This is a genomic window from Chelatococcus albus, assembly GCF_030067675.1.
In the GTDB taxonomy this organism is placed as follows: Bacteria; Pseudomonadota; Alphaproteobacteria; order Rhizobiales; family Beijerinckiaceae; genus Chelatococcus_A; species Chelatococcus_A albus.
On sequence record NZ_JASJEV010000005.1, the window covers coordinates 134691 to 188869 of the forward strand.

57 protein-coding genes and 1 tRNA gene (2 of these 58 cut by a window edge) are annotated in these 54179 nt (G+C 68.5%); 23 read left to right on the top strand and 35 right to left on the bottom strand.

Features of this window, described 5'->3' with window-relative positions; translation table 11 throughout:
• The 7 genes from QNA08_RS09735 to uraH form a co-directional block, all read right to left on the bottom strand.
• Window positions 1-625 carry the 5' portion of an efflux RND transporter periplasmic adaptor subunit gene (locus QNA08_RS09735; RefSeq protein WP_283740508.1) on the bottom strand. 524 nt of this gene lie to the left of the window's left edge, so the window shows 625 of its 1149 coding nt (coding positions 1-625); its start codon is at window positions 623-625; its stop codon lies off the left edge, out of view.
• Window positions 626-817: 192 nt separating this feature from the next.
• Window positions 818-1153, bottom strand: coding sequence for a rhodanese-like domain-containing protein (locus QNA08_RS09740; protein ID WP_422679890.1), 336 nt, complete (start codon window positions 1151-1153; stop codon window positions 818-820).
• Window positions 1154-1206: 53 nt separating this feature from the next.
• Complete coding sequence (locus tag QNA08_RS09745; RefSeq protein WP_283740509.1) at window positions 1207-2526, bottom strand: TRAP transporter large permease; 1320 nt, start codon at window positions 2524-2526, stop codon at window positions 1207-1209.
• A complete protein-coding gene (locus tag QNA08_RS09750; RefSeq protein WP_283740510.1) occupies window positions 2523-3032 on the bottom strand; it encodes a TRAP transporter small permease in 510 nt (169 codons plus the stop codon). Before QNA08_RS09750 ends, QNA08_RS09745 begins: the two co-directional genes overlap by 4 nt.
• A 7-nt stretch (window positions 3033-3039) precedes the next feature.
• On the bottom strand, window positions 3040-4092 hold the full coding sequence (locus QNA08_RS09755; RefSeq protein WP_283740511.1) for a TRAP transporter substrate-binding protein: 1053 nt from the start codon (window positions 4090-4092) through the stop codon (window positions 3040-3042).
• Window positions 4093-4589: 497 nt separating this feature from the next.
• Window positions 4590-5036: a peptidoglycan-binding protein LysM gene (gene lysM, locus QNA08_RS09760; protein ID WP_283740512.1), complete on the bottom strand. Its 447-nt coding sequence runs from the start codon at window positions 5034-5036 to the stop codon at window positions 4590-4592.
• A gap of 142 nt (window positions 5037-5178) precedes the next feature.
• Window positions 5179-5532, bottom strand: a complete 354-nt coding sequence (uraH, locus tag QNA08_RS09765; protein ID WP_283740513.1) for a hydroxyisourate hydrolase — start codon at window positions 5530-5532, stop codon at window positions 5179-5181.
• Between the two features lie 173 nt (window positions 5533-5705).
• Here uraH and QNA08_RS09770 point away from each other — a divergent pair, with 173 nt between their 5' ends.
• From QNA08_RS09770 to QNA08_RS09795, 6 genes are all read left to right on the top strand, one after another.
• A complete protein-coding gene (locus QNA08_RS09770) occupies window positions 5706-6914 on the top strand; it encodes a urate hydroxylase PuuD (protein WP_283740656.1) in 1209 nt (402 codons plus the stop codon).
• Window positions 6915-7051: 137 nt separating this feature from the next.
• Entirely contained in the window at window positions 7052-8641 is a 1590-nt protein-coding gene (locus QNA08_RS09775) for a peptide ABC transporter substrate-binding protein (RefSeq protein WP_283740514.1), read from the top strand.
• Window positions 8642-8727: 86 nt separating this feature from the next.
• Window positions 8728-9648 carry an ABC transporter permease gene (locus tag QNA08_RS09780; RefSeq protein WP_283740515.1) on the top strand — a complete coding sequence of 307 codons (921 nt, stop codon included), beginning with the start codon at window positions 8728-8730 and terminating at the stop codon, window positions 9646-9648.
• Window positions 9641-10771: an ABC transporter permease gene (locus tag QNA08_RS09785; RefSeq protein WP_283740516.1), complete on the top strand. Its 1131-nt coding sequence runs from the start codon at window positions 9641-9643 to the stop codon at window positions 10769-10771. Before QNA08_RS09780 ends, QNA08_RS09785 begins: the two co-directional genes overlap by 8 nt.
• Window position 10772: 1 nt before the next feature.
• Window positions 10773-12419, top strand: coding sequence for an ABC transporter ATP-binding protein (locus QNA08_RS09790; RefSeq protein WP_283740517.1), 1647 nt, complete (start codon window positions 10773-10775; stop codon window positions 12417-12419).
• Between the two features lie 89 nt (window positions 12420-12508).
• Window positions 12509-13540, top strand: coding sequence for a cysteine synthase A (locus QNA08_RS09795; RefSeq protein ID WP_283740518.1), 1032 nt, complete (start codon window positions 12509-12511; stop codon window positions 13538-13540).
• 136 nt (window positions 13541-13676) lie between these two features.
• Here QNA08_RS09795 and QNA08_RS09800 read toward each other — a convergent pair whose 3' ends face one another.
• Genes QNA08_RS09800 through QNA08_RS09810 form a run of 3 tightly spaced genes read right to left on the bottom strand, consistent with a single transcriptional unit; the run spans window position 13677 to window position 16147 of the window.
• On the bottom strand, window positions 13677-15344 hold the full coding sequence (locus tag QNA08_RS09800) for a sensor histidine kinase (protein ID WP_283740519.1): 1668 nt from the start codon (window positions 15342-15344) through the stop codon (window positions 13677-13679).
• Window positions 15345-15353: 9 nt separating this feature from the next.
• Window positions 15354-15917, bottom strand: a complete 564-nt coding sequence (locus QNA08_RS09805) for a sigma-70 family RNA polymerase sigma factor (protein WP_283740520.1) — start codon at window positions 15915-15917, stop codon at window positions 15354-15356.
• Window positions 15914-16147 (bottom strand): NepR family anti-sigma factor, encoded by a 234-nt coding sequence (locus tag QNA08_RS09810; protein WP_283740521.1) that lies wholly within the window; start codon window positions 16145-16147, stop codon window positions 15914-15916. Before QNA08_RS09810 ends, QNA08_RS09805 begins: the two co-directional genes overlap by 4 nt.
• A gap of 262 nt (window positions 16148-16409) precedes the next feature.
• Here QNA08_RS09810 and QNA08_RS09815 point away from each other — a divergent pair, with 262 nt between their 5' ends.
• Both QNA08_RS09815 and QNA08_RS09820 read left to right on the top strand, forming a co-directional pair.
• Window positions 16410-17204, top strand: coding sequence for a response regulator (locus QNA08_RS09815; RefSeq protein WP_283740522.1), 795 nt, complete (start codon window positions 16410-16412; stop codon window positions 17202-17204).
• Window positions 17205-17389: 185 nt separating this feature from the next.
• Window positions 17390-18529 carry an HWE histidine kinase domain-containing protein gene (locus QNA08_RS09820; RefSeq protein WP_283740523.1) on the top strand — a complete coding sequence of 380 codons (1140 nt, stop codon included), beginning with the start codon at window positions 17390-17392 and terminating at the stop codon, window positions 18527-18529.
• A 157-nt stretch (window positions 18530-18686) separates the two neighbouring features.
• Here the strand turns inward: QNA08_RS09820 and QNA08_RS09825 are convergent, their stop codons facing one another.
• Window positions 18687-19115 (bottom strand): hypothetical protein, encoded by a 429-nt coding sequence (locus tag QNA08_RS09825; protein WP_283740524.1) that lies wholly within the window; start codon window positions 19113-19115, stop codon window positions 18687-18689.
• Between the two features lie 258 nt (window positions 19116-19373).
• Here QNA08_RS09825 and QNA08_RS09830 point away from each other — a divergent pair, with 258 nt between their 5' ends.
• The 4 genes from QNA08_RS09830 (at window position 19374) to QNA08_RS09845 (ending at window position 22178) form a co-directional block, all read left to right on the top strand.
• The gene (locus QNA08_RS09830) at window positions 19374-19736 is read left to right on the top strand and encodes a winged helix-turn-helix domain-containing protein (RefSeq protein WP_283740525.1); all 363 of its coding nucleotides are present in this window, start codon (window positions 19374-19376) and stop codon (window positions 19734-19736) included.
• Between the two features lie 183 nt (window positions 19737-19919).
• Window positions 19920-20558 carry an ABC transporter permease gene (locus tag QNA08_RS09835; RefSeq protein ID WP_283740657.1) on the top strand — a complete coding sequence of 213 codons (639 nt, stop codon included), beginning with the start codon at window positions 19920-19922 and terminating at the stop codon, window positions 20556-20558.
• A gap of 5 nt (window positions 20559-20563) precedes the next feature.
• Window positions 20564-21301, top strand: a complete 738-nt coding sequence (locus tag QNA08_RS09840) for an ATP-binding cassette domain-containing protein (protein ID WP_283740526.1) — start codon at window positions 20564-20566, stop codon at window positions 21299-21301.
• Between the two features lie 31 nt (window positions 21302-21332).
• On the top strand, window positions 21333-22178 hold the full coding sequence (locus tag QNA08_RS09845; RefSeq protein WP_283740527.1) for an ABC transporter substrate-binding protein: 846 nt from the start codon (window positions 21333-21335) through the stop codon (window positions 22176-22178).
• A gap of 17 nt (window positions 22179-22195) precedes the next feature.
• On the opposite strand, the gene xylB is transcribed toward QNA08_RS09845, so the two are convergent.
• From xylB to phhA, 4 genes are all read right to left on the bottom strand, one after another.
• On the bottom strand, window positions 22196-23653 hold the full coding sequence (gene xylB, locus QNA08_RS09850) for a xylulokinase (protein WP_283740528.1): 1458 nt from the start codon (window positions 23651-23653) through the stop codon (window positions 22196-22198).
• Window positions 23654-23786: 133 nt separating this feature from the next.
• Entirely contained in the window at window positions 23787-24842 is a 1056-nt protein-coding gene (locus QNA08_RS09855) for a LacI family DNA-binding transcriptional regulator (protein ID WP_283740529.1), read from the bottom strand.
• 231 nt (window positions 24843-25073) lie between these two features.
• Window positions 25074-25149 (bottom strand) — tRNA-Lys (locus QNA08_RS09860).
• A gap of 168 nt (window positions 25150-25317) precedes the next feature.
• The gene (gene phhA, locus QNA08_RS09865) at window positions 25318-26229 is read right to left on the bottom strand and encodes a phenylalanine 4-monooxygenase (RefSeq protein ID WP_283740530.1); all 912 of its coding nucleotides are present in this window, start codon (window positions 26227-26229) and stop codon (window positions 25318-25320) included.
• A gap of 107 nt (window positions 26230-26336) precedes the next feature.
• Here phhA and QNA08_RS09870 point away from each other — a divergent pair, with 107 nt between their 5' ends.
• The 4 genes from QNA08_RS09870 to QNA08_RS09885 all read left to right on the top strand — a co-directional run bounded on the left by QNA08_RS09870 (window position 26337) and on the right by QNA08_RS09885 (window position 29905).
• The gene (locus QNA08_RS09870) at window positions 26337-26831 is read left to right on the top strand and encodes an Lrp/AsnC family transcriptional regulator (protein WP_283740531.1); all 495 of its coding nucleotides are present in this window, start codon (window positions 26337-26339) and stop codon (window positions 26829-26831) included.
• Between the two features lie 183 nt (window positions 26832-27014).
• On the top strand, window positions 27015-28253 hold the full coding sequence (locus tag QNA08_RS09875; RefSeq protein WP_283740532.1) for an ABC transporter substrate-binding protein: 1239 nt from the start codon (window positions 27015-27017) through the stop codon (window positions 28251-28253).
• Between the two features lie 223 nt (window positions 28254-28476).
• Window positions 28477-28995 (top strand): winged helix-turn-helix transcriptional regulator, encoded by a 519-nt coding sequence (locus QNA08_RS09880; RefSeq protein WP_283740533.1) that lies wholly within the window; start codon window positions 28477-28479, stop codon window positions 28993-28995.
• Window positions 28988-29905 (top strand): NmrA family NAD(P)-binding protein, encoded by a 918-nt coding sequence (locus tag QNA08_RS09885; protein ID WP_283740534.1) that lies wholly within the window; start codon window positions 28988-28990, stop codon window positions 29903-29905. Before QNA08_RS09880 ends, QNA08_RS09885 begins: the two co-directional genes overlap by 8 nt.
• Window positions 29906-30009: 104 nt before the next feature.
• Here QNA08_RS09885 and QNA08_RS09890 read toward each other — a convergent pair whose 3' ends face one another.
• Window positions 30010-31587 (bottom strand): 2-isopropylmalate synthase, encoded by a 1578-nt coding sequence (locus QNA08_RS09890; protein ID WP_283740535.1) that lies wholly within the window; start codon window positions 31585-31587, stop codon window positions 30010-30012.
• 499 nt (window positions 31588-32086) lie between these two features.
• On the opposite strand from QNA08_RS09890, the gene QNA08_RS09895 reads away from it, so the two are divergent.
• Entirely contained in the window at window positions 32087-32449 is a 363-nt protein-coding gene (locus QNA08_RS09895; RefSeq protein ID WP_283740536.1) for a hypothetical protein, read from the top strand.
• Between the two features lie 104 nt (window positions 32450-32553).
• Complete coding sequence (locus tag QNA08_RS09900) at window positions 32554-32796, top strand: hypothetical protein (protein WP_283740537.1); 243 nt, start codon at window positions 32554-32556, stop codon at window positions 32794-32796.
• Between the two features lie 46 nt (window positions 32797-32842).
• Here the strand turns inward: QNA08_RS09900 and QNA08_RS09905 are convergent, their stop codons facing one another.
• The 8 genes from QNA08_RS09905 to QNA08_RS09940 all read right to left on the bottom strand — a co-directional run bounded on the left by QNA08_RS09905 (window position 32843) and on the right by QNA08_RS09940 (window position 39873).
• Window positions 32843-33550, bottom strand: a complete 708-nt coding sequence (locus QNA08_RS09905) for an NUDIX hydrolase (protein WP_283740538.1) — start codon at window positions 33548-33550, stop codon at window positions 32843-32845.
• A complete protein-coding gene (locus QNA08_RS09910) occupies window positions 33547-34452 on the bottom strand; it encodes a PhzF family phenazine biosynthesis protein (protein ID WP_283740539.1) in 906 nt (301 codons plus the stop codon). The genes QNA08_RS09905 and QNA08_RS09910 overlap by 4 nt, the downstream gene beginning before the upstream one ends.
• A 123-nt stretch (window positions 34453-34575) precedes the next feature.
• On the bottom strand, window positions 34576-35703 hold the full coding sequence (locus tag QNA08_RS09915; RefSeq protein ID WP_283740540.1) for an endonuclease/exonuclease/phosphatase family protein: 1128 nt from the start codon (window positions 35701-35703) through the stop codon (window positions 34576-34578).
• Between the two features lie 91 nt (window positions 35704-35794).
• Entirely contained in the window at window positions 35795-36643 is an 849-nt protein-coding gene (gene pdxY / locus QNA08_RS09920) for a pyridoxal kinase PdxY (RefSeq protein ID WP_283740658.1), read from the bottom strand.
• Window positions 36644-36764: 121 nt separating this feature from the next.
• On the bottom strand, window positions 36765-36956 hold the full coding sequence (locus QNA08_RS09925) for a DUF6494 family protein (RefSeq protein WP_283740541.1): 192 nt from the start codon (window positions 36954-36956) through the stop codon (window positions 36765-36767).
• An 81-nt stretch (window positions 36957-37037) separates the two neighbouring features.
• A complete protein-coding gene (locus QNA08_RS09930) occupies window positions 37038-38057 on the bottom strand; it encodes an ABC transporter substrate-binding protein (protein WP_283740542.1) in 1020 nt (339 codons plus the stop codon).
• 57 nt (window positions 38058-38114) lie between these two features.
• Window positions 38115-38909 carry an ABC transporter permease gene (locus QNA08_RS09935; protein ID WP_283740543.1) on the bottom strand — a complete coding sequence of 265 codons (795 nt, stop codon included), beginning with the start codon at window positions 38907-38909 and terminating at the stop codon, window positions 38115-38117.
• 103 nt (window positions 38910-39012) lie between these two features.
• Window positions 39013-39873: an ABC transporter ATP-binding protein gene (locus QNA08_RS09940; RefSeq protein WP_422679891.1), complete on the bottom strand. Its 861-nt coding sequence runs from the start codon at window positions 39871-39873 to the stop codon at window positions 39013-39015.
• A 138-nt stretch (window positions 39874-40011) separates the two neighbouring features.
• Between QNA08_RS09940 and QNA08_RS09945 the strand changes: the two genes are divergently transcribed.
• Window positions 40012-40536, top strand: a complete 525-nt coding sequence (locus QNA08_RS09945) for a DedA family protein (protein WP_283740545.1) — start codon at window positions 40012-40014, stop codon at window positions 40534-40536.
• Window positions 40537-40555: 19 nt separating this feature from the next.
• Here QNA08_RS09945 and QNA08_RS09950 read toward each other — a convergent pair whose 3' ends face one another.
• From QNA08_RS09950 to ilvC, 3 genes are all read right to left on the bottom strand, one after another.
• The gene (locus QNA08_RS09950) at window positions 40556-40960 is read right to left on the bottom strand and encodes a nuclear transport factor 2 family protein (RefSeq protein WP_283740546.1); all 405 of its coding nucleotides are present in this window, start codon (window positions 40958-40960) and stop codon (window positions 40556-40558) included.
• Window positions 40961-41041: 81 nt separating this feature from the next.
• Window positions 41042-42229: a DUF3095 domain-containing protein gene (locus tag QNA08_RS09955; protein ID WP_283740547.1), complete on the bottom strand. Its 1188-nt coding sequence runs from the start codon at window positions 42227-42229 to the stop codon at window positions 41042-41044.
• A gap of 160 nt (window positions 42230-42389) precedes the next feature.
• A complete protein-coding gene (gene ilvC / locus QNA08_RS09960) occupies window positions 42390-43409 on the bottom strand; it encodes a ketol-acid reductoisomerase (protein WP_283740548.1) in 1020 nt (339 codons plus the stop codon).
• A gap of 254 nt (window positions 43410-43663) precedes the next feature.
• Between ilvC and QNA08_RS09965 the strand changes: the two genes are divergently transcribed.
• Both QNA08_RS09965 and QNA08_RS09970 read left to right on the top strand, forming a co-directional pair.
• Window positions 43664-44209, top strand: coding sequence for a DUF924 family protein (locus tag QNA08_RS09965; RefSeq protein WP_283740549.1), 546 nt, complete (start codon window positions 43664-43666; stop codon window positions 44207-44209).
• A gap of 298 nt (window positions 44210-44507) precedes the next feature.
• The gene (locus QNA08_RS09970; RefSeq protein WP_283740550.1) at window positions 44508-45008 is read left to right on the top strand and encodes a hypothetical protein; all 501 of its coding nucleotides are present in this window, start codon (window positions 44508-44510) and stop codon (window positions 45006-45008) included.
• Window positions 45009-45155: 147 nt separating this feature from the next.
• On the opposite strand, the gene ilvN is transcribed toward QNA08_RS09970, so the two are convergent.
• The 6 genes from ilvN to QNA08_RS10000 all read right to left on the bottom strand — a co-directional run bounded on the left by ilvN (window position 45156) and on the right by QNA08_RS10000 (window position 50690).
• Entirely contained in the window at window positions 45156-45689 is a 534-nt protein-coding gene (gene ilvN / locus QNA08_RS09975; protein WP_283740551.1) for an acetolactate synthase small subunit, read from the bottom strand.
• Window positions 45690-45739: 50 nt separating this feature from the next.
• Complete coding sequence (locus tag QNA08_RS09980; RefSeq protein WP_283740552.1) at window positions 45740-46432, bottom strand: glutathione S-transferase family protein; 693 nt, start codon at window positions 46430-46432, stop codon at window positions 45740-45742.
• Between the two features lie 146 nt (window positions 46433-46578).
• Window positions 46579-48339 (bottom strand): acetolactate synthase 3 large subunit, encoded by a 1761-nt coding sequence (locus QNA08_RS09985; RefSeq protein WP_283740553.1) that lies wholly within the window; start codon window positions 48337-48339, stop codon window positions 46579-46581.
• Window positions 48340-48804: 465 nt separating this feature from the next.
• Entirely contained in the window at window positions 48805-49740 is a 936-nt protein-coding gene (locus QNA08_RS09990) for a LysR family transcriptional regulator (protein WP_283740554.1), read from the bottom strand.
• A gap of 6 nt (window positions 49741-49746) precedes the next feature.
• Complete coding sequence (locus tag QNA08_RS09995) at window positions 49747-50334, bottom strand: NUDIX domain-containing protein (protein WP_283740555.1); 588 nt, start codon at window positions 50332-50334, stop codon at window positions 49747-49749.
• Window positions 50331-50690: a DUF4406 domain-containing protein gene (locus QNA08_RS10000; RefSeq protein WP_283740659.1), complete on the bottom strand. Its 360-nt coding sequence runs from the start codon at window positions 50688-50690 to the stop codon at window positions 50331-50333. Before QNA08_RS10000 ends, QNA08_RS09995 begins: the two co-directional genes overlap by 4 nt.
• 275 nt (window positions 50691-50965) lie before the next feature.
• On the opposite strand from QNA08_RS10000, the gene QNA08_RS10005 reads away from it, so the two are divergent.
• Both QNA08_RS10005 and QNA08_RS10010 read left to right on the top strand, forming a co-directional pair.
• A complete protein-coding gene (locus tag QNA08_RS10005; RefSeq protein WP_283740660.1) occupies window positions 50966-51622 on the top strand; it encodes an aminoglycoside 3'-phosphotransferase in 657 nt (218 codons plus the stop codon).
• Between the two features lie 86 nt (window positions 51623-51708).
• The gene (locus tag QNA08_RS10010) at window positions 51709-52350 is read left to right on the top strand and encodes a glutathione S-transferase family protein (protein ID WP_283740556.1); all 642 of its coding nucleotides are present in this window, start codon (window positions 51709-51711) and stop codon (window positions 52348-52350) included.
• A gap of 64 nt (window positions 52351-52414) precedes the next feature.
• Here the strand turns inward: QNA08_RS10010 and QNA08_RS10015 are convergent, their stop codons facing one another.
• Together QNA08_RS10015 and miaA are read right to left on the bottom strand one after the other, a co-directional pair.
• Window positions 52415-53695 (bottom strand): adenylate/guanylate cyclase domain-containing protein, encoded by a 1281-nt coding sequence (locus QNA08_RS10015; protein WP_283740557.1) that lies wholly within the window; start codon window positions 53693-53695, stop codon window positions 52415-52417.
• Window positions 53696-53819: 124 nt separating this feature from the next.
• A protein-coding gene (gene miaA, locus QNA08_RS10020; protein WP_283740558.1) for a tRNA (adenosine(37)-N6)-dimethylallyltransferase MiaA crosses the window boundary here: on the bottom strand, window positions 53820-54179 show its final stretch. The gene runs 567 nt beyond the window's last position; only the last 360 of its 927 coding nucleotides appear in the window; its start codon lies beyond the right edge, outside the window — the gene reads right to left on this strand; it ends in the stop codon at window positions 53820-53822.

Sequence of the window (54179 nt, forward strand, 5' to 3'; positions counted from 1 at the left end):
AGATCGGGTCGAGCGACACGATTGTCGTCAAGAGGCTCTGGTTGGCGTTGACGAGATTGCCCTCGCTGACAAGCTTGCGGCCGATGCGCCCGGAGATGGGGGCGCGGATCTCCGTGAACTCGTAGTTGAGCCGCGCCTCACGCACGGTGGCCTCCGCCCGGTCGAGCTCGGCCTTTGCCGTGAGGTAGTTCTGGCGGCGCTGGTCGAGAAGCTGGTCGGAGATGTTGCCCGTCTTGCGCAGCGACTCGGCGCGCTCGAGGTCGCTCTCGGCGAAGCTGAGCCGCGCCTGGGCAGACACGAGCGTCGCCTCGGCCTGGTCGAGCGTCGCCCTGTACGGCCTGCGGTCGATGACGAAGAGCAGGTCGCCCTTCTTCACCACCGAGCCGTCGGTGAAGGCGACGGATTCGAGGTAGCCCGAGACGCGGGCCCGCACCTCGACGATGTCGATCGCGTCGAAGCGGCCGGAGAAGTCATCCTGCTCGACGATTTCCTTGACGAGGGGCTTCGCCACCGTGACGGGCGGAGGCGGCGGAGCGGCCTGCGCCTTCTTCGGCTGGGCCTCGTCGCCGCACGCGCCCAGGCTCGCGAGCATGAGAACAGGAAGAACAAGCCTGACGAAGCGCATGAACAACCCCAGAAATGCGAAATGCGGCGAAAACTCGCCGCTTTGGCGCTATATCGGGCGCATCATGGGCGGATGACAAGTGCGCTATCGCACATGAACGCGAGCCGCCGGCGTGGCAGCGCGCGGGATTCGGCCGCTCCGCCGCCCATCGTCTTGCGCTGCCCGGAGAAGGTGTCCCTGCCCCGGGTTTCCTCAGTCGTACGCGATCTCTTCCCCGCGTGCGACCCAATCCTTGAACCCGCCACGATAATGCGCATGGACGTCGCAGCCGAACGCCTGCGCCAGCGTGATCGCCTTCTCCGACCGCACGCCCGCCGCACAGGAGAAGACGAGGCGCCTGCCGCCCGCCTCGGGCAGCAGGCGCGGATCAAAGGTGGACAGCGGGAAGGACACCGCTCCGGGGATGTGCCCGGCTGCGAATTCGTGCGGTTCACGCACGTCGACAACGAGGATCGAGCCATCGGCGAGGCCGCTCTTCACCTCCTCGGCGTCGAGGTCGACGATCCCCACCTCTCCGACACCGGTCATCGAACCGTACTCCCCACCAGTTCAGCGAGCCGAAAGCTTGGCCATATCGGGCCTCACGTCAACCACCGAACGAGGGCGAGCGCCAGCGACGGGAAGGCCACAACGAGGGCGAGCCGGACGACGTCGGCCACGAGGAACGGCAGAACGCCCTTGTAGGTCCGCGTGATCGGCACCTCCTTGGCGATGGCGCTGATGACGAAGACATTGAGGCCGATGGGCGGAGCGGTGAGGCCGATGCCCACGACGATGAGCACCAGAATGCCGAACCAGATCGCCACCTCGTCCGTCGGCAGTCCGAACTCGAGCGCCGTCACGATCGGAAAGAACACCGGCAGGGTGAGCAGGATCATGGCGAGCTCGTCCATGACCGCGCCGAGGACGATGTAGAAGGCGAGCAGGACCGCAACGACGGCGTAGGGCGGCAGGCCGAGGCCGCTCACCCAGTCCGCCGCCTCGGTCGGCAGCTGCGACAGGGCGAGGAAGGCGTTGAATACCTCCGAGCCGAGCAGGATGATGAAGATCATGCCCGAGGTCTCGGCGGTCTGCAGGAGGCTCTGCCTGATCTCCCGCCAGCCGAGCGTGCGCTGCGCGATGCCGAGCACCAGCATCGCCACGGCCCCGACGGCCGCACCCTCGGTCGGCGTGAAGACGCCGCCGTAGATGCCGCCGACCACGATGAGCGCGATGAGAAGTGCCGGCCACACCGCCATCAGCGACCGCATGCGTTCGGCCCCGCTCGCCTTCTCGTGCTGCGGCGCGAGCTTGGGATCGCGCCGGGTGACGACGGCGATGACGGCGCAGTAGAACAGCGCCGCGAGGATGCCGGGCACGAAGGCCGCCATGAAGAGCTTGGCGATGTTCTGCTCGGTCGAGATCGCGTAGACGACGAGGATGACGGACGGCGGGATGAGAATGCCGAGCGTGCCGCCGACCGCGATCGTGCCCGTCGCCAGGCCCGGGTCGTAGCGGAAGCGGGCGAACTCCGGCAGGGCGGCGCGGCCGAAGGTGGCGGTGGTCGCCACCGACGAGCCGCAGATGGCGCCAAATCCCGTGCAGGCGGCGATGACCGCCATGGCGAGGCCGCCACGCAGATGCCCGACGAAGGCGCTGCCGGCGCGAAACAGCGCGGTGGCGAGGCCGGAGCGCTCGGCAAAGGCGCCCATCAGCACGAAGAGCGGAATGACCGACAGCGTGTAGTTGGCGAACTGATAGTAGGGGTTCGTCTTCATGTAGGCGAGGAACGGCCCCCAGCCGGACAGATAGACGTAGCCCGCCGCGCCGGTGACAAGCATCGACAAGCCCACCGGCATGCGCACCGCGATGAGCACGAGCATGCCGACGAAACCGAGAATGGCGACGGAAATTCCGCTCACGGGCGGCTCCTCAGCAGCTTGAGGCCGGTCACGACAGCGGTGACTGCGAGTACGGCGACGAGAGCGGCGCAAATGGCGAAGACGGGGGCGAGCGGCACGCCGAGCACCATGGAGTTGGTGCCGTTGGCGAAGGTGTCGCGCGTCCCGCCGACAAGAGACCAGGCGATGAGCGCCATCGCCGCAGCGTAGACGAGGTCCCAAACGGCATCGATGGCGCGCGTCACGCGCGGGGGCAGCCGCGTGGTGAAGGTGTCGACCATGATGTTGCCGCGCAGGGCCTGGCAGATCGGCAGGAAGGCGAAGACTGACAGCGCAACGGCGATCTGCACGAGTTCGAAGTCGCCCGGAACGGCACCGTAGCCGAACCAGCGGCCGAGGACGCTCACGGTGACGAGGAGAGCGGCGGCGACGGAGAGGATGCCGCCGAGGATGGCGATGACGGAAGTGACCGCCGTCAGGGCGTCGCCCTTGCGGGCGGCGCCGGCCGTTTCAGGAGGGGGGCTCATGACGACCTCAGGAGGCCTTTTCGTACTTGGCGAGCGACGCGCGGGCCGCATCGAGGAGCTTGCCGCCGTCGAGGCCCTTGTCCTTCATCTGCTTGAGCCAAGTGTCGACCACGGGCTGGGTGGTCTGGCGCCAACGCGCCGCCTCCTCCTCGGCGATGACCGTGATGACGTTGCCGCGCTTCCTCACCATCTCGGAAACGACGACCGCCTGCTCGTCCCACACCTTGCCCGCCATCGCCGCCGCGACGAGGCCGGAATTGGCGTCGATCACCGTCTTCAGGTCGGCCGGCAGGCCCTCGTACTTCGCCTTGTTCATGGCGAGGATGAAAGTGGAGGTGTAGAGCGTCGGCGAGCCCGGGATCTCGGTATGGTACTTGACGAGTTCCTGCACCTTGATGGCGGGCACGACCTCCCAGGGCACGACGCAGCCGTCGATGACACGCTGGGCAAGCGATTCCGGCACCTGCGGGATCGGCATGCCGATGGCGTTGACGCCGAGTGCCTTGAGCGCCTCGCCCGCGAGGCGCGTGGGGAAGCGCAGCTTCAGCCCCTTCAGGTCGTCGAGCGTCTTCACCTGCTTGTTGGCGTGGATCAGCCCGTGGTCGTGGGCCCAGAAGCAGATGGGCTTCACCTCCCGGAACTCGTCCTTGAGATGCGCCTCTGCGAACTCCTGGAGCGCCTGCGAATTCACGATGGCGCGCTTGGCCGGCACGAAGGGAAGCTCGAAGGTCTCGATCCCCGGGAAACGACCCGGCGTGTTGCCGGGCAGGGTCCACACCAGGTCGACCACCCCGTCGCGTGCCTGGTCGAAGAGCTGCGGGGGCGTGCCTCCGAGCTGCATCGACGGAAAGATGTCGATCTTGATGCGGCCCTGCGACTCGGCGGCGACCTTCCTGGCCCAGGGAGCAAGGAACTTCGCATGGCCGTTGGACACGGCCGGCAGGAAGTGGTGCATCTTGAGCGTGACCTCCGGCGTCTGGCCGAAGGCGGTTCGCGCCACGAAGGGCGCGGCGACGGCGGCGCCGGCTAAGCTCAGGAACTGGCGGCGTGCGATTCTCATGGATGTCCTCCCTGGAGCGGCCTTGTCACGCCCGGCGTCTGCGGTCGGGTCGCGAGTTGGATCGACGCCTCTGATCGCCGATCCCGACAGATTGCAACGAGAAAGCCTGACGCAGCGAGTGCAAAAGCGCAGCCGGGAACACCGCCCGAAGCGCGCCCTCTGTCCGGCCGATGCTCACGACCCACGCCATCCTCCCCTCCACCGTCGCGCCCGTTGACCGGACGTCGCGAAGCGCCGAGCGGCGCGGATAATAGTTTCATTTGAAACCATTTCAATCCGCTCTGACGATCTGTTGAAGCGGGCCGGCCGCGCCGCCCGCGAGTTGGCGCCTGCCGGGGCGCTTGTGCGATTATCGCACGCATCTCTGTTTTTCGAACGACGTTAACGGTCGGCCGCAGGAGGGTCAAGGAAGCCCCGCGGCCGATCCACTGGGAGCCGGAAGGCGACATCGTGCGACAAGGGGGCGACGCCCCCTCGGGCCGCCCGACCGCGCCGGCTCAGGCCAGCGGCGGGATGCGCAGCACCTGCCCGGGATAGATCTTGTCGGGATGGGCGAGCATCGGCCTGTTCGCCTCGAAGATCGCCGTATGCCTGGTGCCGTTGCCCCTCCCGTAGATTTCCTCGGCGATCCTCCAGAGCGTGTCGCCCTTCTTCACCGTGTACATCCTGGCTTTCGGCGTCTCCCTGATCACGGCAAGCTGCTCCTCGACCTCGGCGACGCCGATCGTATTGCCGAGCGCCAGAATGATCTTCTCGGCCTCCTCGGTCGACGCAGTCTGGCCGGAAACCTTCACCTTGTCGCCGTCGACGGTGATGCTCAGACCGTCCGCCTTCAGGCCGTGCTTCTCCACTTCCTTCTTCAGATCCTCGGCCGAGGCGGCCTTGGCCTCGCTGGCGCCGAACAGCCTTTCGCCGGCTTCCTTGATGAAGCTGAAGAGTCCCATGACACGCTCCCTGGTTGAAGGATCCGTTGGCGGACGGGCCATCAGGCCCCGGACCGCCACCCCGATCAAGGCGGAGCGACCGTACCCGAGGCTGCATCCTTCCGCGGCAATGCGACCGCCGCATCACGGCGAACGATCGCCCTCAGCTGCCGCGATAGGTCGAATAGCTCCAGGGCGAGACGAGAAGCGGCACGTGATAGTGGCCCGCCGCCTCGGCAATGCCGAAGCGGACGGGCACGACATCGAGAAACGGCGGGTCGGCGAGGGCCGCACCCTGGCTGCGAAAATAATCGGCGACGTGGAAGACGAGTTCGTACGCGCCCGGCGCCAGGGCCTCGCCGGCGAGGAGCGGTGCATCCGTGCGCCCGTCGGCATTCGTTTGCGCCTCGGCGATCAGGCGGCGGCCATCGCCGCCGAGCCGATAGAGCGCGAGCCTCATGCCGTCCGCCGGCCGACCGTTCGCCGTGTCGAGAACATGGGTGGACAGTCGCCCCATCGCATCGCCTCCGCCTCGTGCTTCCTCGCCCGTTGTACCCGAACAGCCGCGGCGGTGCGCCTCCTCTTCCGGGCGCCTCCAGCGCGATCCGTCGCGAGGGCCTTCCCTCTTGGCCCGCCCGACCGCTCCGAACTACGCTCGCCCCGACGCAGCGTCGGGGGACGGACCGCGTGATTCTCGAGCCATATCTCTGGGAATGGGGCAGCCTGATCCTGCGGTGGATCCACGTGATCACCGCCATCGCCTGGATCGGCTCGTCGTTCTACTTCATCCATCTCGACCTCAGCCTGAAGAAGACCCCGAGCCTTGCGGAGGGTGTCGGCGGCGAGGCCTGGCAGGTGCACGGCGGCGGCTTCTACCGCATGCAGAAATACACGGTCGCGCCGCCGGAGCTGCCGCACGACCTCACATGGTTTAAGTGGGAGAGTTATTCCACCTGGATCTCGGGCTTCTTCCTGCTCGGCTGGATCTACTACGCGCAGCCCGACCTCTACCTGGTCGATCCCGTCGTGCGCGCCCTCTCGCCCTCGGCTGCCGCGGGCATCGGCATCGGCAGCCTCATCTTCGGCTGGCTGATCTACGACGGCCTCTGCCGCTCGCCGCTCGGACGCAACGACGCCGCCCTCGCGGCGGTGGGCTTCGCTTTCCTCGTTGCGGCGGCCTACGGCTTCACGCTTGTCTTCGGCGGGCGCGGCGCCTTCATCCACACTGGCGCCCTGATCGCCACCATGATGACGGCCAACGTCGCCCGCGTGATCATTCCCAACCAGCGCAAGATCGTCGCCGACCTCCTCGCCCACCGCGCGCCCGATCCGGCGCTCGGCACGGCCGCCAAGCAGCGTTCCACCCACAACAACTACCTGACGCTGCCCGTCGTCTTCCTGATGCTGGCGAACCACTACCCGCTGGCCTTCGCCTCGCGCTGGAACTGGCTCATCGTGGCCCTCGTCATCGTCGCCGGGGCCGTCATCCGGCACTTCTACAACAGCCGTCACGCCGGCCACCCCTCCCCCTGGTGGACCTGGGGCGTGGCCGGCGCGACCGTCGCGCTCGCGGTCTGGCTGAGCATGATCGGTGCTCCGGGCGCGGGCACCGTCGCTCGCCCTCCGGCGGAGACGCCGGCCTTCGCGCGGGCCGTCGAGGTCATGCAGACGCGCTGCGCGATGTGCCACGCGCGCGAGCCTGTCTGGGCCGGCATCGCCGTCGCCCCGAAGGGGGTGCTGCTCGAGACGGCCGCCGACGTCGCCCGCCAGGCGGAGGCGATCGCCGTCCAGGCTGTCCTGTCACAGGCCATGCCGCCCAACAACATCACCGAAATGACATCCGGCGAGCGCCGGACGGTCGCCGCATGGCTCGCCGAACGCCAGGCCGCATCCCGCTAAACGCAAGTGATTTCAGGCGGTTCCGTAGCAGTGGACAGCCGCGAGAAAGAATATTGCCAAGCGTCTGCGCTTGGCGCACGCTGCCGCCCAATCGCGAGCCGGAGGGGCTTGCGCCAGCGACTATGAGGAGGACTGAGATGGGTCGACCCTGGAAACTCTCCTTCATCTCGGCCATCGCATCTTTTGCCATGACAGGTCTCGCCGCCGCCGAGGTGGTTTATCACCGCGGCAATGCGGGCGAGCCCAAGACGCTCGACCAGCACCAGACCTCGATCGACGTCGAGAAGAATGTCCTGAAGGATCTTTACGAGGGTCTCGTCGCCTATAATCCGAAGGGCGAGATCATCCCCGGCGTGGCCGAGAGCTGGAGCATCGGGGGCGACGGCACCGTCTATACCTTCAAGCTGCGCGACGCCGGCAAGTGGTCGAACGGCGATCCGGTGAAGGCGTCGGATTTTGTCTACTCCTTCCGCCGCATCATGAACCCTGCCACGGCAGCGAAATACGCCAACCTTCTCTACCCGATCAAGAACGCCGAGAAGGTCAACAAGGGCGAGCTCAAGCCCGAGGAGCTTGGCGTCAAGGCAGCGGACGACAAGACCCTCGTCATCACGCTCGAACGCCCGACCCCCTACTTCCTCGAACTCCTGCAGCATCAGACCGGCCTGCCGCTGCACCAGGCGAGCGTCGAGAAGTTCGGCAAGGACTTCGTCAAGCCGGGCAATCTCGTGTCGAACGGTGCCTATCTGCTTGCCGAGAACGTGCCGAACGATCACATCAAGCTGACGAAGAACCCGAATTACTGGAACGCGAAGAGCGTCCAGATCGATACGGTCTTCTTCTATCCGACCGAGGACAACGCCGCCGCCGTGCGCCGCTTCATGGCCGGCGAGCTCGACACCAACTACCAGTTCCCGATCGACCAGCTTCCCTTCCTGCGCGAGAAGCTCGGCGCCCAGGTGCGCACGCCCCCCTATCTGGCGCTCGAATACTACGCCATCAACGTCACCAAGCCGCCCTTCAACGACCCGCGCGTGCGCAAGGCGCTCAGCATGGCGGTGGATCGCGATTACCTCGCGGAGAAGGTGTGGGGCGGGGCCGCGCTTCCCGCCTACAACATCGTGCCGCCCGGCCTCAACGGCTATGCGCTGGCAGACGTGGACTACAAGTCGCTGTCGCAGCTCGACCGCGAGGACCAGGCCAAGGCGCTCCTCAAGGAGGCGGGCTACGGTCCGGGCGGCAAGCCGCTCAAGATCGAGATCCGCTACAACACGAACGAGAGCCACAAGAAGACAGCCACCGCCGTCGCCGACATGTGGAAGACAGTGCTCGGCGCCGAGGTCACCCTCCTCAACACCGACGTGAAGACCCACTACGCGCACCTGCAGAACAGGGGCGATTTCGACGTGGCGCGCGCCGGCTGGGTGGCGGACTATTCCGACCCGCAGAACTTCCTGTTCCTCGGCCTGTCGAACAACAGGGTGGGCAACTACTCGCAGTACAACAGCGCCGCCTTCGACGCTGCCATGGCGAAGTCGGACGTGACCATCGATCCGGCCGAGCGGATGAAGGTCCTGCGCACGGCCGAGGACACCATGATGAAGGACGGGCCGATCATCCCCCTCCTCAACCGTGCCTCGCTGCACCTCGTGTCGAACCGCGTCAAGGGCTGGGTGGACAACGTGCAGAACGACCATCGCAGCCAGGACCTGCGCATCGAGCGCTGACGCCCGAGAGGGCGGAGGCCTTGGAGCGCTGACGCATCGGGTGGCCCTTTCGCCGGGGCCCCCCTCCTCCTGCGAGGTGACATCCCATGCTGGGCTACACGCTGCGCCGCCTTGCGAGCGCCGTGCCGACGCTGTTCATCATCGTCACCGTGGCCTTCTTCCTCGTGCGCTTCGCGCCGGGCGGGCCCTTCGACCTGGAGCAGCCGCTCGCTCCCCAGGTGCTCGACAACCTGCGGCGGACCTACAATCTCGATCAGCCGCTGCACCTCCAATATCTCGACTATCTCGCCAAGCTCGTCCGTGGCGATCTCGGACCGAGCTATACGGCCCTCGACTTCACCGTCGGCGAGATGCTCCGCCGCGGCCTGCCCTATTCGATCGCGCTCGGGGCGAGCGCCCTGACGCTCGCCCTCGTGCTCGGCGTCGTTGCCGGCGTCTTCGCCGCGCTGCGCCAGAACAGCACCAAGGACTATGCCGTGATGGCGGTGGCGACGGTCGGGGTGACCGTGCCGAATTTCGTCGTGGGCCCCGTGCTGCAGCTCGTCTTCGGCCTCATGCTCGGCCTCCTGCCCCTCGGCGGCTGGGGCGGCGGCGATCTCGCCCATCGCGTGCTGCCGACCATCGCGCTGGCCCTGCCGCAGATGGCGGTCATCGCCCGCCTCACCCGCAGCTCCATGATCGAAGCCCTGCGGGCCGACCACATCCGCACCCTGCGGGCGAACGGCCTGCCCGGGCGCGCCATCATCGCCCACGCGCTCAGGGGCGCGCTCCTTCCCGTCGTGTCCTACCTCGGCCCCGCGGCGGCCGCCCTGGTCACGGGATCGGTGGTCATCGAGAAGATCTTCGCGATTCCCGGCGTCGGGTCCTATTTCGTCGAAGGGGCCCTTAACCGCGACTACACGCTCGTCATGGGCACGGTCGTGATGCTCGCCTCCTTCGTCGTCCTCTTCAACCTGATCGTCGACCTGCTCTACGCGGCGCTCGACCCGAGGGTCCGTTATGACTGACGCGAGCCTGACCAGTCAGGGCGGCACCGCCGCCAGGGGGCGCAGCCTCTCGACGCTGGCGCTGCAGCGCCTGAAGCGCAACCGCGCCGCAGTCGCGAGCCTCATCGGCCTCGCTCTCATCGCCATCTTCTGCTTCCTCGGCCCGTTCCTGTCGTCCCATCCCAACGATCGGGTGTACCAGTCCTACGTCGCCGTGCCGCCGAGCCTCGAGCCCTACCCGGCGGCGGCGACACTCGAGCGCACGATGCAGCGCGCCCTTGAGCGGGCACGGGTCGACATGGGCGACTTCTCCGCCAGCGGGACGACCTTCCGCGTCACCCTGACCTCGCCCCGTCCCATCGATCCGCGTGTCACCCGCTACATCGACCGTGTCGACGAATTCGACGACGCCCGCGTCGTCGAAACCCTGGAGGAGGGGCGCAGGCTGGTCGTCGAGGGAACCGTGCAGCGGCAATGGTTTCTCATGGGCACCGACATGAGCGGCCGCGACCTCATGACCCGCATCATGGTCGGCGGGCGCATCTCGCTCATCGTCGGCCTGCTCGCGACCCTCGTCAGCCTCCTCATCGGCGTGGCCTGGGGCGCCATCGCGGGTTATGCCGGCGGGCGCATCGACAACGTCATGATGCGCTTCGTCGACGTGCTCTATTCCCTGCCCTTCGTCTTCTTCGTCATCCTTCTTGTCGTCTACTTCGGGCGCAACTTCGTCCTCATCTTCGTCGCCATCGGCGCCGTCGAATGGCTCGACATGGCACGCATCGTGCGCGGCCAGACGCTTGCCCTGAAGCGGCGCGAATTCGTGGAGGCGGCGCAGGCGCTCGGCGTCGGCACGGGCGGCATCCTGCGCCGCCACATCGTGCCCAACCTGCTCGGCCCGGTCGTCGTCTTCATGACGCTCATGGTGCCGAAGATCATCCTGCTCGAGAGCTTCCTGTCCTTCCTCGGCCTGGGCGTGCAGGCGCCGCTGACGAGCTGGGGCGTGCTCATCTCCGAGGGGGCGAACAACATTCAGAGCGCGCCCTATCTCATCGTCTTTCCCTCGATCTTCTTCGTGTCGACGCTCTTCGCCCTGAACTTCATCGGCGACGGCCTGCGCGACGCGCTCGACCCCAGGGACCGCTGAGATGCCTCGCGACAATCCGGTGCACGGCACGATGACGGATCCCATCCTCGCCATCCGCGGGCTCGAGGTCCGCTTCCGCACGAGCGACGGCGAACTGGCCGCCGTCAAGGGCATCGACCTGGACGTGGATGCCGGCGAGACGGTGGCCATCGTCGGCGAATCGGGCTCGGGCAAGAGCCAGACAATGATGTCCGTCATGGGCCTGCTCGCAGCGAATGGCGAGGCCAGGGGTTCGGTGAAATATCGCGGCCAGGAGATCCTCGGCTTGCCTTCGCGGGCGCTCAACCGCTACCGCGGCCGCAAGCTGTCGATGATCTTCCAGGAGCCGATGACCTCGCTCGATCCGCTCTACCGGATCGGCGACCAGCTCGCCGAGCCGCTGATGGTCCACGGCGGCCTCGGCCGGAAGGCGGCGCTGAAGCGCGCGGAGGAGCTCCTCGACCTCGTGCGCATCCCCGATCCGGCGCGCAGGCTCAAGTCCTTCCCGCACGAGCTGTCCGGCGGCCAGCGCCAGCGCGTCATGATCGCCATGGCGCTCGCCAACAGTCCCGACGTGCTCATCGCAGACGAGCCGACGACGGCCCTCGACGTGACCGTGCAGGCGCGCATCCTCGAGCTCCTCGGCGACCTGCAGAAGCGCCTCGGCATGGCGATCGTGTTCATCACGCACGACCTCGGCATCGTGCGCCGCTTTGCCGACCGCACCTATGTCATGAAGAGCGGCGAGGTGGTCGAGCACGGGCCGACAGAAGGGCTCTTCGCCGCGCCGAAGCACGCCTACACGCGCATGCTCATCGAGGCCGAGCCGAGCGGCCGCAAGGAGCCCGTGCCGACCGGCAGCCCCATGGTGCTCGAGGCGAAGAACATCAATGTCTCCTTCCATCTGCGCCAGGGACTGTTCGGCCGCTCGGCACACGAGATCCGGGCCGTGGCGGGGGTCGACCTCGCGATCCGCCGCGGCGAGACCGTCGGCGTCGTGGGCGAATCGGGTTCCGGCAAGTCGACGCTCGGGCGCGCCGTGCTGCGCCTCCTGCCGGCCTCCGGCCTCGTGCGCTACGAGGATCGCAACCTCATGCCCCTCGATCGCAAGGCGATGCGGCCGCTGCGCAAGGAGCTGCAGCTCGTCTTCCAGGATCCCTTCGGCTCGCTCTCCCCACGCATGACCGCAGGCGAGATCGTCACCGAGGGCCTGCTCGTGCACGAGCCGGGCCTCACCCGGGGCGAGCGCGACCGGCGCGCGGCCCAGGCCTTCGAGGAGGTGCGGCTCGATCCCCTCTCACGCCACCGCTTCCCGCACGAGTTTTCCGGCGGCCAGCGCCAGCGCATCGCCATCGCGCGCGCTATGATCCTGAAGCCGAAGCTCGTGGTGCTGGACGAGCCGACCTCGGCCCTCGACCGCTCGGTGCAGAAGGGCATCGTCGAGCTGCTGCGCGACCTGCAGCAAAAGCACGGCCTCGCCTATGTCTTCATCAGCCACGACCTCGCCGTGGTGCGCGCCCTGTCCGACGAGATCATGGTCATGAAGGCTGGCAAGGTGGTGGAGCGCGGCTCGGTCGCGGCGATTTTCGAGCATCCGCGCGAGGCCTACACGCGCGAGCTGATGGCCGCGGCCTTCCTGGATCGGCGCGAACAAATCACGTCATGCTAGAGGCAATATTTTTTCACCGGGCCCGGCATGTGAATGGACAGTCGCCCGCGCCTAGCCTACATCTCCCGCGATCCGAGGGGAGCGAAAGCATGAATGTCTATCCGAGCGTGGTCGAGGCCATCGGCAACACGCCGCTGATCAAGCTGCGGCGCGCCTCGGAGCTGACCGGCTGCGACATCTACGGCAAGGCCGAGTTCCTCAATCCCGGCCAGTCGGTGAAGGACCGCGCCGGCCTGTTCATCATCAAGGATGCCATCGCCCGGGGCGCGCTGCGGCCGGGCGGCACCATCGTCGAGGGCACGGCCGGCAACACCGGCATCGGGCTTGCCGTGGTCGCCAATGCGCTCGGCTTCCGCACGGTGATCGTCATTCCCGACACGCAGTCGCAGGAGAAGAAGGACACGCTGCGCCTCCTCGGCGCCGAGCTGGTCGAAGTGCCGGCCGTGCCCTATGCCAATCCCAACAACTACGTGAAGGTGTCCGGCCGCATGGCCGAGGCGCTCGCCGCGCGCGATCCCAAGGGCGCCATCTGGGCCAACCAGTTCGACAATGTCGCGAACCGGCAGGCCCACGTCGAGACCACCGGCCCCGAGATCTGGGAGCAGACCGGCGGAAAGGTGGACGGCTTCGTCTGTGCCGTCGGCACGGGCGGCACCCTCGCCGGCGTGGGCATGGCCCTCAAGGAGCGCAACCCCAAGGTCACCATCGCGCTTGCCGATCCGATGGGCGCCGCACTCTATCATTACTACGCCCACGGCGAGCTGAAGGCCGAGGGCTCCTCCATCACCGAAGGCATCGGCCAGGGCCGCATCACCAAGAACCTTGAGGGTGCGCCCATCGATGTCGCCTTCCAGATCCCCGACAGCGAGGCCATCCCCCTCGTCTTCGACCTGCTCGAACACGAGGGCCTGTGCCTCGGCGGCTCGTCCGGGATCAACGTCGCCGGTGCCATCCGCCTCGCGCGGCATCTCGGCCCCGGCCATACGATCGTGACCGTGCTGGCCGACTACGGCACACGCTACCAGTCGAAGCTCTTCAACCCGGAATTCCTGCGCTCCAAGGACTTGCCAGTCCCCACCTGGCTGGAGCGCGCCCCCTCCGTCGAGCCGGCGCTCGTCTAGGCCGCGCCGCGCGCGACCGTCCCCCTCCCCGCGCGCCGGGGCGGTTCCGACATGGAACATCGCCGTTCCGAGGGCGTTGATCGGGCGTGAGCGCATTCCTCCCCGCGGGCGCGACGCCCGCCGGGAGTGTCGCAGCTCACGGCGCCCCCTGGTCGGAAAGGCCATCGTTCCCCTGCGCGCTTTCGATCGGGAAGGTGACCGCGAGGACCGTGTCCGACCCCGTGTCGGGCACGGTTTTCGCTTGCAGCTGCTGCAGGAAGGCCCGGGCAAAGCGCGACGGAATGCCTTTCGGGGGCTGCGACATCCCGCCGATCGTCAGGTGCAGGTGGCGATCCTCCGCATGGGCGAGGCGGACGACCGCCCGCCGGGTGCCGTCGGCACCGATGACCGGCCACAGCACCTCCACGACGAGCAGGGAGAGCGCCATGGCGCGGTCGAGGTCGAGGAAGGCCCCCTCACCGCGGATCTCTGCGTCGACAGGCTCACGCAGGCCGGCCGTCAGCTGCTGCGCATAGGCCACAACGTCGCCAACCAGCGTCGGCACGGAGACGAGCCGGATATCGCCCTGCGCGAGTGCCAGCTTGTAGGCTGCGGCCATGGCATGGACGCGGCACTCCGCCAGGGCCAGCGCCATCTCGCGCGTTTCCCCCGACTGCTCCCGCCGCATCAGATTGAGGAAGCTCGCGATAACCTGGAAGTTGTTCTTCACCCGGTGGTGCAGCTCCCGCATCAGACCGCTGCGCTGCTGGGCGACGAGCGCGATTTCGTGGGCGCGCGTGCCGAGCGCCTCGGTCATCTGATCGAATGCACCCGCATATTGCCTGAGCTCCAGCGGGGCCGCGTCCGGCATCGTCGCACGCACGCTGAAGTCGCCGAAGGCGAGGCGGCGCGCCGTACGATTGAGGCGCCTCACCCAGCGCAGCACGAGCCGGTCGACGGCGACCCAGGCGACCGCCAGCACGATGAACGACAGGAGGATGGGCGACAGGATGCCGACGAGGAGCTGGCGTTCGGCAATGCCGAAATCGGCTTCAGGAAAGCCCACCAGAACCTGCAGCCGGTCTGCGTGCACGGGCACGAGAAAATAGACGAAGGCGCGTCCGTCGCGGCTGCGGTCGCGGGCGAACGTCGGGTCGAAGAGTGTGGCCGCGCGTGCGACGGGCCGCTGGGGCAGCCAGCCGGTGCTCCCCTTCTCGTGGCCGTGCTGGACGATGGCCTCGCCCGTCTGGTCGAGGACAGCCACCGTGCCATTCTCGAGCGGCGTCACGTCCGCGAGGATGTCGGCGAACCAGTCCGCATCGAGAACCGCGACGAGGACCGCATCGCGCCCCCGCGCCGGCACGGTGATGGCAACGATCGGCCGCCCCTCCCGGCGGCCGAGGGCGATGTTGTAGGCATTCGGGCTCTGCTGCCCGAGCGGGGCGGTGAGCGCCGCGCGCTCGAAGCCCTCGATCAGCGCAAGGGCGCCGCCGCCGCAGACGATGCCGTTCTCGTCCATGAGAACGATGGCGCCATAGCCGGCATTGGCCTCGACGACGCGGCCGAGCCGGTCCTCGCAGGCGCGAACGGTGGTGTCGGCGGCCTGGATCTCCGCCAGGCTGCGCAGGACGCGCAGGGCAGCGCGCAGGACCGAGCGCTCCTGCGTCGCCACCGCGCTCGCCGTCTGCCGATAGGCATCGAGCGCGAACTGCTCGGCCGTCACGAAGATGCGCCAGGACAACGCGATGGCGAGCACCACGACCGGCAGCATCGCGAGCGCGATCAAGGCGAGGAGACGGGAGCGGAGCGTCGCGAAGGTCAGCATGACCGCGCGCTATTTCGCGATCGTGGCTCGACGCGGACCTGCGTTGAGAACTGCATGGGAGCGGGCGTCGGGGCCGAAGTCGTCCACCGAATCCACGGCGAGCAGTTCCGCAAGCCGCGTGCGCGCACGGTTGATGCGGCTCTTGATTGTTCCGAGGGCGCAGCCGCAGATCTCCGCCGCCTCCTCATAGGAGAAGCCCGACGCCCCGACGAGGATGAGCGCCTCGCGCTGGTCGGGCGGAAGCTTGTTCAGCGCGGCACGAAAGTCGCGCAGGTCCATGTGCCCGTCCTGCTCGCCGTGCACGGCGAGCCGCGCCGCGTAGGTGCCGTCGTCCTCCACCTCGCGCGAGCGCTTGCGGTAGTTGGAATAGAAGGTGTTGCGCAGAATGGTGAAGAGCCAGGCGCGCATGTTCGTGCCCTCGGCATAGGCGTGCATGTTGCCCCACGCCTTCATCAGGGTGTCCTGCACCAGGTCGTCCGCACGTTCGACGTTGCCCGCAACGGAGATCGCGAAGGCCCGCAGCCCCGGGATCTCCGCAAGCAGCCCGTCCTTGAACCTCTGCGGGTCGGTCATCGGCCTTCGCCCTGCTTGGCCTCGAGCGCGTGCAGGAGCTCCAGAAACCGCTCGGGCACGGGCTGGCTGACGATCTCGTCGTAGGCCGCCTTCAGCTGTGCGCCGATCACCTGCTGCAGCGCTTCGTTGATCGGGGGCCTCGGCCTGGCCGTTGCGCGTCCGCCGTCCCCGCCCGGTCCTGTCGGGTTCGGAGCTTGATCCGGATCGCCGCTCTTGCTGCTGCGGGTCATTGTCGCTTTCATCTCCCATGCTTCCTGCGGCCCGGCACGGGTATGCGGACACCTCGGCGGGCTCGGGCACGAGCGATCCCCCCAACGCTCGCTCCCGCGCGGGGCGCTTCGCTGCCTTGCCCTTGCGAACGCAGTCCTGCACACAATGTTCCGTACCGGGAGATCGTTTGGGAACTTTTTTTGCCAATCCGCGTTCGAGCAAGACTACGCCCCGGGGGACATCCGACCCGGGGGGCGGCCTGCCGGCTTCCGCGAGGTGCACATGTCCCTTCCGCAACAGATCGCGCCGCACCTGCCCTACCTGCGTCGCTTCGCCCGCGCCCTCAGCGGCTCCCAGTCGAGTGGCGATGCCTATGTTGTGGCGACACTCGAGGCGCTCGTGGCCGAGCCCGCGATATTTCCCGCCGACGTCGACCCGAAGATCGGTCTCTACCGCATCTTCCTGTCGCTGTGGAACACGGTCGCGCTCAACCAGCGCGAGACGCCCGAAACGGCCCTGCCGGCCGCGCCCGAGCGAAACCTCGAGGCCATCACGCCGCGTCCGCGCCAGGCCTTCCTCCTGCGTACGGTGGAAGGCTTCTCCCTCGACGAGACGGCCCTTGTCCTCGGCGCCTCGACGGATGAGACCCGCGCCCTCCTTGACGAGGCCGGCCGCGAGATCGCCGACCAGGTGGCGACGGACGTGCTCATCATCGAGGACGAGCCGGTGATCGCCATGGACATCGAAATCCTCGTCGCCGAGCTCGGCCATCACGTCGTCGATGTGGCGCGCACGCACAAGGAGGCGGTGGAGGCCGCACGCCAGCATCGCCCGGGTCTCGTCCTCGCCGACATCCAGCTCGCCGACGGCAGCTCCGGCCTCGACGCCGTCAACGAGCTGATCGAGAGTCTCCCCATCCCGGTGATCTTCATCACCGCCTATCCGGAGCGCCTCCTGACGGGCAAGCGACCGGAGCCGGCCTTCCTCATCACCAAGCCATTCCAGGCCGACACGGTGAAGGCCGCCATCAGCCAGGCTCTCTTCTTCGACCGCCGGGCCAGACGCTCCGCCGCCTGAGACGGGGCGTCCCTGGTCCCGCCCACAGCGGGCATTCGCAAAGCGCGATCGGACAGCGTCCCCCGCGACGCCCGACGCGCCGCCGTGACGCTGCCATGCGCCGAAAGGCCTTTCCTTATCGGCCAGGACTTGCACAATCGATCGGGCGCGAGGAGTGCAGACCTGCCGATGAGGATTTCACTCCCATGACGAATTCGCTCGGCTCCGGCTCGCAGCGGTCCGCGGCGCCGTCCACTTCGGCCGCCGAGAGCGCGCGCCTGTCGGGGGGGCCGGACGAGGCCGAGGCCATGTTGCTCGCGCGCCTGCGTGCCCTGGAAACCGCCGAGGCGCGCTATGAGAGGGCCCTGGGGCGCAGCGGCATCACGCTCTTCTGCCAGGACCGCGAACTGCGCTACCTGTGGCTCAACCGGCCGTTGGCGGGCCTCGGCGGCGACCTCCTCGGCAAGACCGACGCTGAGATCCTTCCGGAAGCCTCGCGGGGCAGGCTCATCGCGCTCAAACAGCAGGTGATCGACAGCGGCGCGGCGGCGGACGGCGAGGTGTCGCTCCAGTTCGAGGACGGCGTCCGCTGGTGGGATCTGCACGTCGAACCCGACCGGGACGAGACCGGTGAGGTCGTCGGCATAACCGGCTCCGTCGTGGATGTCACCGAATACAAGGAGAGCGAGCAGCGCCTGCGCCTGCTCATGCGCGAGCTTGTGCACCGCTCCAGGAACCTGCTCACGGTCATCATGGCCGTGGCGCGACAGACGGCGTCGACGTCGGACTCGCTCGAGGACTTCATCGCCGGATTTTCGGAGCGCGTGCAGGCCCTGTCCGCGGCCCACGATCTTCTCGTGCAGGAGTCCTGGCACGGGGTGCCGATCATGAGCCTGATGCGCGCCCAGCTCGGCCATTGCGCCGATCTCGTCGGCAGCCGCATCTCGCTCGATGGGCCGGCTGTGCTGCTGACGGCGGATGCGGCCCAGCATCTGGGCCTCGCCCTGCACGAACTCGCGACCAATGCCGTGAAATACGGAGCCCTGTCGGGCGAGGAGGGCCGCGTCGACATCGGCTGGCAGTTCGCCGAAGGCGAAGCGGGCGACAACGGCTCGTCCACCCGGCGCTTCCACATCCACTGGATCGAGTCCGGCGGGCCGCCCGTCGAGCCTCCCAAACGGCGCGGCTTCGGACAGGTCGTCATCGAGCGCACGGTGGCGCGCGCTCTGGGGGGCAGCGTCGCCCTCGACTACGCGCCGGAAGGCCTGTCCTGGCACCTCGATGCTGCTGCCGAAAGCACCATTGTCAGCGACAACGGGCGACGGTCAGGCAAGGAGACCGCCTGACGCAGAGCATGTTCGCCGGCGGGGCTGTCGGCGCGCCGGCCAAGCGAGGGTCTGCGCCCTCAGGAAAGCTGTTCCCGACAAACGGGAGCGCCCTCCGGTTCAGCGGCCGGAAGGCGCTTCGGACGGCCCCAGTGAGGGGCTGTTTCCGCGGCCGGCGTCAGCCGCCGGCCTTGGTGGGCGCCTGCGCATCCGGGTCACGGCTGGCAACCCCGAGATCGCGCATCGCCTGGCGAACCGCGTCCAGGAGGTTCGGAAGGCCACCGGCCATGCCCTCCTCCGAAGCCACCTGCAGGTCGCGCGCATCCTGTTCCCATATTTCTAGGATGCGCTGCTTCTCCTCGAGGCTCAGGTCGGTCGCCGCCACGACCTCGGCTGGATGATCGAAACGATCGCGCGGATTGGACGCCTCGGTCCCGATGTCGCGGCGATGGTCACGTCCAGCGGTCACGGCCGTCTCGTCTCCCATACTCCGAACGACTTCCCCAAGAACAACATGCACCAAGAACAACATGCACCGAGCAATTCCTGGGTTCTTCCGGTGCTGTTGCAGCCGTCCGATGATGTCCATTTGGATCAGCAACGGCATCTCGACGCCGGGAGGAAGGAGGGAATTCAACCCGCGACCACCTCGCTCGAGCGTGCGCCGCCTCGACTGTCCGGCTTCATCCCGGCGATCTCCGTCAGGCCAACAACGCGACCGCAGCGCCAATTGTTCCGGCGGGCTGCGATGTGCGCAATGTCCACCCCGCCATTGTCTGCAGGGCGACGCTCGGCTTATGACCGCAGGATGGGCCGCCGCCGCGGACATGCCCTGGAGCCCGACTTTGTACCACGGTGGAGTGGCATGGACGACCGCCTCGAACCCCGTCTGCGCATCTTCCTCGGCACGACGATTGCCATCGGGCCGGGCAAGGCGGCCCTCTTGCGCGCCATCGCCGAGACGGGCTCTATCGCCGCGGGCGGCCGGCGCATGGGCATGAGCTACAGGCGCAGTTGGCTCCTCGTGAAGACGATGAACGCCTGCTTCCGCGAGCCGCTCGTCGCCGCCACCAAGGGCGGCCCGGGCGGTGGCGGCGCGGCGCTCACGCCCATGGGAGAGCGCGTGCTCGCGCTCTACGAGGAGATGGAAGCCGCCGCGTCGCAAGCCGTGGCCGGCCGGATGCGGACCTTGCGCGGCCTGATGGTCGACGAGCCGCCCACAACATGAGAAAAGAGAAGCGATAATAACAACTTATCACCGATATGAACGAGATATCATATCGGCTGCATGCCCCGCATGGTCTATTGTGGCAGCACTTGAGCATGCGACCGGCACGGGTAGGCCTTGAACGATTTCGACACCGCCCTCGCGACCGCGTGGCGTCTTATCGCGGCTGGCGACGCCGCGCTCATGGACATTGTCGTCCTGTCGCTCGGCGTGAGCCTTACCGCCGTGCTCATCGCCTCGATCCTGGGCCTGCCGCTCGGGGCGACGATCGCGCTCGCGCGCTTTCGCGGGCGCGATGCGGTGGTGGTCGCCATCAATGCCCTGATGGGCCTGCCTCCCGTCGTCGCCGGCCTCTTCGTCTATCTTCTCCTGTCGCGCTCCGGCCCTCTTGGCGCCTATGGCCTCCTCTTCACGCCGACGGCGATGGTGGTGGCGCAGGTCGTGCTGGTCACGCCGATCATCGCCGCCCTCACCCGCCAGATCGTCGACGATCTGTGGCGCGAATATCGTGACGAGCTGACCTCGCTCGGCGCCGGCAAGCTGCGCGCCGTGCCCACGCTCATCTGGGATGCGCGGCTCAGCCTCGTGACCGTGGTTCTCGCCGGGCTCGGCCGCGCCATGGCGGAGGTCGGCGCCATCCTCGTCGTCGGCGGCAACATCGCCGGTGTGACCCGCACCATGACGACGGCGATCGCGCTCGAGACCAGCAAGGGGGACCTTGCCTTGGCGCTTGGCCTCGGCATCGTGCTGCTGACGCTCGTGCTCGTCATCAATGCGGTGGCTCATTTCGCCGGTGTGGCCGCCCGTCGCGCGGCGGGGTGACGACGATGCACGCCCCGGCCTCCATCCTGCCGCTCCACATCGACGGTCTCAGTTTCGAGGCCGGGGGTGCACTCCTGCTCGACAACGTCAGCGCGACGCTGCGCCCGGGTCTCCGCACGGTCATCCTCGGCCCGAACGGCGCCGGCAAGAGCCTCCTCCTGCGGCTCTGCCACGGTCTCCTTGCGCCGACCGGCGGCGCCCTGCGCTGGGGCGCGTTCTGCAACGGCGACGAGGAGCGCGTGCGCCGGCGCCAGGCCATGGTGTTTCAGCGTCCCGTGCTGCTGCGGCGTTCGGCGCTCGCCAACATCACCTATGCGCTCGCCCTGCGCGGCGTGCGGCCGCGCGCAAGGCGAGTGGCCGAAGCGCGAGCCGCCCTGGAACGGCTGGGCCTCGCCCCCCTCGCAGAGCGGCCGGCACGCGTGCTCTCCGGCGGCGAGCAGCAGCGCCTGGCGCTCGCCCGCGCCTGGGCGCTCTCCCCGGACGTGCTCTTCCTCGATGAGCCGACGGCCAATCTCGACCCCGCGGCGAGCCGCGCCGTGGAGGCGGCGGTCGAGGCGATCCACGCCGCCGGCACCAAGATCGTCATGACCACCCATGACCTCGGCCAGGCACGCCGCCTCGCCGACGAGATCCTCTTCCTCTGCGGCGGACGGCTCCTCGAACAGACGCCCGCCGCGACCTTCTTCCACGCACCCCGCACGCCGGAGGCGGCTGCCTTCCTGCGCGGCGAACTCGTCGGCTGATCCTTTGCAGAACTGTCGGGAGACGATTGCAATGCCCTTGACGCGCCGCCTGTTCACGGCCGCTCTCGCCCTCGCCGCCGCGGCGGTCGCCGGCCCCACCGTCGCGGCCGCAGCGGACAAGCCCTTCATCACCGTGGCCTCGACCACCTCCACGGAGCAGTCCGGTCTCTTCGGCCACCTGCTGCCGAAGTTCACCGAGAAGACGGGGATCGAGGTGCGCGTCGTGGCGCTGGGCACGGGCCAGGCGCTGAAGCTCGGCGAACGCGGCGATGCGGACGTCGTCTTCGTTCACGACAAGTCGGCGGAGGAGGCCTTTCTCAAGGCCGGCTTCGGCGTCGACCGCCGCGACGTGATGTACAACGACTTCATCCTCGTCGGACCGAAGGCCGACCCGGCCAAGGTCGCCGGAGGCCGGGACGTCGTCGCCGCGCTGAGGGTCATTGCGACGGCGAAGGCCCCCTTTGTCTCCCGCGGCGATGACAGCGGCACGCACAAGGCGGAGTTGCGCCTCTGGAAGGAGGCGGGCATCGACCTCGCCGCCGCGCGGGGCGCGTGGTACCGCGAGACGGGCTCGGGCATGGGTCCGGCGCTCAACACCGCCGCCGGCATGGACGCCTACGTTCTCTCCGACCGCGGCACTTGGCTCAACTTCAAGAACCAGGGCCGCCTCGCCATCGTGGTCGAAGGCGACGAGCGGCTGTTCAACCAGTATGGCGTCATGCTCGTCAATCCGGCTCGCCACCCGCACGTCAAGGAGGCGCAGGGCCGCGCCTTCATCGACTGGCTCACCGCGCAGGAGGGCCAGGAGGCCATCGCGAGCTACAAGGTCGGCGGCGAGCCGCTGTTCTTCGCCAATGCCCGAAAGCAGGGCTCCTGACGCCCGGGCCAGCCGCCTCAGGCAAGCCCCGCCGTGACGGCGGGGTAAAGCGCGCGGTAGCGCGCGTGCCGCTCGGCATAGGCCGCGGCGAGCGCCGCATCGGGCTCGACGGTTTCGAGGCGACGCGGTGGCCGGCAGACGGCTTCCGGCGTTTCCCCCGTCACCGCCATGCGCCCGAGCCGGGCGGCGCCGAGGGCTGCTCCCGCCTCCCCGTCGGCGAGGCGGTGGAGCGGCAGCCCGAGGATTGCGGCGAGGACCGTGACCCAGTAGCCCGAGCGCGACCCGCCGCCGATGACGTCGGCCGCCGTGATGCGCGTGCCGGCCGCCGCGAGCGCGTCGAGACAGTCGCGGAAGGCGAATCCCACGCCTTCCAGCACCGCCTGTGTCATCACCTCCCGGTCCGTCTCGTGGGCGAGGCCGGCGAAGACGCCGCGCAGCGCAGCATCGTTGTGCGGCGTCCGCTCGCCCGAGAGATAGGGCAGGAAGAGGACGGGGCTCGGGGCGGCGGGCCGGTCGCCGAGCGCCGCAAGAAGCTTCGCCTCAGGTTGCCCGGCGACACCAGCCCACCAGGCGAGGCAGGATGCCGCCGAGAGGATGACGCCCATCTGGTGCCAGCGCTCCGGCAGCGCATGGCAGAAGGCATGGACAGCGGCGGCGGGATTGGGCGCGAAGCGTTCCGTCGTCGCCCAGAGGACACCCGACGTGCCGAGCGAGAGGAAGGCGCTGCCCGGTTCGACCGCGCCGAGGCCGACGGCCCCGGCCGCGTTGTCCCCGGCCCCGCCGGCGACGACGGGCGCCGCCGCCATGCCCCACCGCGCGGCCAGTTCGGGCCGCAGCCGCCCGGCCGGCGCATTGCCTTCGACGAGGCGCGGCATGTGCCCACGCGTGAGCCCGGTGGCGGCGAGCGCCGCCTCCGACCATTCGCGCCGCGCGGGGTCGAGCCACAGGGTGCCCGCGCCGTCCGACATCTCCTCCACCGCCTCGCCCGTCAGGCGCAGCCGCACATAGGCCTTGGGCAGGAGGACGAGCGCGGTGCGCGCGAAGATCTCGGGCTCGTGCCTGCGCACCCAGGCGAGCTTCGGCGCCGTAAAGCCGGGCATGGCCGGATTGCCGGTGATCCGGCGCAGGTCCGGCCAGGCGGCTTCAAGTTCGGCACATTCCGCCACCGCCCGCCCGTCGTTCCACAGGATGCAGGGCCGCAGCACGGCATGCGCGGCGTCGAGAAGCACGGCCCCGTGCATCTGGCCGGAGAGGCCGATGCCGCGCACGGCACCCGTCGCCTGGGGCGCTCCAGCCCGTACGGCATCCACCGCGGCGAGGACGGCCCGCCACCAGTTCTCCGGGTCCTGTTCGGAGAAACCCGGCCGCGGGCGCGAGAGGGCGAGCGGCTCGGAGGCGCTCGCGACGATGCGCTCGTCCTCGTCGACGAGCACCACCTTCACCGACGACGTGCCGATATCGATGCCGAGAAACACGAAGGGAACCCCTGTCGACCTGGCGGCCACGCCTGGAGGAGGACATGCGCGTCCGGATGCCGGCCCTGCGGAACGTCGGCACGCTGGCGGTGCGTCGGGCGCATGGCCGCTGTCCGGTCGCGACTGTCCTGCCTCAAGGCAGGTTGTCGCGCACGAAGATGTCGATGCCGATGCGCTCCTGCTCGGCCACGATCGGCTCGCCGGTACAATGGGCGAGGAGGATGCGCGCCGCCGAGCGTGCCTGGTGGCCGGGGTCCTGGTTGATGACCGCGTCCATGATGCCGCGCAGCAGGAAGCGGCGGGAATGCGGGGTGAGGTCGTGGCCGACGAAGATCACGTCACGCGCCTTGCCCGCGCCCTCCAGCGCGGCCGCGACGCCGCGATTGCCGGCACCGACGTTGTAGATGCCGACGAGCTCGGGATGCGCCGCGATGACGCTCTCCGTCAGGCGCTGGGCCTGTGCCGCATCATCACGGCTCTCGCCCGCGAGCACGGCGGTGAGATGCGGGTACTCGCTGCCGAGCACCTGCGTGAAGCCGAATTGCCGCTCGGTATGGTCGCGCAGGGCGAGCGAGCCGGCGATGACGGCGACCGTTCCCTTGCGGCCGCCGCTGAAGCGGCCGATGAGGGTCGCGGCGGTGCGGCCGGCCGCCGTGTTGTCGATGCCGACGTAGCGCAGGCGCCGCGCCGTCGGCGCGTCGGAGACGAGTGTCACCACGGCGATGCCGCGCTCGACCAGGTCGTCGATGGCCGCTCGCACGCGCGGATGGTCGAGCGCGACGACCGCGACCCCGCTGTAGCGCGGGTCGAGCCCTTCGAGCGCGGTCGCGAGCGCCTCCGCGTCGAAGACGTCGACATGCAGGATGTCAATGAAGGCGCGCTGTCCCAGGAGCCAGTCGGCGGTGGCGCCCACCTGCTCCTCCAGGATGCGCATGAAGGTATTCGTGCCCGTGGGCAGGATGAAGCAGAAGCGGAAGGTTTCCTTGCGCGCGAGCCGCGCCGCCACGGGGTCGGGCCGATAGCCGAGCCGCGCAATGGCCGATTGCACCCGCGCCGCCGTCTTCTCGCGCACGCCGGGGCGACGGTTGAGCACGCGATCGACGGTGGCGAGCGAAACGCCCGCCTCCCGCGCCACGTCCTGCAGGGTCACGCGCGCGATCGGGGCCGCTCGTTCGATCGGATGTGTCATGGCCCGGCGATGTTGCCCCGCGGCCATGAGGTGCGCAACTCAATTCTTGCAGTGCTCACATCGGGTGGCGTCAGTCCTCGCCACAGATCGGCGGTCGTTCCACCGGCCACCGATGATCGCGGAATTGCAGCCCGCCGGCCTGCCGGAATGACCCGCTGACCCGTTGTCGGAATAGCCTTCTTCACCGCTGTTGCGGCGCCAGCTAGGACCTTGGCTTTCCCGGGGGGTTGATGGTGGGCGCACTAGGGCTCGAACCTAGGACCCGCTGATTAAGAGTCAGCTGCTCTACCAACTGAGCTATGCGCCCATCAACGAGCTTCGACGGCTCGGCGCCGCCGAAGTGATGCGGGTGTTACCAAAGCGGATCAGGGATGTCCAGCCCCGACCGGCGGCTGCGCGCGAATGGCGCAGTTGTCCACAGCCGCTCCTCGCACAGGATGGCCCACGAGCGCTCCATGCGGCCGGCAAGTCCCTGTCAGTTCGGAATTTTCGCCGCCCGCTGGCGCGCATATTCCCCCGTGCCGCGCGTCACCACCACGTCCTCGGCCAGCACGTCGCCGGGGTCGAGATCGGGGGCGTCGGCGATCGCGGCGAGGACGGGGCGCAGGTCCTCGACCGCGAGCGACGGCAGGCCGTCGAAGCCGTCGAGCACGAAATAGGTCTCCTGATAGTCGTCGATGCGGTAGCGGGTGCGCATGACGCGCCCGAGGTCGAAGCCGATGCGGTTGGGCGATGCGCTCTCGAGCGCAAAGCGCGTCTCCCCGGGGGAGGAGGCGATGCCGGCTCCGAAGATCCGCAGGCCGTCCGGCGTACGCATCAGCCCGAACTCGACCGTGTACCAGTAGAGGCGGGCCAGGCGGTGCAGCATCCCCTCCCCCATCAGGGCGATGCCCGCCTTGCCGTAGGCCTCGAGATAGTCGGCATAGTCCTGTCGCATGAGGAGCGGCACGTGGCCGAAGAGGTCGTGGAAGGCGTCCGGTTCCTCGATGTAGTCGAGTTCTTCCGGCTTGCGGATCCAGAAGGTGACGGGGAAGCGCCGGTTGGCGAGATGGGTGAAGAACACGTCGTCGGGCACGAGGCCCGGCACGGCGACGATGGTCCAGCCCGTGGTGCGGCCAAGCACGGCGTTGATGTCGCGGAAGTCGGGTATGCCCGTCGGGTGGATGCCGAGGGCATCAAGGCCCTCCAGGAAGACCGGCACGATGCGGCCGGGCAGGAGCGTGTGCTGGCGCTCGTAGAGCTTCACCCAGGTCGCGTGGTCCTCGGCGGTGTAGCGCTCGAAGCCCTGCGGAACGACGTAATCCGGCCCGTGTTCGAGTGCCGCCTCGGCGGCTGCGGCGCGAAGAGCATCGGCCATGGCGTCCTCCTCTCCTGTTCTTCTCGTCATGGGGGCAAGGATGGCACCTCTCGCGGGGTCTTTCCTTCCAATTGTCGGCCGCTCATGTCACATGTCGGTCATATAGTGACCGTGATGGCGTCGAAGGAGGGTTGTTCATGACCGATGCGTCGCACAGGGCCCGCCGCCGGCCGCTGGCCGCCGCCGACCGGCGCATCCTGAATGTCGTCAGGCGGGAGGGGCGCATCACCAATGCGGCGCTGGCCGAGCGCGTCGGCCTTGCCGCCTCGCCCTGCCTCAGGCGCCTGAAGGCGCTGGAGGAAGACGGGCTCATCACCGGCTACCGCGCCGAGCTCGACAGGAAGGCGCTCGGCTACGAGGTGGAGGCCTTCGCCTTCGTCAAGCTGGAGCAATCCGAGCCCGGCTGGCGCACGCGCCTCATCGAGGCCCTGAACCGTTACCCCGAAGTCGTCGCCTGCTATGCCATCACCGGCGAGACCGACCTCGTGCTGCGCATCGTCACGAGCGACATCGAGACCTACGGCGAATTCACCATGAACGCGCTGCTCACCCTGCCGGGCGTGGCGGACGTGCGCTCGAGCTTCGTGCTCTCGGAGATCAAGCCCGATCGCGGCGTGCCCGTGCCGGAGTGAGCGCGAGCCCCATGCGGGCATGCGCAAATTGCGCAGGTGGAGGGGAGGATACGCGCCTTCTCAACGGCGACAGGGCTCTCTAGCGTTCCGTGGCAAGAGGTCGTGTCGGCATCCGGTGCTGCACCCGCAGCGTCCGGACCGGGCCTCGCCAACGATGAGAACGATTGAGGGAGTGGAGCCTCGATGAAGGCAGCAAGTCTGTTGACGGCCGCGGCCGTCGCCCTGAGCCCCCTGGCAGCCGCGGCCCAGGGAGCCGGCGGCATCTCCGACGGCGTCGTCAGGATCGGCGTGCTCAACGACCAGTCGGGCGTCTATGCCGACTTCGGTGGCAAGTGGTCCGTCGCGGCGGCACAGATGGCGGTGGAAGACTTCGGCGGCAAGGTCAACGGCGCCTCCATCCAGGTCGTCACCGCCGACCACCAGAACAAGGCGGACATCGCGTCCAACATCGCCCGCCAGTGGTACGACGTCGACAAGGTCGACATGATCACCGAGCTCACCACCTCCTCCGTGGCGCTCGCCGTGCAGCAGCTCTCGCGCGAGAAGAAGAAGATCAACATGGTGACCGGCGCCGCCACCGCCGAACTCACCGGCAAGCAGTGCTCGCCCTACGGCTTCCACTGGGCCTATGATACCCATGCGCTCGCCGTCGGCACGGGCGGCGCGCTCGTCGAGAACGGCGGCGACACCTGGTTCTTCCTCACTGCCGACTACGCCTTCGGCTATTCGCTCGAGGAGGAGACCTCGAAATACGTCAAGCTCAAGGGCGGCAAGGTCACCGGCGCCGTGCGCCACCCGCTGGCATCGAGCGACTTCTCCTCCTTCCTCCTGCAGGCGCAGGCCTCCAAGGCCAAGATCGTCGGCCTCGCCAACGCCGGCCTCGACACGTCGAACGCCATCAAGCAGGCGGCGGAATTCGGCATCGTCGAGGGCGGCCAGCGCCTCGCCGGCCTCCTCTTCACCCTCGCCGAGGTGCATGGACTCGGGCTCAAGGCCGCGCAGGGGCTCGTGCTCACGGAAGGCTGGTACTGGGACCTCAACGACGAGACGCGCGCCTTCGCAAAGCGCTTCCAGGAGAAGACGGGGCGCATGCCCAACATGATTCACGTCGGCACCTATTCAACCGTCCTGCAATATCTGAAGGCGGTGCAGAAGGCCGGCACGGACGAGACGGAGGCCGTCGCCAAGGCGCTGCACGAGATGCCGGTGGACGACGTCTTCGCGCGAGGTGCCACAGCTGCCGGCAAGGCGCCAGGCAAGGTGCTCCCCAACGGCCGCATGGTGCACGACGTCTACCTCTTCGAGGTGAAGAAGCCCGGCGACAGCAAGGCGCCGTGGGACTACTACAAATATCTCGCCACGATCCCCGGCGATCAGGCCTTCATGAAGCCGGAAGCGAGCGGCTGCCCGCTGGTGCAGTAAGCTGCAAGGTCGCGGCCGGCACCGGTCGGCAGCGTCAGGCGCCCCGTGCCGCCCGGCACGGGGCGCTTGTCGTTCGGGAGCGCTGCGACGAGGACGCGTTGGGCAGCAGGCGGCTGGCGGCGAGCAGGCGGCGCCCAAGGCTCGGCTGCCCCTCCATCCGGCAATGCAATACCTCTCGTTTGGTTACTTGCATGATGCAAGCGACTCACCCCATAGTGCACCCATGCAGCGCACGAGCTTCCACGATGCCCTCTGCCCCATCGCCCGCGGTCTCGACGAGATCGGCGAATGGTGGAGCCTCCTCATCTTGCGGGACGCTTTCCGCGGCCTGACGCGCTTCGACGAATTCCAGCGGAGCCTCGGCATCGCCCCGAACATGCTGACGCGCCGCCTGCAGCGCCTGGCGGAGGCCGGGCTCTTCGTTCGCAAGGCCTATCAGGAGCGGCCGGTACGCTACGCCTATGTCCTGACGGAAAAGGGACGCGCCCTCTTTCCTGTCATCGCCGCTCTCGCCGCCTGGGGCGAGGAATGGGTGCCGCGCGGCACGGGCTTCACGCTGCGGTCGCGCGACACGGGCGCGCCCGTGCGACCTCTGCTCACGGACGCCCTGAGCGGCCGGGCAATCTCGCCCGCCCATGTGGAGTTGACGCTGTCCGCCGAGGAGAAGGCGGCACCGGTATCGGCTCCCGTCCACCCGGCGGCCGCAGCGGCCGCACGAGCGAAGGAGAGCACGCATGAATGAAAGGCCGATCCTGGTCACCGGCGCGACCGGCGGCCGCGGCAGCACAGGCGCGCATGTGGTCAGCCTGTTGCGGGCGCGGCAGGTGCCGGTTCGCGCCCTTGTGCGGCACCGTGACGGGCGCAGCATCCTCCTTGAGGCGCTCGGCGCCGAGGTCGTCGAGGGCGATCTCCTCAGGCCCACAAGCCTCGCGGAGGCGTTCGAGGGCGTGCGTGCCTCGTATTTCTGCTATCCCATGGCCGACGGGCTCGCAGACGCCGCGGTCAACGTCGCGGCAGCGGCCCGCCGGGCCGGAGTCCAGGCAGTCGTGAACCTGTCGATGATCCCCGCAGCGGAGGGCAGCCCGAGTCCGATCGCCCATGACCACTGGCGGGCGGAACGCATCTTCGATGATGCCGGCATCAGTACAGTCCACCTGCGGGCCGGGCTCTTCTATGAAAATCTCCTGCACACCTCCGCAGTGACAATCGCCGAAGAGGACTGCATCAGGCTGCCGTTCGGACACGGCCACACGAAGATGGCCATGGTGAGCGCACGGGACGTCGCGGCAGTCGCTGCGGCCGTGCTCACCGATCCCGCGCCGCATCTGTCGCGCACGATCCTCGTCACCGGCCCGGAGGCACTCAGCATCCGCGACGTGGCCGAGCGCTTCGGCCGCAGTCTTGGGCGGGAGGTCACATACGAAGATATGCCGCTCGAATCCTGGCGCGAAGCGCTCATGCAGTCCGAAGGGCCGAACATGCGCCTCGTCACGCATCTCCTCGTGCTCGCCAAAGCGCTGCAGCAGGGCATCAGTTTCGGCCAGACAACCGACGCCGTGCGCTCCATCGCCGGGGCGGAAGCGCTCTCCTTCGAAGGCTACGTGCGTAGCCATGCGCGGAGCTTCCGGCCGCTCACCACCGTGGTGGCCTGATCCCCCAGCACCAACGCAAAGGGCCGGCCCGGCGGCCGGCCCTCGCTCATGCCTCCAGCGCCCTTGGTGGCCGCTCCGGAGGACTGTCGAGCGACCGCCCCGGCTCACTCCGCCGCGTGCTGGGCGTGGATGCGCTCGCCTCGGGCGCGCAGCTTGTTCAGCGCCGAGAGATAGGCGCGCGCCGAGGCGACGAGCGTGTCCGGATCGGCGCCGCGGCCCGTTACGGACGTACCGTTGGCGGCGAGGCGCACGGACACCTCCGCCTGCGCATCGGTGCCTTCGGTGACGGCGTGCACCTGGTAGAGCTCGAGAGTGGCCTCGTGCGGCACGAGGGCGTGAATGGCGTTGAAGGTTGCGTCCACCGGGCCGTTGCCCTCGGCCTCCTCGGTGCGGATCACGCCGTCGATGTCGAGCTTGATCGTCGCGCGCTGCGGGCCGTGCGTGCCGGCGATGACCGACAGGGAGACGAGTTTCACCCGATCGTGGATCGTGTGGATCTGATCGTCGACGAGAGCCTCGATATCCTCGTCGTAGACGTCCTTCTTGCGGTCGGCGAGGTCCTTGAACCGGCGGAAGGCATCCTCGAGCACGTTGTCGCCGAGGTTGTAGCCCAGCTCCTCCAGCTTCTTGCGGAAGGCGTGGCGGCCCGAGTGCTTGCCCATGACGAGCGAGGTCTTGGTCACACCCACGGATTCAGGCGTCATGATCTCGTAGGTCTGGGCATTCTTCAGCATCCCGTCCTGGTGGATGCCGCTCTCGTGGGCGAAGGCGTTCCGCCCGACGATGGCCTTGTTGTACTGCACCGGAAACGAGGTCACCGCCGAGACGAGCTTCGAGGCGCGGGTCAGCATCGTCGTCTCGACGCCGGTGAAGAAGGGAACGGCGTCGCCGCGCGTCTTGATGGCCATCACGACCTCTTCGAGCGCCGCGTTGCCGGCACGTTCGCCGATGCCGTTGACCGTGCATTCGATCTGGCGCGCGCCGCCCTCGACGCCCGCCAGGGAATTGGCGACGGCAAGGCCGAGGTCGTTGTGGCAGTGCACGGAGAAGATCGCCTTGTCGGCGTTCGGCACCCGCTCGCGGATGGTGCGGAACATCGCCCGGTATTCGTCGGGAATGGCATAGCCGACCGTGTCGGGCAGGTTGATGGTCGTCGCGCCGGCCTTGATGGCGGCCTCGACGCACCGGCACAGATAGTCGATCGGCGTGCGCGTTGCGTCCATCGCCGACCATTCGACGTCATCGACGAGGTTGCGCGCCTGCGTCACCGTGGCGACGATGATGTCGAGCACCTCCTCCTCCGACTTGCGCATCTGGTGCGCCAGATGGATCGGCGAGGTCGACACGAATGTGTGGATGCGCGGCCGCTTGGCGCGGCGCACGGCCTCGCCGGCGCGGGCGATGTCGGCCTGGATGGCGCGCGCCAGCCCCGCGACGGTGGCGTTCTTCACGCGCTCGGCGATGAGCGACACGGCCTCGAAATCGCCGGCCGAAGCGATCGGAAAGCCCGCCTCGATGATGTCGACGCCCATCTCGTCGAGAAGATCCGCCACCTGGAGCTTTTCCTCCAGCGTCATGGTGGCGCCGGGGCATTGCTCGCCGTCGCGCAGCGTGGTGTCGAAAATGAGCACGCGGTCCTTGTCGGATACCGGCGCGGCGGCGGAAGTGGCGGCGTTCGTCATGGGTGTCGTCCTTCTCGGGCGGCGCCCCGAATCATGTCATGGGCGCTCGGGTTCGGTCCGCGGTGTCCGATCCCCTGAGAGCCCAGGCATGCGCGCCCAGCCGGCCCTCAGGGGCGGCTAAGGAGAAGAAGAAGGCCGGAAAGCTTCGCAGTCGGGAGAACGGCAGGCGCGACGGCTGCGGCGCGAGCCGCCCGCATCGTCACGTTGCTGGAGCCGGAATTCGTCACGGCTCGTCTCCCGCCTTGCCGCATCGGTTCTCGGACCCGCGGCGCATGAAACCTGCTCGCTTCTAGACGACTTGCCGCCTCCCTGGCAAGAGCCTCCCCGGCAAGGGCGCCCGCGTCGCGATGCCGGAATTCGCCGCCGCCGGCGGCTGGCGGCGAGGCCCGCATGGCTCCGATCGGAGCGCCGAGGCTCATCCGCGCGGTATCGGTTGACCGCGCGCCATTGCTGGCGATGGTGGTCGGCGTCCTTCGAATCGTTAGGAGCGGAGACATCGATGACGCTGCGCGCACCTCTGACCCTGGCCGGCGCCGCCCTGATCGGCCTCGTCGTGGCGGCCTGCAACACGAGCGGCCGTGAGACGGCGGCAGCCCCCGCCGCCGCGGCCAATCCCTACAGCGCGGCCGGCGCTCCGCAGTTCAGCGCCGGCGAATACGGCGGCGGCGCCTGCGGACAGCCCATCGCGGACTTCCGCAACCTCATTGAGCGCGACAACGTCACGGGCTTCGTCGGCCCGTCGGTCTACAAGCAGATCCTGCCCGAGATCGAGCGCGCGGGGGCTGCCTGTCGCGGCGGCCAGTCCGCCCAGGCGATCGCCATTCTCAACGCCACCAAGTCGCGCCACGGCTATCGCCAGTGAGACAGACCGATGCGGGCGGGAATAACCCCGCCCGCATCGGTGTTCTCCAGCCTGCGGAGCGGACGTGTCGACGGCGGCATCGTCGCTGCCGCAGGGAGGACGTCATGATCCGTCTCTTGACTTTGGCCGCAGCCGTTTCGCTGGGGCTCTCGCCGGCATTCGCCTTCCACTGCCCGGCCGACATGGCGAAGATCGACAACGCGGTGAAGACGGCGCAGTTGTCGGACGCCCAGAAGAAGGAAGTCGCCGAATATCGCGCCCAGGGCGAGACGCTGCACAAGGCCGGCAAGCACCAGGAGTCGATCGACACCCTCGCCAAGGCCATGAAGATCCTGAAGATCCAGTAAGGGTCCGCCGACGTCGCGATCCGCTGCCGCACCGGGGAGAGCCCCGTTACGCCGCCAGGACGTGCCGCAGGAAGGCCTGCGTGAAGAGCGGCATCGTCCGCGGGTCGATGTCCTCGACCCTGCGGACGATCCGCATGTCGGACAGCTCCGGCTCCTCCTGCGCCGCGAGCCAGTCGACGATCTGCGCCCGCAGCGCATCCGCGGGCAGGGCCGAGCGGACGTCGCGCATGAGGGCGATGCGCGGTCCGTGCAGCACCGCCGTCCAGCCCTCGGCAATCGTCACCTCGCTCGCCGCGAGGCCGGTTTCCTCGGCGAGTTCCCGCCCGACGCTGCCGAGGAGGTCGACCCGTCCGTCCGCCGTCACGTCGCCGGAATCGGGCGTGCCGGCGGGAAAATAGACCATGCCCGCGTTGGCCGTATGACGTCCCATGACGCCGAGAAGGTAGGCCCCGTCGGATGCCCTGAGCGCGGCCATGGCGAAGCAGTTGCGCACCTGCCGGTCGGGGAAGCCGAAGTCGCGCAGCGCCAGGAAGCTCGCATAGTCGGTCTCGCGGTAGCGGCTCGTCAGCACGCCATCGGCGATCCGGTGCTCGGTCGAGATGAGCACGCGGCCGTTGTAGAGCGCGGGCTTCTCGACGACGAGGCGGCGCCAGTGGGCCTCGATGGCGGCACGGTTGTCCTGCGCCCAGGCCCAGTCGCCCGGCGCGAGGCTCGCCTCGACACGGGCAAGCGGAACGATGACGGGCTCGCTCACAGGAACAGGGCCCCCTCGCTGACGACGACGGCCCGACCACCGATCGAGGCCTTGACCAGCTTGCCCCCGGAGATGGTGAGCGTCAGCGCGATCTGCGACGGCCGGCCCATGACGTAGCCCTGCTCGATGACGAGGGCGTGCTCGCCGTCCACCGGCCGATCGAAGTCGCGGATGGCACCAGCAAAGGCGGCGACGGCCGATCCCGTCGCGGGGTCCTCGCCGGTGCCGAGGTCGGGTGCGAACATGCGGGCGTGGAAGGCGTGCGCCGCGTCGACGGGCTCACGGCAATAGAGGAAGGCGTTGGCGCGCGGCCCGTCGCCGAAGGCCGCCGCCCACAGGGAGGGCCGACGCTTCGCCCGGTCGAGCGCGTCGCGGCCCGAGAGCGGCACCAGTGCATAGGGAACGCCCGCCGAATAGCGCGCCGGCACGTGGTTGTCGAAACCGATGTCGTCCGGCGAGAGGTCGAGAGCGGCGGCGATGTCCGCCACCTCGCCGAGCTCGCCGACGCGCTCGGGCAGCCGCGGCAGGGTGAAGGTCGCCTGCCCGCGCCCCTCCCCCTCGATTTCCACGGCGCAGGGCACGAGCCCGACCTTCTCCTCGAGGCCGAAGGCAAGCGCCCCGTGCCGCGCCCCGTGGTCGAGGAGGCCGAGCAGCACCGCCGTGCCCACGGTCGGATGGCCGGCGAAGGGCAGCTCCGTCGTCGGCGTGAAGATGCGGATGCTCGCCCGCTGGTGCTGGTCCTCCGGTGGCAGCACGAACACCGTTTCCGACAGGTTGAATTCGCGGGCAATGGCCTGCATTCCGGCGTCGCCGAGCCCCTGCCCGTCGAGGACCACGGCGAGCGGATTGCCGGCGAGCGCCTGGCCGGTGAACACGTCGAGCGTGAAGAAGCGGCGTCCCATGGCGTTGGTCCTCCTGAGCGAGAGCCTAGTGCATTTTCCGGCGAGGTGGGAACGGGATCGCCGGAGAAAAGGCGTCAAAACAAGGAGATAGAAGTGGCCTTCCGCCTCCCCGCTCGGGCGCGCCTAGTCCCGGCGCGCCGGCACTTCGATCTCGGCGACGAGCGGGCAATGGTCGCTCGCCTTCGGTCGGTCCCAGCCGACGCGCGGATAGCGGTCGTTCCGCGTCGCCAGATAGGCGATGGAGCGGTCCGGATGGGCCGGATCGAGCGGCACGCGATAGGGCAGGCCGCGACGCACGATGTCGATCCGCGGCGCAGGATTGGCCGCCGCCAATCCCGGCGACAGGAGCACGTAATCGAGCTGCATGTGCGTCTCGACGACGCGCCCGAGCGTCTCCGACCAGGCACGGCGGAAGTGCGTCCAGCGTGCCTCGGGCGGCAGATGAGCTGCGGCGTTCACGGCGAAACCGTCCATGAGCGGCTCGAGGCCGCTTTCGCCCTCGGCCGGTTCGATGCTCCCCCCCGGGCCGACGAAGGCGTCGCAGCCGTTGAGGTCCCCGAGCACGATCCAGTTCGCGGCAGTCCACGCATCGCCGAACCGCTGCTCGACCAGCCGACGCACCGCGCGCGCCTCGGCGCGGCGCAGCGGCAAGGTCATGGAGCGGCCGTCGGCCCGGCCGTTGTTCATCGACTTGAAATGGCAGACGAAGAGGGAGAGCGTCCGGTCGCCCAGGTCCAGATCGACCATCAGGCAGTCGCGCTGGAATACCCGGTCCGTCGGCGCGAGGCCGAGCCTGGCAATGTCGGCGTCATAGGCGTCGAGATCGGCGAAGCTCGCCTCCCGATGCGAGCGCTGCCGCACCGCCCCGGCCTGCGCGACGAGGTCACGGCGCGCGGCAAGGCCGACATCGATGCCGCGCCGGTCGTTGCCCTCGACGAGCCTGAAATGGCCGTAGCGCCTGTCGGCGATGCGATGCACGTAGTTGGCGAAGAAGGCTTCCAGTGCCGACAGGCTGTCCACTTCCTGCAGGGCGATGACGTCCGCTCGCGTCTCGGCGACGGCCAACGCCGTCATCTGCCGCTTGTCGTCTTCGAGCGCCGCGGCGAGCGACCGCTCGATGGTGTCACGATGCTGGCCGGAGGGAATCTCGAAGAGCGCCATCGCCGCCGAGGTGTCGGCCCGCCCGCTGCGGTCCATGCGCTGGCGGGCGATCAGGTTCTCGACGTTGAAGGTCGCGATGCGCAGCTTCATTCCCACCCCGTCGTTGCCCGAGCGGTCGCGGCTCGTCGGGACAACCGGCCGCCGCGGCAAGGGGCGCGGGTGCCCGCCGCTTCACGCCCTCTTACACCTTCTCCACCGGGAAGCGATGCGTCGGCGTGACGAACTCGTCCTGCGCCGCGACCGTCAGGATCTCGCGCGAGCCCGCCTCCTCCGTGCGCTTGAGAAGCCCGTAGATCGAGGCCGCCGCCCGGTCGAGGGCATGCGCTGCCGAGCGCGTGTCGAGATAATGCACGAAGAAGAGGGCGGCGACCGCGTCGCCCGAGCCGCTCACGCCGATCGACAGGCGCGGGGTGCGCACGCGGTAGAAGCCCTCCGCATCCGAGGCCAGCACGTCGATGGCATCGGCGGGCGTCTCCTCCGTCTGCAGGGAGGTGACGAGAACAACCCTCGGTCCCGTCGCGTGAACGGCCCGCACGGCGGCCTTCGCCTCGGCGAGGGTCTTCGTCTCGCGCCCGGCGAGATAGTCGAGCTCGAAATGGTTCGGCGTGATGACGTCGGCGGCCGGCACCGCCTGGTCCCTCATGAACTCGGGGATGCCAGGGCGCACGAAGATGCCGCGGCCGACGTCGCCGATGACCGGGTCGCAGCAGTAGACGGCCTTGGTGTTGGCCTCCTTTACCCGCCGGACCGTGCCGAGGATGGCGCCACCGATATCGGCCGAGCCCATGTAGCCCGACAGGACACCGTCGCATTTCGGCAGCACCCCGCGATCGGCAATGCCGTCGACCAGTTCCTCGATGGAGGGGGCATCGAAGACGCGCCCCTTCCAGGCGCCGTAGCCCGTGTGATTCGAGAACTGCACGGTGTGAATCGGCCACACCTCGACCCCGAGCCGCTGCATCGGAAACACCGCCGAGGCATTGCCGACATGGCCGTAGGCGACGTGCGATTGAATCGACAGGACGTGCATTTGATCCCTCCGCATGGGCGACCCTCCGTTTACGGTTCGCCTGGGATCGCGAGAAATGAAAAGGCGTGAGGGGATCCCTCACGCCCGCAGATGAATGCCGCGTGACGGCACGCCCGGCCGGTCAGCTCAGATCGATCGTCTCTTCGACGACGTGCTTCAGCGGCGCATTCTCGGCCGAGAGCGTCATGCGCAGCTTGAGCTCGCCGCCCTCGACCTTGCCCTCGCGCACGATGCGCTCGATCTCGCGCTGCGAGGTGACGCCCACCTGCTTGAGGAACTTGCGCACCGCCATGTTGAAGCGTTCCTCGTCCATTGCGAGCCTCCTTCGCGAACAGGGATGCGGCGGATGATATCACCCGCCGCAGGGGCCTCCTCGCCCGCCTCACGCATGGCCTCACATGCCGCCGGCCGCCGCCTTCTTCACGAAGCTGTCGACGAAGGTCTTGGAGAGCTCGACATTGGCATTGGCGAGCTCGGGGTCGAACTGTTTCAGCATGTCGAGGGCACTCTTCTGGCCGTCGGCCGGGATGACGCCGGTACGCGAATAGGTCTCCATCGAGGCCTTCACCGCGCGCGTGTAGAGCTCCTTGTCACCGAGCCAGTAGGCCTCCGGCACCGCCTTGGCGATATCCTCCGGCGTCGCCTTCTCCAGCCATTTCAGCGACTTGTAGAAGGCGTTGACGATCGCCTGCACCGTCTTCGGATTCTTCTCGATGAAGTCCTGCTTGAGGTAGACGACGGCGGCCGGATTCGAGCCGCCAAAGATCTCCTTCGTCCCCTTTTCGGTGCGCGAGTCGGCGATGACGGTGATCGTGCCGTCCACCTCGAGCTTGGAGATCACCGGGTCGAGATTGGAGATCGCCTCGATCTCGCCCTTCTGCATGGCGGCGACGGCGCTCATGCCGCCGCCGACACCGATATAGGCCGCATCCCTCGGATTGGCGCCCGCCTTGGCCATCAGGTAGTTGACGAAGAAATTGGTCGAGGAGCCGGGCGCTGTCACCCCCACCTTGAGGCCCTTGAGGTCGGCCGGCGACTTGACCTTGTCGGCCTTGTCCTTCTTCACCGCCAGCACGATGCCCGGAAAGCGGCCAAGCTCGATGACGGCACGGATGTCCTGGCCCTTGGCCTGCATGCGGATGGTGTGTTCATAGGCGCCGGTCACGACGTCGACCGAGCCGCCGACGAGCGCCTGCAGCGACTTCGCTCCGCCGCCGAAATCGTTGATCTCGACGTCGAGCCCCTGTTCCTTGAAGTAGCCGAGCCGCTCGGCGACCGTCAGCGGCAGATAGTAGAGCAGCGGCTTGCCGCCGACGCCGAGCACGAGTTTCGGCTTTTCCACCCCCTGTGCCAGCGCCCCGCCGGCCGCGAGCGTCAGGGCCGCCGCGGCGGCCAGCATCTTCAGGATCCTCATCGAAACCCTCCCGTTGCAATTCTTCATGACGTTGTTCGTCGCACGGATGGACCGCCGTCAGCCCTGCGCGGTCGCCGTCTGCGGCCCCGGCCGCCAGACGAGCAGCCGGCCCTCGATGGCCGAGACCAGAGTGTCGATGACGATGACGAAGACCGCGAGAACGAGCATGCCGGAGAAGACGCCCGTGACGTCGAAGACGCTCTCCGCCTCGTGGATCTTGTAGCCGAGCCCGCCCGAGGAACCGAGATACTCGCCGACGACGGCGCCGACGAGAGCAAAGCCCACCGACGTGTGCAGCGAGGAGAACATCCAGGTCAGCGCCGCCGGCCAGTAGACATGGCGCAGGAGCTGCCGCTCGTTCATGCCGAGCATGCGGGCGTTGGCGAGCACGGTCGGGCTCACCTCGCGCACGCCCTGGTAGACGTTGAAGAAGACGATGAAGAAGACGAGCGTGAAGCCGAGCGCCACCTTCGACCAGATGCCGAGCCCGAACCAGAGGGCGAAGATGGGCGCGAGCACCACGCGCGGCAGCGCGTTGGCGGCCTTGATATAGGGGTCGAAGATCGCCGCGAGCACTTGCCGGCGCGCGAAGGCGAAGCCAAGCAGGATGCCCGCGCCCGCGCCCGTGGCGAAGGCGAGCACCGTCTCGGCGAGCGTGATGCCGAGATGCCTCCAGATCTCGCCCGAGGCGAAGTCCTTCCACGTCCGCGCCAGCACGTCGAGAGGCGTGGAGAAGAAGAAGGGATCGAGGATCTTCTTGCCTGCGACAGGCACCGTCGACAGGACGTGCCAGACGACGAGGACGAGAAGACCGACCGCGATCTGCAGCGCGAGGAGTGTTGCGCGATTCATGAGTTTGGCCGTTGCTGTCGTTCTTCTGGCAAGATGGCGGGGCGGGCCGGCCGTCCCTCGTCGCTGAGCTGGACGCCGGCGCGGCGCGGATCGAGCCTCGGCCTCACGCCGTCCTCTCCCCCTGCGCATAGGCCTTCTGCACCTCGACGCGCAGCGTCGCCCAGATGGCCCTGTGGATCTCGTGAAAGGCCGGATCGACGCGGATCTCGGCGATGTCCCGCGGGCGCGGCAGCGGCACTGCATAGTCGCCGACCACCGTCGCAGCCGGCCCCGCCGACATGACGACGACACGGTCAGCGAGCGCGATCGCCTCCTCGAGATCGTGCGTCACGAACATCACCGCCTTGCGGTTCTCGGCCCAGAGCTGCAGGAGGAGATTGCCCATGATCTGCCGCGTCTGCGCATCGAGCGGCCCGAATGGCTCGTCCATGAGGAGGATCTCGGGGTCGCGGATGAGCATCTGCGCCAGCGCCACGCGCTTGCGCTGCCCACCCGAGAGCATGTGCGGATAGCGGTCGGCAAAGGCGGCGAGGCCGACGCGCCCGAGCCAGTCCCGCGCCCGCTCGAGCGCTTGCCCGCGCGCCACGCCCTTCGGCTCGAGCGCCACGGCGACATTGTCGACGGCCGTCTTCCACGGCATCAACGCATCCTGCTGGAAGAGATAGCCCGCCCGCCCGTTGAGACCGGCGATCGGCGCGCCGAAGATGTCCACCATCCCCGCCGAGGGCTTGAGCAGGCCCGCTGCGGCGTTGAGCAGCGTGGACTTGCCGCAGCCCGTCGGGCCGACAATGGCCACGAACTCGTTCGTGCCCACGGACAGATCGATTCCCTGGACGGCACGATAGGTGCCACCCTCCTTCAGGGCGAAGGAGATGGCGACGCCGGAGAGGCGCACCGACGGCACGCTTGTTGCGGCCTGCGTCCTCGGCACGGAAGTTTGTTGCACTGCAGCGAGAGAAACCATGGCGAAAATGTCGGCCGGAAAGGTCAGCCACACTACCCGACACGCCTCGCGGCGCAACCCTCGTCGGGGGAGAGTTGCATAACCGGCGCGCATGCCGACATAAGGATGTCACCGCTCCGGCCCGTCCCCATCGCTCCCATGACGTTCCAGACCTTCGTCGCCGACACCGTCGCCTTCGTGCGCGAGCACGAGGCATGGGCGCCGCTCATCGTCTTCGTCCTCGCCTTTGCCGAATCCTTCGCCTTCATCTCGCTGCTGGTGCCCGCCTGGGGCATCCTCATCGGCGTCGGCGCCCTCGTCGGCGCGAGCGGGCTCGAATTCTGGCCGGTCTGGCTCGGCGCGGCGGCGGGCGCCTCGCTCGGCGACTGGATCTCCTATCTCATCGGCTATTACCTGAGGGACCGGGCGGCCCATGTGTGGCCCCTCTCGCGCCACCCCGAGATGGTGGCGCGTGGCCATGCCTTCTTCGAACGCTGGGGAGCCTGGGGCATCTTCATCGGGCGTTTCTTCGGGCCGCTGCGGGCAGTGGTGCCGCTCGTCGCCGGCGTCTTCGCGATGTCGCAATTCCTCTTCCAGATGGCGAACGTGGCCTCGGCCATGGTGTGGGCCTTCGTCCTTCTCGCCCCGGGCGCGGCCATGCTCCATCGCTTCCTGCCGGCCTGAGGGCTCCGGTTGCGAAGTCTCAGGCAAGCAGCGCCGCCGCCTTGGCGGTATCGTAGAACTCCGTGAAGCTCGTGATCTTGCCGCGGTCGAAGCGGATGTAGTCGACAAGCTCCATCACGGTGCGCCGGCCCGTCCGGCGCCCGGTTACGGTCATGTGCCAGAGCACGGCTGCGCGCGCGCCGTCGACGAGGACGTCGTCGACGCGAATGTCGTCGAGTTCGTATTCGGTCTCGATCGCCAGAAGCGTTTCGACAATGGACTGCACGTCCTCGCAGTGGCGGGCGAACTTGGCGAGCGGCCCGCTGCCGATGAGGCGGAACGAGGGCTGTTCGGAAAAGAGCGCCAGGGTCTCGTCGAGACTGCCCCGAGCGCGCGCGGCATAGGCCGATACCAGACGTCGACGGATGGCGTCACGGTCGTCCATGGCCGGTTCCCCTTGGGTCACCCGGAGATAGCCTACCATGGCACCACATGACGAGAAGACGGGATCATGTTCACAAATAGTTCAACATGCGCCGCCGCCCGGCTCGCGTGGCAGCCGCCGTGCGCGCTTCAGCCGCGCTGCCGCGGCGGCATAGCCGCCGGTCGCCCCGTCGATGAAATGCACATGGTCGCTGCGCAGCGGCGAGGGCACAAAGCAGGTCATCATCGCGGCGGCCTGCCTATGAATGCCGTAGTCGGCGATGCCGGCCTCCTCAGCCGCCACCAGCAGGGCTTCGATGCGGTCCGCCAGCGCCGGCGTGCAGTCAAGGGTCAAGCGCAGGCCATCCTCGTACTTGCGGAAGTCGGCGTTCTCCACGAGCTCGGCGCAATAGCGCGCCGGATCGAAGCCGCCGACACGCAACCCGAACCGGAAGACGAGGAAGGCGGCCAGCGTTTCCGCCGCGAGCATAAGCCGTCGCAGCGCGAGGGAACCGCGCGGCCGGCGCGAGGCGCGCGCCTCGATCTCCAGGCCGGCCGGCGGCCAGCTCAAATGCAGCCCCGTATCCGGCAGCGGACGGCCAGCTTCGGCGGGATCGGCAGCTAGCGCAAGCAACGTGCCCACGAGCTGTCCGAACGCCTCCGACGTCTCGCCCGCCGCGGGAAGCACGATGACGGACAGGACGACGCCGCGCGTGGCCGCCATCTCCCGCCAGCGGCACGACAGGCCCGTGAGGTCGGGGCGTATGCCCGGCGGCGCCGGCTCCACTGCGAAGGCGCCGCGCTTCATCGCGGCCGTGGCCCAGGCGATCCCGCCCCCCGAGAACATGGCATAGTCCACATGGGGGGAAGCCGCGAAGCGCGCGACACGCACGTCGACCCCCTCTCCGCGGATGGCGCTCACGGGGACGAGCGCCGCGCGCAGGGTCAGGTCGAGATCGTCGCGCACCCAGGCGGTGGTCGCCGCGAGCGCCTCCTGCGCCCTCGCCGCGTGCTCCGGCGCGAGGGCGAAGCTCGCCCCGTCGCCACCGAAGGCGAAGGGGAAGGCCTGGGTACCGAGGGCGTTGGCGATTGCGGCAATAGCCGCCGCACCGGCGGTGTTCACCGCCTTGTAGCGCCCGGCCTCGATCGCCCTGGTCGAGGCCACGACATCGGTCAGCCCAACCAGCCAGTCATCCGGCAACGGCTTGTAGAGCCCCGGGTCCATGAGGCTCGCGAAGCCGGCGAACACCGGCACGCCGGCATAGAAGTCGTCCTGCCTCGCTTCCGTCATGAGCACACCCCGATCTCGTCCGGCTACGTTAGCAGGTACGCTGGCTGCAGCATCCGAGTTACCGGCAGCGCACAAAAAAGGGGCGCGCCCACCGGCGCGCCCCTGCCACGCTGGAACCCGGCCCATCCCGCCGCAGCGGGACCGGCCATCGTCGCCCGGCTCAGTTCCTCGACTTGTCGACGAGGGCCTTGGCCTTGATCCAGGGCATCATGGCGCGCAGCTTCTCACCCACCTCCTCGATCTGGTGGGCGTTGTTGCGGGCCCGGGTGGCCTTGAACGAGGTCTGGTTGACCTTGTTCTCCAGCATCCAGTCGCGCGTGAACTTGCCGGACTGGATGTCGGCGAGGACGCGCTTCATCTCGGCCTTCGTCTCAGCCGTGATGATGCGCGGGCCCGTGACGTACTCGCCGTACTCGGCCGTGTTGGAGATCGAGTAGTTCATGTTGGCGATGCCGCCCTCGTAGATGAGGTCGACGATCAGCTTCACCTCGTGCAGGCACTCGAAATAGGCCATCTCGGGCGCATAGCCCGCCTCCACGAGGGTCTCGAAGCCCGCGCGGATGAGCTCGACGAGACCGCCGCAGAGCACGACCTGCTCGCCGAAGAGGTCGGTCTCGCACTCTTCCTTGAAGGTGGTCTCGATGATGCCGGCGCGGCCGCCGCCGTTGGCGGAGGCGTAGGACAGGCCGAGGTCATGGGCGTTGCCCGTCGCGTCCTGGTGGATGGCGATGAGGGTCGGCACGCCGCCGCCGCGCTGGTACTCGGAGCGCACCGTGTGGCCGGGGCCCTTCGGCGCCACCATGAGCACGTCGAGATCCTTGCGGGGCTCGATCAGGTTGAAGTGGACGTTGAGGCCATGCGCGAAGAGAAGCGCGGCGCCCTGCTTCATGTTGTCGTGCAGCTCGTCGCGATAGATGTCCGCCTGCAGCTCGTCGGGCGTCAGCATCATGATGACATCGGCCCACTTCGCCGCTTCGGCCGGGGTCATCACGGTGAAGCCCGCGGCTTCCGCCTTGGCGCGCGTCGCCGAGCCGGCCTTGAGCGCGATGCACACGTCCTTGACGCCCGAGTCCCTGAGGTTGAGCGCATGGGCATGGCCCTGGCTGCCGTAGCCGATGATCGCGACCTTCTTGCTCTTGATCAGGTTGATGTCAGCGTCGCGGTCGTAATAAACGCGCATGAGATGCCCCTTCCTTGGCATGATTGTTAGGCTACCGCGCCGTGCGGGCTCACGTCCTGTCGCGCGGGCGCCGCGGCCGGGAGAACCGAAAGGCAAGCGCGCCTTATGCCTGCGGCGCGCGGCGGGTCAAGTGAGAATTGGGCAGGGCAGCCGCGCGATGGCGCCGGGGCGGCGGGCGATTCGCACGACGACGGGTGCAGGCCGGTTACGCCGGGGCGCATCGGGCACGGACCGGGTATGCGAGGAGAGCAGGCATGACCATGGCCTCGGCGGAAGAGGTCGTCGCCTTCTGGCGCGATGCCGGACCGAAGAAGTGGTTCGCCAAGGACGCGGCTTTCGACGCCGCTGTGACGGCGCGCTTCCTCATGACACACGAGGCGGCCGCCGGGGGGCGCCTCGGCGACTGGGAAGCGACGCCCGAGGGCGCGCTCGCCCTCGTCCTGCTGCTCGACCAGTTTCCCCGCAACATGTTCCGCGGGCAGGCACGCGCCTTCGGCACCGACGCCGCCGCCCGCGCCGTGGCGGCGCGCGCCCTTGCACAGGGCTTCGACGGTCTGGTCGAGCCATGGCTGCGCGGGTTCTTCTACCTGCCCTTCATGCATTCCGAAGATCTCGCGGACCAGGAACGCTGCGTCGCGCTCTATGCGGCCGCGGGCGACGCCGACGGCCTCGGATGGGCCGAGCGTCACCGCGACGTCATCGCTCGCTTCGGCCGCTTCCCCCACCGCAACCCGGCGCTCGGGCGGGACACGACGGAGGAGGAACGGCGCTTTCTCGACGACGGCGGTTTTGCCGGCTGAGCGCACCAGGGCGGCCTCCGCGACGGCCGAGGCGAGGAAGCCTCCCCCGGGGGCCCGCAGCCCGGCATCGCGGGGCTCCCGCGGGCCGGGTCCGGGATGAGGGGCCGCGGTGAACGCCGACCTGCCCAGGGCCAATGCCCTGCATCCGCGGAGCGTCCCTGACGGAAAGGGATGTCTTGACAAGATCTGCACGTATAACGAGTATCTTTTCGTTGTCAAAATCGTTGGTTGCGTAAACTTTCCCGGAGAACGCAGCCATCAGTTGCGATGACAATAATTATTCGATCTGGAGGAAATTATGCGTCACATTCTCATTGCGGCTGCATCGGCGGCGATCGCAACCCTTGCCCTCACGACCGGCGCCCGTGCGGACGTCTATTTCTGCGGTCAGGGCAATCTCACCGTGCAGAGCCCGTCGACGAACGAGATGGGCATGATCGTCGCCACGGCGACCAATCCGACGACCGCCAACCAGATCGTCTACAAGCTCGACAACTACTACAAGGAGGGCGCCGGCGCCTATTGGACGCAAGGCTACGGCACCGTGCAGCTCACCGGCGGCACGAGCTGCTGGCTGCTGGCGGCCTCCTCGAAGCAGTCGACGCCGAGCGGATCAAGCCAGTGGGCCTGCGACATTCCCACGGCCATCATCCCGCAGCCGAACGGCTTCACCGTGTCGTGGATGGACCCGCGCAACTACCAGGTGGTTCAGTTCGCGAACTTCACCGGCCCCTCGTTCGACCCCAACTCGCTCTACGCCTACGCGGGTGGCCCCAACTGCCCGCCTGCGGGGCAGTGAGGCGCCGCGTCCCGAGTCTCGCGTGACGCGCGGACGGCCGCAAGCGAGCTTGCGGCCGTCCGTCGCTGAGACCGCCGGTCGGTCGTCGGCCACGACGGCTCGTCCACGGGAACATCCCACGGCAGGATCGGCCGGAGGGGATGATCGCTACATCCCCTCCGCCCCGCGGCTCATCGCGGCGATGCCTGTGCGCGAGACCTCGACGAGGCCGCAGGCCGTCATCATCTTGATGAAGCGCTCGATCTCGTCGCTGCCGCCCGTCAGCTCGAAGACGAAGGAGGTGAGCGTGGCGTCGAGCGTGCGCGCGCCGAAGGCCTGGGCGAGGCGCATGGCCTCGACGCGCTGCTCGCCCTTGCCCACGACCTTCAGCAGGGCAAGCTCGCGCTCCACCGCCTCACCCTGCACGGTGAGATCGTTGACACTGTGCACGGGCACGAGGCGGCCGAGCTGCGCCTTGATCTGCTCGATGACATGCGCCGTGCCCGTGGTCACGATGGTGATGCGCGACAGATGCTTCTCGTGCTCTGTCTCCGAGACGGTGAGGCTCTCGATATTGTAGCCGCGCCCCGAGAACAGGCCTGCGATGCGCGCCAGTACGCCGGGCTCGTTGTCGACGATGACGGCGAGCGTGTGACGGGCGAGCGGCTCGGCCGCCGGCGCGTCGGAATAGTGGGACTTCATCGGCGGGGCTCCGAAGGGAGATGGGGGCGGAACGTGCTGCATAGCGGGCCTCACGCGGCTTGGCGATAATTCTCGAGGGCTTCCTCGGCCACCTCGTCGGCGTCGACGATCCAGTGCTCGGCCAGTGCCGCCTCGCGCCAGGCGCGGAAGGCCGGCGTCGTGAGCACAGCATCCATGTAGGCGCGCGTCGCCGCGTCGACGGGGAAGGAGTAGGTGTCGAGCCGCGTCACGACCGGCGCGTACATCGCGTCCGCCGCCGAGAATTCACCGAACAGAAACGGCCCACCCTGGCCGAAGCGTTCGCGCGCCTGCCGCCACGCCGAGACGACACGCGCGACGTCCCGGTTCACGGCCTCGCCGCGGTCGCGGTAGGCGTATTTCTTGCCGAGGTTCATCGGGCAGGCGTTGCGCAGGGCCCCGAACCCGGCATGCATCTCCGCCGCCAGCGAACGCGCCATGGCCCGTGCCGTCCGATCCGTCGGCCAGATGGCGCGGTCGGGAAAGCGCTCGGCGAGATAGTCCATGATCGCGATGGACTCCCACACCGCGACGTCGCCGTCGACGAGCGTCGGCACCTTGCCAGCCGGCGTGTAGCGCCCGACCTCGGCCTTCCAGGCCGGGTCGTCGAAGGTCGGGCCGAAGGGCACCAGCACCTCCTCGAAGGGAATGCCGGCCTGACGCATGAGGATCCACGGCCTGAGCGACCACGACGAATAGCACTTGTTGGCGATGACGAGCTTCATGGGCCTTGGTCCGGATTCGATGGTGGGGCGGCGAGCCTGCCGCGATGGGCGGCGCGGGTCCAATCAAGCGGTGTGACGGAACCGATCAAGGTCGACGCCCGCGTGGCTCACCTTCCCCCTTGACGTGGAGGGCGCGGCGCCGCGCCTCACACCAGCATCTTGCCCTTCTCGTCGATGACCGAGCCGATGTCCCCTGCAACGTCGTTGAGGAGCATCTCGTTGTGCGCCTTGCCGGACGGGATCATCGGGAAGCAGTTCTCGGTCTTGTCGACGATGCAGTCGAAAATGACGGGCCTCGGCGTGTCGATCATCTCACGGATGGCGTCGTCGAGCTTCGCCGGGTCGTCGCAGCGGATGCCGACGCCGCCGTAGGCCTCGGCGAGTTTCACGAAGTCGGGCAGGGCCGCCGAATAGCTCTCCGAATAGCGGCCGCCGTGCAGCAGTTCCTGCCACTGGCGCACCATGCCCATGTACTCGTTGTTGAGGATGAACACCTTGATCGGCAGGCGATACTGCAGCGCCGTCGACATTTCCTGCATGTTCATCAGGATCGAGGCTTCGCCGGCAATGTCGACGACGAGCGCCTTCGGATGCGCAAGCTGCACGCCGACCGCGGCCGGCAGACCGTAGCCCATGGTGCCGAGGCCACCCGAGGTCATCCAGCGGTTCGGCTCCTCGAACTTGAAGAACTGCGCGGCCCACATCTGGTGCTGGCCGACCTCGGTCGTGACGTAGACGTCGCGATCCTTGGTGAGTTCGTACAGGCGTTCGACAGCGTACTGTGGCTTGATCGTATCCTTCGACTGCCGGTAGGCGAGGCAGTTGCGCCCCCGCCACCCGTCGATCTTCTCCCACCACTCCTTCAGTGCCGCCTTGTCCACCTGCGGCGAGGCGGAACGCCACACGCGCACCATGTCCTCGAGCACGTGCGCACAGTCGCCGACAATGCCGATGTCAACCTTGACATTCTTGTTGATGGACGAGGCGTCGATGTCGATGTGGATCTTGCGCGAGCCGGGCGAGAAGGCGTCGAGGCGACCGGTGATGCGGTCGTCGAAGCGCGCCCCGACGTTGATCATCAGATCGCAGCCGTGCATCGCGAGGTTCGCCTCGTAGGTGCCGTGCATGCCGAGCATGCCGAGGAACTGCCGGTCGGAGGCCGGAAAGGCGCCGAGGCCCATGAGCGTCGACGTGATCGGGAAGCCAGTCAGGCGCACGAGCTCGCGCAGCAGGGCGGAGGCCTGCGGACCCGAGTTGATGACGCCGCCGCCCGTGTAGAACACGGGCCGCTTGGCCTGGGCCATCAGCGCGATGGCGGCCCGGATCTTCTCGGCGTCGCCCTGAACCTGCGGGCGGTAGGTCTTGTGCCGGTTGTTCGACGGCCGCACATAGGTGCCCGAGGCAAACTGGATGTCCTTCGGGATGTCGATGACGACCGGACCCGGCCGCCCGTTGGCGGCGACATAGAAGGCCTCGTGCAGGATGCGCGGCAGGTCCTCGATGCGCTTCACGAGATAGTTGTGCTTCGTGCAGTGCCGGGTGATGCCGACGGTGTCGGCCTCCTGGAAGGCATCCGAGCCGATGAGATGGGTCGGCACCTGCCCGGTGAGGCAGACGAGCGGGATCGAGTCCATGAGCGCGTCGGTGAGGCCGGTCACGGCGTTGGTGGCGCCGGGGCCGGAGGTCACGAGGACGACGCCGACCTTGCCGGAGGAGCGGGCATAGCCCTCGGCCGCGTGCACCGCGCCCTGCTCGTGGCGGACGAGGATGTGCTTGACCCTCTCCTGATGGAAGAGCGCGTCGTAGATCGGCAGCACGGCACCGCCCGGATAGCCGAAGATGTGCTCGACCCCCTGGTCCTGCAGCGCGCGGACCACCATCTCGGCGCCGGTCATCGTCTCGCTCATCGTCAAGTTCCTCGTCTCGCTTTCCGTCGGTCTTCGCTCGTTCCGCCGGGACGGGTCCGCTCGGGGCAATAAAAAAGGGTCCCAGAGGGACCCTGCATGCGCCACCAACCGGACCTGCGGGTCAGACCCGCTCCGTCGATGGCGCCCCCGGTACAATAAGAATCGCGCGCATGCGCCGCGTCACCCTTTATGAAGATTGCGCGGGACGCTAACGGAGCCGGCCACGTCGGTCAAGCCGCCTCGGGCTGCAATCGTGCGGCGCGATCACACTTTCTTGAACGGAACCTTTCCGCCCGTGGCGCGTTGACCATTCGAGCCGGGACTGCAAGCCCGGCAGAAAGATCGGCCGAAGACGACGCTTCGGCGTCGGGAAACGGCCGAGCGGCGGCGCACCGGGAAACCGATGCGCCGTCGTTGTGTCTTCGGGCTTCCTTCGTGACACGATGGGCCGATGCCGCCGCCCCTTCATGAGGCGCGTTCCGCCGCCCCGTCAGACGATCGGCTGACGGGTCGCGCCGCCCGGCTGTCGCCCGCCAGCGCCGCCGCGTGAGCCTTGAACAGGTCGGCGAGGGCCCGGCTCACGCCGGCAACCGGCCCAAGCGCGCGCAGGTCGCGATGCACGAGGATGAAGACGTCCTCGCGCAGGTCCTCGGGCGGCGGGATGAGGCGCACGAGGTCCGCATCGCCGTCCCCGAGCCAGCAGGGCAGCAGCGTCGCGCCCCTGTGACTGAGCACGGCCTGATGGCGCAGCGCCACATCGCCCATGCGCACCGCGATCGGACGTGCGCCCGCCCAGGCGTCGAGGAAGGCCGACTGCACCGACGAGCCGGATTTCGGCAGACCGATGATCGGCACGCCCCGGCCGATGGCCGCTTCCTCCGCACCCGCCGGGCCGTAGATGGTGAAGGCGAGACGCTTGACGCGGCGGGCGACGAGGTCGCCGTCCTCCGGCAGGCGCCGCATGCGAATGGCGATGTCGGCGTCGCGCCGGGCGAGATTCGCGCGCCCCTTGCTCGCCTCCACGGCGACAGGCACAGGCGCCGCGCTCGCGAGGAGCTCGCCCATGTGCCGCGCGAGAAAGAGCGAGATCGAGCCCGTGGCCGTGATGCGCACCGGCTCCCCGTCGCCCGCGTCAATGGCGCGAGCGGCGCGCACGATCTCGAGCGCTCCCATCGTCATGGTCGCGGCGCGCACCCTGATTCGCTCTCCCGCAGCCGTCAGCGCCAGCCTGTTGGACACCCGTTCGACGAGCCGGAGGCCGAGTGCGTCCTCGAGTGCCCGCAGGCGCCGCCCGACCGTCGGCTGGCTCAGCCCGAGCGCACGCGCCGCCGCGCTCAGAGAGCCCGTCTCGGCGATGGCCGCGAAGATGCGGATGTCGTCCCAGTTCGGCCCCTCGATCAAATCCCCTCACACCTTCATCAGCCCGGCGAGCTTCACATGCTGCAAGAGCATGATCGTCTTGCCGTCGATGATGCCGCCGGTCGCGATCATGGCCAAGGCGTCGTCGAGCGCGAGTTCGAGAACCTCGATGTCCTCGCCCTCGCAGGCCATGCCCCCGCCCTGCGCCACGCGATCGACGGGGGCGTAGCGGGCGACGAAGAAGACGAGCCGCTCGGTGACGCTGCCCGGGCTCATGAAGACCTCGAAGACGCGGCGCACGTCGCTCAGGCGACAGCCCAGCTCCTCCTCCGCCTCCCGGCGGATGCAGCTTTCGGGGTCGTCGCCGTCGAGAAGCCCGGCGCAGGCCTCGACGAGATGGCCGGGGTGACCGTTGACATAGGCCGGCAGCCGGAACTGACGCGCGAGCAGAACGGTGCCGCGGCCGGGATCGTAGGGCAGGATGACCGCCCCGTCGCCACGATCGTAGGCCTGGCGCACCTGCGTTTCCCAGGTTCCGTCGCGGCGGCGGTAGTCGAACGTCGTCTTCGTCAGGAGCGCCCAGTCGTCGGACAGGATCTCGACGGAGCGGATGCGGATCGGCGCCCGTTCGCTCACGGCTGCACCTCGGGCACGGCATCGAGCCCGTGGAAGACCGGCCGTCCCGCATCGCGGGCGATGCGCACCATGGCATCCGCTCCCTGCGACCGGCCGCCGATGCGCAGGCAGGCGTCGCAGCGGCGCACCAGCCGCTCCGCCAGGGGGTGGAAGATCTCGTCGAAGATGGCATCGCCGACGGCGCGTGAGCCGGCGAGGTCGATCAGCGGCAGGGCGAGCGCCTCGCCCGTCACCGGCACGTGGCCACGGTGGAAGAGCGCGAGCGCCGCCTCGTTCATGCTGCGCATATTGCGCTCGATGAGCAGGGGATCGTCGCCGGTGCCCGAGCGGTAGGGGCCGGCGACCAGGATGAGCATGGGTTCGACGGGCATGAGGAGACCTCGTGGAGAGAACCTTGAACATGCCCGATCCGGGAGGCCATGCACTCCACATCGGCGAATAGAGGCTATTCACGGGCGTTGCGCCCGGCGGCCGGCGCGGTCTGTGGCCGATGGCGCGGCCGGCACCATGACGCTACCATTGCACCTTCGCCGGATTCTTCATCACCGACAGCTCCGCTTCAGGAGACTTTCCCGATGCCGTGCGTCGACGCGATCGACCTCGGCCTGCCGCCCGCCCTGCGTTCGCTGCTGTGCGACTACGCCCGGGAGCGGCCGACCGCCGGAAGATCGGGCGCCGGTGTCTTCCGCCTCGAGGCGGAAGGGCGCCCTCACCTCTTCCTGAAGACGGATCGGATCGGCCGCTTCGTCCAGGTGCTCGGCGAGCGCGGCACCCCCTGCCCGCGCGTCCTCGCCCAGGAGGTCCACAACGGGCAAAGCTGGCTGCTCATGAGCGCCGTTGCCGGGCGGCATCTCGCAGCCTGCATGGGCTCGACCCGCAGGGCTGCCCCTTCGACCATCGGCTCGACCGCCGCATCACCCTCGCCGGGGCGCGCCTCGAAGCTGGCGTCGTCGACGAGGACGATCTCGACGACGGGCGCAAGGGCCGCACCGCCGCCGAGCTTTATGGCGAGCTCCTCGCGAAACGGCCCCTGGTCGAGACGCTCGTCGTCATGCATGGAGATGCCTATCTCGACAACATTCTGGCAGAGGGCGGCCGCTTCAGCGGCTTCGTCGATTGCGCACGCCTGGGCCTCGCCGACTCTTGCCAGGATCTGGCGCTCGTCCGCCGCAGCATCGGCGGCGAGCTGGGCGAGGAATGGATCAATCCGTTCCTGCGGCGCTATGGATCGACCGCGGCGGACGAGGAGCGCCTGTCGTACGACTGCCTTCTTGATGAATTCTTCTGACCGCCAAGGCCGGCGCGCCGGAGCGAAGGTTCCCGCAGGGCGGGGTTGGCGCCCGCAACGCTCTTGAACGCATGGAGGAACGTCGCATGACGGACGAACTCGTTCTCTACACCAACCCCTGGTCGCGCGGGCGCATCGCCCGCTGGATGCTGGAGGAGGTCGGCCAGCCCTACCGCACCGAGATCCTCGAGTACGGCACGACCATGAAGGCACCCGCCTATCTCGCCATCAACCCGATGGGCAAGGTCCCGGCGCTGCGCCACGGCGACACGATTGTCACCGAGGCGGCAGCCATTTGCGCCTACCTCGCCGATGTCTTTCCCCAGGCCGGCCTCGCTCCCCCGTCGGGCAGCCGCCTGCGCGGGCCCTATTATCGCTGGCTGTTCTTCGGTGCCGGGCCGCTCGAAGCGGCGGCGGTGAACCTGTCGCTCGGCTTCACGGTGCCGCTGGAGCGCGAGCGCCAGGTCGGCTACGGCAACATGGCGAATGTGCTGAACGCGATCGAGGGCGCCCTGTCGCAGAGCGACTACATTGCCGGCGACAGGTTCACCGCGGCCGACGTCTATGTCGGCGCGCAGATCGGCTGGGGCATGAGCTTCGGCACGATCGAGAAGCGCGCCGTCTTCGAGCGCTACTGGCAGCGCATCTGCACGCGACCGGCGGCCGTGCGCGCGAAGGAGATCGACGACACGCTCGCAGCGGACCGGCAACCGACGGCCGCCCAGTAGGACGGCCCGTCGGGAAGAGGATCGTCACCCGCCGCGACGACAGCATCGCGGCGGGCCGCAGCCCTCAGTGCACCGGCCCAAGGCTGCCGGCGTGGTGGGTCCAGAAGTGCTCGTTGGGCACAAGGCCGGTGGCGTCGGCGGAGAATTCGGGCTTGATGCGGTCGAGGAAATACATGTTCATTTCGCCCTTGCCCTTGACCGTGACCGATCCGCGCGGCTCCGTCTCGAACCAGGTCCGGACGTGGTTCCAGGTGGCCTCCGAGATGTTGACGCGGCCCGGCACGCCGGCGGCCTCCATCCGCTCCGCCACATTCACCGTATTGCCCCAGACGTCGTAGGTGAACTTGTGCCGACCGACCACGCCGGCGATCGCGGGGCCGGTGTTGATGCCGATGCGCGCCTCCCACAGCGGCAGATGCAGCTTCTCGCGCTGGCGGTTGGTGCGGGCGAGATAGTCCTGCAGGTGGAGCGCCGCGAGACATGCGTCGACGGGGTGGGTGCGGTTGGCCTCCGGCAGGCCGCCGGCCGCCATGAAGGCATCGCCGATCGTCTTCAGCTTTTCGAGACGGAAGCCCGTCACGATCTCGTCGAAGCGGGAAAAATGCTGGTCGAGCTGCTGCACCACGCTCGCGGGCTCCAGGCGCTCGATGAGCTGCGTGAAGCCCTTGAAGTCGCTGAAGACGACGCTCACTGAATCGTAGAAGCGCGGCTGCACGCGCGCGTGCGCCTTCAGCTCGTCGGCGATCGACGGTGGCAGGATGTTGAGGAGCAGGCGCTCGGACTTCTCCTTCTCCGCCTCCGCCATGTCGCGGGCCGAGCGCAGCTCGCGCAGGATCGTCTCGTGCTCCAGCACCTGCCGGCGCAGTTCGAGCTGGGCCACGGTCTGGTGGCACAGCCGCCGCACCGCCTGCTGCTGCTCGAAGCTCAGCTCATGCGGCTCGAAATCGATGACGCAGAGCGTGCCGAGCGCATAGCCTTCGGGCGTGATGAGCGGCATGCCGCAATACATGCGCAGGCCCGGCTCGCCCGCCACCGGCGGCGCGTCCTTGAAGCGCGGGTCCTTTGTCAGGTCCGGGATGTAGACAAGGTCGTTGTTGCAGATCGTGGTGGAGCAGATCGTGACCTCGCGCGGCGCCTCGGTGAAATCAGGCGGCAAGCCGTATTTCGCCTTCAGCCAGTCGCGCGTCTCGTCGATGAGGCCGACGACCGCCACCGGGCACCCGCAGATCTGGGCCGCGAGCTCGGTGATCTCGTCGTAGGCGACCTCGGGCGGCGTGTCGAGGATCTCGTAGCGGCGCAGCGCGGCGAGGCGCTCGGTCTCGTTGGCTGGAACGGGTACCTGCATGATCCCCTCCCTGCCCGACACGGCCGGCGGAGGGGCGTCGCCCGCCGTCGATCGGCCATGTGCATGACGACGGGTATTCTAGTTGCAGGCACGGCCAAAACAAATGCAGCGGCGCGATACCGCTTCACTCCCCCGCGCCGAGGAATCCCTCCAGCCGCGCCCGCGCCTCCTCCGGCCTCACCCAGGCGAATTCGCGCATCTGATGGCGGAACCAGGTGAACTGGCGCTTGGCATAATGGCGCGTGTCGGCCTTGGCGTGGGCCGCCGCCTCGTCGAGGGCAATCTCGCCGGCGATGTGGCGCAGGAGCCAGGGCACGCCGTGGGCCCGCATCACGGGCAGCGCCGGGTCGAGCCGGCGTTGGCCGAGCGCGCCGACCTCAGCGAGCGCACCCGCCGCCATCATCGCATCGAAGCGCCGGTCGATGCGCGCATAGAGGTCCTCCCGCTCCGGCGCGAGGAAGATGCAGGCCATGCGCACCCGCGC

What these genes read in the sequence shown, in the direction of transcription:
- QNA08_RS09740 (WP_422679890.1), bottom strand. Translation starts at nt 1,153, where the DNA reads ATGACCGGTGTCGGAGAGGTGGGGATCGTCGACCTCGACGCCGAGGAG.
- QNA08_RS09955 (WP_283740547.1), bottom strand. Translation starts at nt 42,229, where the DNA reads ATGACGGAAGCGAGGCAGGACGACTTCTATGCCGGCGTGCCGGTGTTC.
- QNA08_RS09795 (WP_283740518.1), top strand. Translation starts at nt 12,509, where the DNA reads ATGAATGTCTATCCGAGCGTGGTCGAGGCCATCGGCAACACGCCGCTG.
- ilvC (WP_283740548.1), bottom strand. Translation starts at nt 43,409, where the DNA reads ATGCGCGTTTATTACGACCGCGACGCTGACATCAACCTGATCAAGAGC.
- pdxY (WP_283740658.1), bottom strand. Translation starts at nt 36,643, where the DNA reads ATGCACGTCCTGTCGATTCAATCGCACGTCGCCTACGGCCATGTCGGC.
- QNA08_RS09970 (WP_283740550.1), top strand. Translation starts at nt 44,508, where the DNA reads ATGCGTCACATTCTCATTGCGGCTGCATCGGCGGCGATCGCAACCCTT.
- QNA08_RS10000 (WP_283740659.1), bottom strand. Translation starts at nt 50,690, where the DNA reads ATGCTCATCCTGGTCGCCGGCCCCTACCGCTCGGGCACCGGCGACGAT.
- QNA08_RS09925 (WP_283740541.1), bottom strand. Translation starts at nt 36,956, where the DNA reads ATGGACGAGGAACGCTTCAACATGGCGGTGCGCAAGTTCCTCAAGCAG.
- QNA08_RS09880 (WP_283740533.1), top strand. Translation starts at nt 28,477, where the DNA reads ATGCAGCGCACGAGCTTCCACGATGCCCTCTGCCCCATCGCCCGCGGT.
- QNA08_RS09800 (WP_283740519.1), bottom strand. Translation starts at nt 15,344, where the DNA reads ATGCTGACCTTCGCGACGCTCCGCTCCCGTCTCCTCGCCTTGATCGCG.
- QNA08_RS09825 (WP_283740524.1), bottom strand. Translation starts at nt 19,115, where the DNA reads ATGCCGTTGCTGATCCAAATGGACATCATCGGACGGCTGCAACAGCAC.
- QNA08_RS09775 (WP_283740514.1), top strand. Translation starts at nt 7,052, where the DNA reads ATGGGTCGACCCTGGAAACTCTCCTTCATCTCGGCCATCGCATCTTTT.
- uraH (WP_283740513.1), bottom strand. Translation starts at nt 5,532, where the DNA reads ATGGGGCGACTGTCCACCCATGTTCTCGACACGGCGAACGGTCGGCCG.
- QNA08_RS09940 (WP_422679891.1), bottom strand. Translation starts at nt 39,873, where the DNA reads ATGGTTTCTCTCGCTGCAGTGCAACAAACTTCCGTGCCGAGGACGCAG.
- QNA08_RS09755 (WP_283740511.1), bottom strand. Translation starts at nt 4,092, where the DNA reads ATGAGAATCGCACGCCGCCAGTTCCTGAGCTTAGCCGGCGCCGCCGTC.
- QNA08_RS09840 (WP_283740526.1), top strand. Translation starts at nt 20,564, where the DNA reads ATGCACGCCCCGGCCTCCATCCTGCCGCTCCACATCGACGGTCTCAGT.
- QNA08_RS09965 (WP_283740549.1), top strand. Translation starts at nt 43,664, where the DNA reads ATGACCATGGCCTCGGCGGAAGAGGTCGTCGCCTTCTGGCGCGATGCC.
- QNA08_RS09885 (WP_283740534.1), top strand. Translation starts at nt 28,988, where the DNA reads ATGAATGAAAGGCCGATCCTGGTCACCGGCGCGACCGGCGGCCGCGGC.
- QNA08_RS09895 (WP_283740536.1), top strand. Translation starts at nt 32,087, where the DNA reads ATGACGCTGCGCGCACCTCTGACCCTGGCCGGCGCCGCCCTGATCGGC.
- QNA08_RS09780 (WP_283740515.1), top strand. Translation starts at nt 8,728, where the DNA reads ATGCTGGGCTACACGCTGCGCCGCCTTGCGAGCGCCGTGCCGACGCTG.
- QNA08_RS09890 (WP_283740535.1), bottom strand. Translation starts at nt 31,587, where the DNA reads ATGACGAACGCCGCCACTTCCGCCGCCGCGCCGGTATCCGACAAGGAC.
- QNA08_RS09805 (WP_283740520.1), bottom strand. Translation starts at nt 15,917, where the DNA reads ATGACCGACCCGCAGAGGTTCAAGGACGGGCTGCTTGCGGAGATCCCG.
- QNA08_RS10015 (WP_283740557.1), bottom strand. Translation starts at nt 53,695, where the DNA reads ATGCAGGTACCCGTTCCAGCCAACGAGACCGAGCGCCTCGCCGCGCTG.
- QNA08_RS09835 (WP_283740657.1), top strand. Translation starts at nt 19,920, where the DNA reads ATGGACATTGTCGTCCTGTCGCTCGGCGTGAGCCTTACCGCCGTGCTC.
- lysM (WP_283740512.1), bottom strand. Translation starts at nt 5,036, where the DNA reads ATGGGACTCTTCAGCTTCATCAAGGAAGCCGGCGAAAGGCTGTTCGGC.
- QNA08_RS09820 (WP_283740523.1), top strand. Translation starts at nt 17,390, where the DNA reads ATGACGAATTCGCTCGGCTCCGGCTCGCAGCGGTCCGCGGCGCCGTCC.
- phhA (WP_283740530.1), bottom strand. Translation starts at nt 26,229, where the DNA reads ATGACGAGAAGAACAGGAGAGGAGGACGCCATGGCCGATGCTCTTCGC.
- QNA08_RS09930 (WP_283740542.1), bottom strand. Translation starts at nt 38,057, where the DNA reads ATGAGGATCCTGAAGATGCTGGCCGCCGCGGCGGCCCTGACGCTCGCG.
- QNA08_RS09985 (WP_283740553.1), bottom strand. Translation starts at nt 48,339, where the DNA reads ATGAGCGAGACGATGACCGGCGCCGAGATGGTGGTCCGCGCGCTGCAG.
- QNA08_RS09910 (WP_283740539.1), bottom strand. Translation starts at nt 34,452, where the DNA reads ATGGGACGCCGCTTCTTCACGCTCGACGTGTTCACCGGCCAGGCGCTC.
- QNA08_RS09945 (WP_283740545.1), top strand. Translation starts at nt 40,012, where the DNA reads ATGACGTTCCAGACCTTCGTCGCCGACACCGTCGCCTTCGTGCGCGAG.
- QNA08_RS09855 (WP_283740529.1), bottom strand. Translation starts at nt 24,842, where the DNA reads ATGACACATCCGATCGAACGAGCGGCCCCGATCGCGCGCGTGACCCTG.
- QNA08_RS09950 (WP_283740546.1), bottom strand. Translation starts at nt 40,960, where the DNA reads ATGGACGACCGTGACGCCATCCGTCGACGTCTGGTATCGGCCTATGCC.
- QNA08_RS09980 (WP_283740552.1), bottom strand. Translation starts at nt 46,432, where the DNA reads ATGAAGCTCGTCATCGCCAACAAGTGCTATTCGTCGTGGTCGCTCAGG.
- QNA08_RS09815 (WP_283740522.1), top strand. Translation starts at nt 16,410, where the DNA reads ATGTCCCTTCCGCAACAGATCGCGCCGCACCTGCCCTACCTGCGTCGC.
- QNA08_RS09875 (WP_283740532.1), top strand. Translation starts at nt 27,015, where the DNA reads ATGAAGGCAGCAAGTCTGTTGACGGCCGCGGCCGTCGCCCTGAGCCCC.
- QNA08_RS09915 (WP_283740540.1), bottom strand. Translation starts at nt 35,703, where the DNA reads ATGAAGCTGCGCATCGCGACCTTCAACGTCGAGAACCTGATCGCCCGC.
- QNA08_RS09790 (WP_283740517.1), top strand. Translation starts at nt 10,773, where the DNA reads ATGCCTCGCGACAATCCGGTGCACGGCACGATGACGGATCCCATCCTC.
- QNA08_RS09785 (WP_283740516.1), top strand. Translation starts at nt 9,641, where the DNA reads ATGACTGACGCGAGCCTGACCAGTCAGGGCGGCACCGCCGCCAGGGGG.
- QNA08_RS09830 (WP_283740525.1), top strand. Translation starts at nt 19,374, where the DNA reads ATGGACGACCGCCTCGAACCCCGTCTGCGCATCTTCCTCGGCACGACG.
- ilvN (WP_283740551.1), bottom strand. Translation starts at nt 45,689, where the DNA reads ATGAAGTCCCACTATTCCGACGCGCCGGCGGCCGAGCCGCTCGCCCGT.
- QNA08_RS10010 (WP_283740556.1), top strand. Translation starts at nt 51,709, where the DNA reads ATGACGGACGAACTCGTTCTCTACACCAACCCCTGGTCGCGCGGGCGC.
- QNA08_RS09810 (WP_283740521.1), bottom strand. Translation starts at nt 16,147, where the DNA reads ATGACCCGCAGCAGCAAGAGCGGCGATCCGGATCAAGCTCCGAACCCG.
- QNA08_RS09900 (WP_283740537.1), top strand. Translation starts at nt 32,554, where the DNA reads ATGATCCGTCTCTTGACTTTGGCCGCAGCCGTTTCGCTGGGGCTCTCG.
- QNA08_RS09845 (WP_283740527.1), top strand. Translation starts at nt 21,333, where the DNA reads ATGCCCTTGACGCGCCGCCTGTTCACGGCCGCTCTCGCCCTCGCCGCC.
- QNA08_RS09750 (WP_283740510.1), bottom strand. Translation starts at nt 3,032, where the DNA reads ATGAGCCCCCCTCCTGAAACGGCCGGCGCCGCCCGCAAGGGCGACGCC.
- QNA08_RS09870 (WP_283740531.1), top strand. Translation starts at nt 26,337, where the DNA reads ATGACCGATGCGTCGCACAGGGCCCGCCGCCGGCCGCTGGCCGCCGCC.
- QNA08_RS09935 (WP_283740543.1), bottom strand. Translation starts at nt 38,909, where the DNA reads ATGAATCGCGCAACACTCCTCGCGCTGCAGATCGCGGTCGGTCTTCTC.